At 68.7% G+C, this 57,671-nt stretch carries 48 protein-coding genes (1 of these 48 running past the window's edge); 28 read left to right on the top strand and 20 right to left on the bottom strand.

Annotation, left to right across the window (positions count from 1 at the left end; genetic code table 11):
• Positions 1 to 30: 30 nt before the first annotated feature.
• On the bottom strand, positions 31 to 2,388 hold the full coding sequence (locus B0E52_RS00360; RefSeq protein WP_077480620.1) for a catecholate siderophore receptor Fiu: 2,358 nt from the start codon (positions 2,386 to 2,388) through the stop codon (positions 31 to 33).
• Between the two features lie 288 nt (positions 2,389 to 2,676).
• On the opposite strand from B0E52_RS00360, the gene panE reads away from it, so the two are divergent.
• Positions 2,677 to 3,609 (top strand): 2-dehydropantoate 2-reductase, encoded by a 933-nt coding sequence (gene panE, locus B0E52_RS00365; protein ID WP_077480622.1) that lies wholly within the window; start codon positions 2,677 to 2,679, stop codon positions 3,607 to 3,609.
• Positions 3,610 to 3,798: 189 nt separating this feature from the next.
• On the opposite strand, the gene B0E52_RS00370 is transcribed toward panE, so the two are convergent.
• The 19 genes from B0E52_RS00370 to B0E52_RS00460 all read right to left on the bottom strand — a co-directional run bounded on the left by B0E52_RS00370 (position 3,799) and on the right by B0E52_RS00460 (position 20,193).
• A complete protein-coding gene (locus B0E52_RS00370; protein ID WP_077480718.1) occupies positions 3,799 to 4,239 on the bottom strand; it encodes an excinuclease in 441 nt (146 codons plus the stop codon).
• 41 nt (positions 4,240 to 4,280) lie between these two features.
• Positions 4,281 to 5,009: a 3-oxoacyl-ACP reductase FabG gene (gene fabG / locus B0E52_RS00375; protein ID WP_077480624.1), complete on the bottom strand. Its 729-nt coding sequence runs from the start codon at positions 5,007 to 5,009 to the stop codon at positions 4,281 to 4,283.
• Positions 5,002 to 5,484 carry a hotdog family protein gene (locus B0E52_RS00380; RefSeq protein WP_077480626.1) on the bottom strand — a complete coding sequence of 161 codons (483 nt, stop codon included), beginning with the start codon at positions 5,482 to 5,484 and terminating at the stop codon, positions 5,002 to 5,004. Before B0E52_RS00380 ends, fabG begins: the two co-directional genes overlap by 8 nt.
• Positions 5,481 to 6,662 carry a beta-ketoacyl-[acyl-carrier-protein] synthase family protein gene (locus B0E52_RS00385; RefSeq protein WP_077480628.1) on the bottom strand — a complete coding sequence of 394 codons (1,182 nt, stop codon included), beginning with the start codon at positions 6,660 to 6,662 and terminating at the stop codon, positions 5,481 to 5,483. The genes B0E52_RS00380 and B0E52_RS00385 overlap by 4 nt, the downstream gene beginning before the upstream one ends.
• Positions 6,659 to 7,372 carry a class I SAM-dependent methyltransferase gene (locus B0E52_RS00390; RefSeq protein WP_077480630.1) on the bottom strand — a complete coding sequence of 238 codons (714 nt, stop codon included), beginning with the start codon at positions 7,370 to 7,372 and terminating at the stop codon, positions 6,659 to 6,661. Before B0E52_RS00390 ends, B0E52_RS00385 begins: the two co-directional genes overlap by 4 nt.
• A 119-nt stretch (positions 7,373 to 7,491) precedes the next feature.
• Positions 7,492 to 7,929, bottom strand: a complete 438-nt coding sequence (locus tag B0E52_RS00395) for an acyl-CoA thioesterase (protein WP_077480632.1) — start codon at positions 7,927 to 7,929, stop codon at positions 7,492 to 7,494.
• On the bottom strand, positions 7,922 to 8,875 hold the full coding sequence (locus B0E52_RS00400; protein WP_077480634.1) for a glycosyl transferase: 954 nt from the start codon (positions 8,873 to 8,875) through the stop codon (positions 7,922 to 7,924). Before B0E52_RS00400 ends, B0E52_RS00395 begins: the two co-directional genes overlap by 8 nt.
• Positions 8,872 to 9,231 carry an acyl-CoA synthetase gene (locus B0E52_RS00405; protein WP_077480720.1) on the bottom strand — a complete coding sequence of 120 codons (360 nt, stop codon included), beginning with the start codon at positions 9,229 to 9,231 and terminating at the stop codon, positions 8,872 to 8,874. The genes B0E52_RS00400 and B0E52_RS00405 overlap by 4 nt, the downstream gene beginning before the upstream one ends.
• On the bottom strand, positions 9,228 to 9,773 hold the full coding sequence (locus tag B0E52_RS00410; protein WP_077480636.1) for a hypothetical protein: 546 nt from the start codon (positions 9,771 to 9,773) through the stop codon (positions 9,228 to 9,230). The genes B0E52_RS00405 and B0E52_RS00410 overlap by 4 nt, the downstream gene beginning before the upstream one ends.
• Complete coding sequence (locus tag B0E52_RS00415; protein ID WP_254426653.1) at positions 9,761 to 10,060, bottom strand: phosphopantetheine-binding protein; 300 nt, start codon at positions 10,058 to 10,060, stop codon at positions 9,761 to 9,763. The genes B0E52_RS00410 and B0E52_RS00415 overlap by 13 nt, the downstream gene beginning before the upstream one ends.
• Positions 10,057 to 10,848: a lysophospholipid acyltransferase family protein gene (locus B0E52_RS00420; RefSeq protein WP_077480638.1), complete on the bottom strand. Its 792-nt coding sequence runs from the start codon at positions 10,846 to 10,848 to the stop codon at positions 10,057 to 10,059. Before B0E52_RS00420 ends, B0E52_RS00415 begins: the two co-directional genes overlap by 4 nt.
• Entirely contained in the window at positions 10,824 to 11,573 is a 750-nt protein-coding gene (locus B0E52_RS00425; protein WP_077480640.1) for a beta-ketoacyl synthase chain length factor, read from the bottom strand. The genes B0E52_RS00420 and B0E52_RS00425 overlap by 25 nt, the downstream gene beginning before the upstream one ends.
• Positions 11,570 to 12,817, bottom strand: coding sequence for a beta-ketoacyl-[acyl-carrier-protein] synthase family protein (locus B0E52_RS00430; RefSeq protein WP_077480642.1), 1,248 nt, complete (start codon positions 12,815 to 12,817; stop codon positions 11,570 to 11,572). Before B0E52_RS00430 ends, B0E52_RS00425 begins: the two co-directional genes overlap by 4 nt.
• The gene (locus tag B0E52_RS00435; protein ID WP_077480644.1) at positions 12,817 to 14,040 is read right to left on the bottom strand and encodes a beta-ketoacyl-ACP synthase; all 1,224 of its coding nucleotides are present in this window, start codon (positions 14,038 to 14,040) and stop codon (positions 12,817 to 12,819) included. Before B0E52_RS00435 ends, B0E52_RS00430 begins: the two co-directional genes overlap by 1 nt.
• Before the next feature lie 730 nt (positions 14,041 to 14,770).
• Positions 14,771 to 17,131 carry an MMPL family transporter gene (locus tag B0E52_RS00440; protein ID WP_077480646.1) on the bottom strand — a complete coding sequence of 787 codons (2,361 nt, stop codon included), beginning with the start codon at positions 17,129 to 17,131 and terminating at the stop codon, positions 14,771 to 14,773.
• Complete coding sequence (locus B0E52_RS00445; protein WP_077480648.1) at positions 17,128 to 17,739, bottom strand: outer membrane lipoprotein carrier protein LolA; 612 nt, start codon at positions 17,737 to 17,739, stop codon at positions 17,128 to 17,130. The genes B0E52_RS00440 and B0E52_RS00445 overlap by 4 nt, the downstream gene beginning before the upstream one ends.
• Positions 17,727 to 18,500 carry a glycosyltransferase family 2 protein gene (locus B0E52_RS00450; protein WP_077480650.1) on the bottom strand — a complete coding sequence of 258 codons (774 nt, stop codon included), beginning with the start codon at positions 18,498 to 18,500 and terminating at the stop codon, positions 17,727 to 17,729. Before B0E52_RS00450 ends, B0E52_RS00445 begins: the two co-directional genes overlap by 13 nt.
• Positions 18,501 to 18,508: 8 nt before the next feature.
• Positions 18,509 to 18,778 carry an acyl carrier protein gene (locus B0E52_RS00455; protein WP_174575525.1) on the bottom strand — a complete coding sequence of 90 codons (270 nt, stop codon included), beginning with the start codon at positions 18,776 to 18,778 and terminating at the stop codon, positions 18,509 to 18,511.
• Positions 18,779 to 19,089: 311 nt separating this feature from the next.
• The gene (locus B0E52_RS00460) at positions 19,090 to 20,193 is read right to left on the bottom strand and encodes a Glu/Leu/Phe/Val dehydrogenase dimerization domain-containing protein (protein WP_077480652.1); all 1,104 of its coding nucleotides are present in this window, start codon (positions 20,191 to 20,193) and stop codon (positions 19,090 to 19,092) included.
• Positions 20,194 to 20,664: 471 nt separating this feature from the next.
• Here B0E52_RS00460 and tssB point away from each other — a divergent pair, with 471 nt between their 5' ends.
• The 27 genes from tssB to B0E52_RS00595 form a co-directional block, all read left to right on the top strand.
• The gene (tssB, locus tag B0E52_RS00465; protein WP_077480654.1) at positions 20,665 to 21,183 is read left to right on the top strand and encodes a type VI secretion system contractile sheath small subunit; all 519 of its coding nucleotides are present in this window, start codon (positions 20,665 to 20,667) and stop codon (positions 21,181 to 21,183) included.
• A 3-nt stretch (positions 21,184 to 21,186) separates the two neighbouring features.
• Positions 21,187 to 22,680 (top strand): type VI secretion system contractile sheath large subunit, encoded by a 1,494-nt coding sequence (gene tssC, locus B0E52_RS00470; protein ID WP_077480656.1) that lies wholly within the window; start codon positions 21,187 to 21,189, stop codon positions 22,678 to 22,680.
• A 208-nt stretch (positions 22,681 to 22,888) separates the two neighbouring features.
• Positions 22,889 to 23,392, top strand: a complete 504-nt coding sequence (locus B0E52_RS00475; RefSeq protein ID WP_077480658.1) for a type VI secretion system tube protein Hcp — start codon at positions 22,889 to 22,891, stop codon at positions 23,390 to 23,392.
• Positions 23,393 to 23,446: 54 nt separating this feature from the next.
• Positions 23,447 to 24,244, top strand: a complete 798-nt coding sequence (locus B0E52_RS00480) for a type VI secretion system accessory protein TagJ (RefSeq protein ID WP_217316645.1) — start codon at positions 23,447 to 23,449, stop codon at positions 24,242 to 24,244.
• Positions 24,245 to 24,248: 4 nt separating this feature from the next.
• Complete coding sequence (gene tssE / locus B0E52_RS00485; protein WP_077480662.1) at positions 24,249 to 24,752, top strand: type VI secretion system baseplate subunit TssE; 504 nt, start codon at positions 24,249 to 24,251, stop codon at positions 24,750 to 24,752.
• 69 nt (positions 24,753 to 24,821) lie between these two features.
• Positions 24,822 to 26,705: a type VI secretion system baseplate subunit TssF gene (gene tssF / locus B0E52_RS00490; RefSeq protein ID WP_077480664.1), complete on the top strand. Its 1,884-nt coding sequence runs from the start codon at positions 24,822 to 24,824 to the stop codon at positions 26,703 to 26,705.
• Positions 26,669 to 27,706 (top strand): type VI secretion system baseplate subunit TssG, encoded by a 1,038-nt coding sequence (tssG, locus tag B0E52_RS00495; protein ID WP_077480666.1) that lies wholly within the window; start codon positions 26,669 to 26,671, stop codon positions 27,704 to 27,706. The genes tssF and tssG overlap by 37 nt, the downstream gene beginning before the upstream one ends.
• Before the next feature lie 202 nt (positions 27,707 to 27,908).
• Positions 27,909 to 30,653 (top strand): type VI secretion system ATPase TssH, encoded by a 2,745-nt coding sequence (gene tssH, locus B0E52_RS00500; protein WP_077480668.1) that lies wholly within the window; start codon positions 27,909 to 27,911, stop codon positions 30,651 to 30,653.
• Positions 30,654 to 30,819: 166 nt separating this feature from the next.
• A complete protein-coding gene (locus B0E52_RS00505; protein ID WP_077480670.1) occupies positions 30,820 to 31,032 on the top strand; it encodes a hypothetical protein in 213 nt (70 codons plus the stop codon).
• 255 nt (positions 31,033 to 31,287) lie between these two features.
• Positions 31,288 to 32,409 carry a hypothetical protein gene (locus B0E52_RS00510; RefSeq protein WP_077480672.1) on the top strand — a complete coding sequence of 374 codons (1,122 nt, stop codon included), beginning with the start codon at positions 31,288 to 31,290 and terminating at the stop codon, positions 32,407 to 32,409.
• A 270-nt stretch (positions 32,410 to 32,679) separates the two neighbouring features.
• Positions 32,680 to 33,927, top strand: coding sequence for a hypothetical protein (locus B0E52_RS00515; protein WP_077480674.1), 1,248 nt, complete (start codon positions 32,680 to 32,682; stop codon positions 33,925 to 33,927).
• Between the two features lie 27 nt (positions 33,928 to 33,954).
• A complete protein-coding gene (locus B0E52_RS00520) occupies positions 33,955 to 34,242 on the top strand; it encodes a PAAR domain-containing protein (RefSeq protein ID WP_077480676.1) in 288 nt (95 codons plus the stop codon).
• Between the two features lie 95 nt (positions 34,243 to 34,337).
• Positions 34,338 to 35,663 (top strand): tetratricopeptide repeat protein, encoded by a 1,326-nt coding sequence (locus B0E52_RS00525; RefSeq protein ID WP_254426655.1) that lies wholly within the window; start codon positions 34,338 to 34,340, stop codon positions 35,661 to 35,663.
• A gap of 27 nt (positions 35,664 to 35,690) precedes the next feature.
• Positions 35,691 to 36,149, top strand: a complete 459-nt coding sequence (locus tag B0E52_RS00530) for a hypothetical protein (RefSeq protein ID WP_077480680.1) — start codon at positions 35,691 to 35,693, stop codon at positions 36,147 to 36,149.
• Positions 36,150 to 36,496: 347 nt separating this feature from the next.
• Positions 36,497 to 38,497, top strand: coding sequence for a type VI secretion system tip protein TssI/VgrG (gene tssI / locus B0E52_RS00535; protein ID WP_077480682.1), 2,001 nt, complete (start codon positions 36,497 to 36,499; stop codon positions 38,495 to 38,497).
• Positions 38,498 to 38,508: 11 nt separating this feature from the next.
• Positions 38,509 to 39,066, top strand: a complete 558-nt coding sequence (locus tag B0E52_RS00540) for a hypothetical protein (protein WP_077480684.1) — start codon at positions 38,509 to 38,511, stop codon at positions 39,064 to 39,066.
• Positions 39,067 to 39,068: 2 nt separating this feature from the next.
• Positions 39,069 to 40,364, top strand: a complete 1,296-nt coding sequence (gene tagH, locus B0E52_RS00545; RefSeq protein ID WP_077480686.1) for a type VI secretion system-associated FHA domain protein TagH — start codon at positions 39,069 to 39,071, stop codon at positions 40,362 to 40,364.
• Between the two features lie 39 nt (positions 40,365 to 40,403).
• A complete protein-coding gene (gene tssK / locus B0E52_RS00550) occupies positions 40,404 to 41,744 on the top strand; it encodes a type VI secretion system baseplate subunit TssK (RefSeq protein WP_077480688.1) in 1,341 nt (446 codons plus the stop codon).
• Between the two features lie 6 nt (positions 41,745 to 41,750).
• Positions 41,751 to 43,106 carry a type IVB secretion system protein IcmH/DotU gene (gene icmH, locus B0E52_RS00555; RefSeq protein ID WP_077480690.1) on the top strand — a complete coding sequence of 452 codons (1,356 nt, stop codon included), beginning with the start codon at positions 41,751 to 41,753 and terminating at the stop codon, positions 43,104 to 43,106.
• A 4-nt stretch (positions 43,107 to 43,110) separates the two neighbouring features.
• Positions 43,111 to 46,635, top strand: a complete 3,525-nt coding sequence (gene tssM / locus B0E52_RS00560) for a type VI secretion system membrane subunit TssM (protein WP_077480692.1) — start codon at positions 43,111 to 43,113, stop codon at positions 46,633 to 46,635.
• 4 nt (positions 46,636 to 46,639) lie between these two features.
• Positions 46,640 to 48,202: a type VI secretion system-associated protein TagF gene (gene tagF / locus B0E52_RS00565; RefSeq protein ID WP_077480694.1), complete on the top strand. Its 1,563-nt coding sequence runs from the start codon at positions 46,640 to 46,642 to the stop codon at positions 48,200 to 48,202.
• A complete protein-coding gene (locus tag B0E52_RS00570; RefSeq protein WP_077480696.1) occupies positions 48,199 to 48,918 on the top strand; it encodes a PP2C family serine/threonine-protein phosphatase in 720 nt (239 codons plus the stop codon). The genes tagF and B0E52_RS00570 overlap by 4 nt, the downstream gene beginning before the upstream one ends.
• Positions 48,919 to 48,934: 16 nt before the next feature.
• Positions 48,935 to 50,977: a serine/threonine-protein kinase gene (locus B0E52_RS00575; RefSeq protein WP_077480698.1), complete on the top strand. Its 2,043-nt coding sequence runs from the start codon at positions 48,935 to 48,937 to the stop codon at positions 50,975 to 50,977.
• Between the two features lie 13 nt (positions 50,978 to 50,990).
• Positions 50,991 to 51,680, top strand: coding sequence for a glycine zipper domain-containing protein (locus tag B0E52_RS00580; RefSeq protein ID WP_077480700.1), 690 nt, complete (start codon positions 50,991 to 50,993; stop codon positions 51,678 to 51,680).
• 94 nt (positions 51,681 to 51,774) lie between these two features.
• Positions 51,775 to 55,467 carry a bifunctional serine/threonine-protein kinase/formylglycine-generating enzyme family protein gene (locus tag B0E52_RS00585; RefSeq protein WP_077480702.1) on the top strand — a complete coding sequence of 1,231 codons (3,693 nt, stop codon included), beginning with the start codon at positions 51,775 to 51,777 and terminating at the stop codon, positions 55,465 to 55,467.
• Positions 55,464 to 55,796 carry a hypothetical protein gene (locus B0E52_RS00590; RefSeq protein ID WP_077480704.1) on the top strand — a complete coding sequence of 111 codons (333 nt, stop codon included), beginning with the start codon at positions 55,464 to 55,466 and terminating at the stop codon, positions 55,794 to 55,796. The genes B0E52_RS00585 and B0E52_RS00590 overlap by 4 nt, the downstream gene beginning before the upstream one ends.
• Positions 55,797 to 56,015: 219 nt before the next feature.
• On the top strand, positions 56,016 to 57,671 hold the 5' portion of the coding sequence (locus tag B0E52_RS00595; RefSeq protein ID WP_254426654.1) for a ShlB/FhaC/HecB family hemolysin secretion/activation protein. Its footprint extends 363 nt past the window's final position; 1,656 of the gene's 2,019 nt are visible here — the first part of the coding sequence; its start codon is at positions 56,016 to 56,018; its stop codon lies off the right edge, out of view.

Here is a 57,671-nt window from a genome sequence, read left to right on the forward strand (position 1 = left end):
ACCCTCCCCTGCAAGCAGAGGAGGGCAACATCAGAAGCGGAAGTTCGCCGTCAGCATGCCGGAACGCGTCGTGCCCGGGATGTAGCGGTAGCCGCTCTTGTTGATCGACGCGGCGTAGTGCTTGTCGAACAGGTTGTAGAGGTTGAGCTGCAGGTCGAAGTGCTTGTTGACCGGGTAGGTCGCCATGGCGTCGAACACCCACCAGGCCTCGACGTATCGCGGCGTGCCGATCGCGCCGTCGGCGCCGCGCTGCATTTCGCCGGAGTAGCGCGCGCCGCCACCGACGACGAGGCCGAACGGCAGGCGGTAGGTGGTCCAGCTGGTGAACGCGCGCTTCGGCGTGTAGGCCAGCACGTTGCTGCCGTCGGCGGCGGGCGCCGAGCCGTTGGTGGCGCCGCTGAGGGCGCCATGGCTGGTGCTGGTATGCATGCTGGTGAAGCCGGCATTGATCGCCCAGTTCTTCGTGATCTGGCCGACGGCGGTGAGTTCCACGCCCTGCACGCGCTTGTTGCCGATCGGGTACCACAGCAGCGTGGTGGGGTCCTGCTCCAGTTCGTTGCTGACGGTGGTGCGGTAGAGCGCGGCGGTGAGCAGCAGGCGTTCGTCGAACAGGTTCCACTTCGTGCCCAGCTCGGCGGTGCGGGCCTTTTGCGGGTTGAGCGCGGGATTGTCCACGCTGTTCGCGGCTGTGCTGAACGACAAGCTGTTGCCGCCCGGCGGCTGCGCGGCGGTGGCGAGGTTGGCGTAGAGGCTGCCGTTCGCCGTCGGCTTGTAGATCACGGCGAGCTGCCAGCTGGGCAGGTTGTCGGATTTGCGGGCGTCCACCCCGGGCACGATGGCCCCGGTGGGCAGGCTGCCGCAGGCCGGCGCGCTCCTGCCGCCGCAGGCCACGGTGCTGCTGAAGTCGGTGGTGTAGTGGTCGAGGCGCGCGCCGGCGTTGACCTGCCACTGTTCGTTGAACTTCAGCGTGTCGAACACGTAGGCGCCGACGGTGTTGGTCTTGCCGTTCGTCCAGCCGCCGTTGGGGCCGTAACGCAGTGCGTTGCCGACGTTGGAGTCCGGCGCGTAGAGGCTGGCCGCTGGCCAGGTGCTGCCGTTCAATGCGGCCAGCGTGGTCGTGCCCACCGTTTCCCGGCTGAGTTCGATGCCGGTGCTCAGCTTGTGCGTGATGGCACCGGTGGCGAAGTTGGCGGTGAGGTTGAGCTGGTTGGCGACGATGCGGTTGGTCTGGTCCTTGAAGTTCGGATTGCTGCGCGCAACCGTCCAGGTCGAAGGATCACCGGGGTTCGGCGTCAGCAGGTTGGCGGCGCTGCCCATGAACGAGGTGAGCAGGTAGTCCTCGTGGGTGCGGCCCCAGCGCAAGGTGTCGTGCAACGCCACGTCTTCCGAGAAGTCGTGCTGCAGGATCGCGGTGAACATGTCCTCGACGACGTGGTCGTGGTCCTGGTCGGTGCCGTAGAAGTTGCCGGGATCGACCTTGGGTGCGTTGCCGAGGAAGGGGCGCGCCGGATCGGGCGAGGCGTAGCCGGGCAGGCCGATGGTGGGGATGCCGCCGTCGGGCACGTTGTCCTGTTTCACGTGCAGGTAGTCGAGGTAGACGCGGGTGGGCGTGCCGAGGCCGAACGCCAGCGAGGGCGCCACGCCCCAGCGCTTGTTCTTCACTTCGTCGCGGCCCGGCACGCCGCTGTCCTGGTCGAGCACGTTGAGGCGGAAGGCGGCGTGGCTGGCGATCTGCCGGTTCCAGTCGGCGGTGGCGCGCTTCTGGTCGGCACTACCCAAGGACAGCGAGCCGGACACCGCGCTGCCGAGCTGCGGCTGTTTGGTCACCATGTTGATCGCGCCGGAGGGGGCGGTGCGGCCGTACTCCGTGCTGTCCGGGCCCTTGGTCACCTCGATCTGCTCGATGTTGAACACGTCGCGCGAGATCGTGCCGAGGTCGCGCACGCCGTCCACGAAGATGCTGCCGGAAGTGTCGAAGCCGCGCATGAAGATCGCGTCGCCGGTGCTGGTGGAGCCGTTCTCGCCCGCGAAGAACGTGCCCACGCCGGCGCTGTTGCGCAGCGCCTCGGTGAGCGTGGTGGCGCCCTGCTCGTGGAGCAGTTCCTTGCTGATGATCACGATGGTCTGCGGCGTGTCCACCAGCGGCTGGGTGAACTTGGGCGATGACACCTGATCGACCTTGTACGGCACGAACGTGCCTTCCACGGTGACGCCTGGCAGGCGCCTGGCCGTGGCGACCTGGGCATCGGTGGCGGGCGCCGCAGCATCGGTGGTTGCCGCCATGGCCGGCAGCGCCAGCGCGAGGCTGGTCGCCAGCGTGGCGGCGGTGAGCGCGGGGACGGATGCGCGGCGCACCACCGGGTGCTTGCGGCTCTTGACGAAGTCCATCAGGAAAACTCCACGGCATTTCGGGAAGGGGATGGCTGGGGGCTTGGGCGCGACAACTGGCCGGATGCCCGAGGCAGGCGTCGGCGTCGTCGCAGCGGTCGGCGAACCTTGCGCATGGGAGGGCGCTGCGGGCCCTCGTCGAACCGGCGGCAAGATAAAGCAAACGAGAATGATTCGCAATATGTGAATGACGGCGCGACGATGCGGGCGCCGACCATGGTCGGCTCGGCAGCCGCGGTTCACGGCGTTACCCTGCAGGGAGTCGCGTCACGAGGAGAACCTGAGGCCATGCGCATGTTGGTTGTGGGAGCCGGCGCCACCGGCGGCTATTTCGGCGGACGCCTGCTGCAGGCGGGACGTGACGTGACTTTCCTGGTGCGCGAACAACGCGCGCAACGGCTGGCGCAGCACGGCCTGCACATCCGCAGCGCGCTGGGCGATGCCGACCTCGCCGCGCCGCCCACCGTCACCACGGCGACGCTGCGCGAACCGTTCGATCTCGTGCTGCTGAGCTGCAAGGCCTGGGATCTGCCGCAGGCGATCGAGGACATCGCACCGGCCATGGGCGAACACAGCGCGGTGCTGCCGATCCTCAACGGCATGTGCCAACTCGACCAGCTCGATGCGCGCTTCGGCGCCGATCGGGTGCTGGGCGGGCAGTGCGTGATCGCCGCCACGCTGGATGCCGACGGCACCGTGCGCCACCTCAACCGTTCGCACAGCCTGGGCTTCGGCGAGCGCGACGGCAGCGATTCCGAACGCGTGCAGCGCATCGCGCGGACGCTGGCCGGCGCGAACTTCGAGTCGCGCGCGAGCCGGCACGTCGTGCAGGACATGTGGGACAAGTGGGTGTTCCTCGCCAGCCTCGCCGGCATCACCTGCCTGATGCGCGCGCCGGTGGGCGACATCGTGGCCGCGCCCGGCGGTCGCGACACAGCGCTGGCCCTGCTCGACGACTGCCGCCGCGTCGCCGCGGCCTGCGGCCACGAGCCGCGGGAGACGGTGATCGAACGCGCCCGCGGGTTGCTGACCGAGGCCGGCTCCACATTCAGCGCCTCGATGATGCGCGACCTGGAACAAGGCCACCGCGTCGAGGCCGACCACGTGATCGGCGACCTGCTGGTGCGCGGAGTGGCGCAGGGCGTGGATGCGCCCGTGTTGCGTCTGGCCTATGCGCACCTGAAGGCCTACGAGGCGCGCCGGGCGCGATCGGCCGCTTGAGCGGCCGATGCGATCCTCGGATGGATCGCACGCGAATCAAACACTTCGTGTTTGATTCGCGGAGCCGAGTCCGGGCGGTATCGGACTGGGCGAGCCTGAAAAGGGCGTGACAACCCTTTTCAGGCAAAGGAATGTTGCTGTTGCCTGGTTGTCGTTGACGCGGATACCCGCATCACTCTCGATGCATCCTCACTGCACCTTCGCGAGCTTCGCCTTCAGCTCCACGCCCGACATCAGGAAGCCCACGTGGCATTCGTAGTTCTGGCTGTCGCGGTATTCGCTGCCGTTGTAGTTGCTGACGATGTCGGTGACGGCGTTGGCGCCGGCCTTCTTCGCGTCGTCCTGCAGGGCGATCAGCACGGATTGCAGCGCCCAGTCGCAGGTGACCTGGTCCTTCTTGCCGAAGGCGTTGGTCTTGCGGGCAACGTCCACGTTGTCGTTCACCACGGTGAGCTGGCCAGTGGGCGTGGTGCCGGCGAGGTAGAACTTCACGCTGCCGTCCAGCTTGCCGCTGGCGGTGGCGGCCTGCACCGCGTTGGCGAACGCGAGGTGGACGAACTTGTCGGCGGCGTGGCTGGCCATCGGCAGGGCTGCTAGCAGGGTGGCGATGGCGAGGGTTTTGGCGTGCATGCGGTACTGCTCCTTGTGGCGTGGACGGATGAAACGATGCGTCAGCACAGGCCGCCGTTGACGGCGAGCACCTGGCGGGTGATGTAGCCGGCGTCGGCGCTCATCAGGAAGGCCACCGCGGCGGCGACCTCCATCGGCGTGCCGGCGCGTTGCGCGGGGATGGCCTTCAGGATCTCCTCCACCGGCACGTCGGCATCGAGCATGTCGGTGTCGATCAGCCCCGGCGCCACGCAGTTCACGGTGATCTTCCTTTTCGCCAGTTCCACCGCCAGCGCCTTGGCCGCGCCGATCACGCCGGCCTTCGACGCGCTGTAGTTGACCTGGCCGCGGTTGCCGATCAGGCCCGACACCGAGGTGATGCAGACGATGCGGCCCGGCGCGCGGCGGCGGATCATCGGCATCACCAGCGGATGCAGCACGTTGTAGAAGCCGTCCAGGTTGGTGCGCAGCACGCGGTCCCAGTCCTCGTCGCTGAGCGCGGGGAACGCGCCGTCGCGGGTGAGCCCGGCGTTGCACACCACGCCATAGGGCGCGCCGTGTCGTTCCACGTCCGCTTCCAGCGCGGCGCGGCAGGCTTCGCGGTCGGCGATGTCGAACTGCAGAACACGCGCCGCGCGGCCCATGGCCTCGATCTCCGCGCACACCGCTTCGGCCTCGTCGCGCTTTGTGCGGCAGTGCAGGACGAGGTCGTGGCCGGCCTGCGCCAGCCGCAGCGCGATCGCGCGACCGATGCCGCGGCTGGAGCCGGTGACCAGGATGGTGTCAGCCATGGCGAGGTTCCGTTGCGGATGAGGGGGACTTGTCGCTTTGAAACAGGGCGCTGGCGTCGGGCGGACTGAACACGGTGAGCCGTGCCTCGGCCAGTACGCCGGGCGCCTCGATGCGGCAGGCGAATACGCCCATGCCGCTGTCGTCGTGGAAGTCGCGTCGCGCCTCGACGCGCAACTCGCTGCCGGGCGCGAAGGCGGCCACGTTGCAGGCGTAGTGGCGGGTGCCGAGCAGGAAGCCCAGCCGCACCGGGATCCCCACTTCCCTGGCCTGGCAGCCGGCCCAGGCGGCGATCGCCTGCGCCATCAGTTCCACGCCCATCCACGCAGGGAGCGTGCCGTCCGCTTCGTGGAACAGGCCGGTGGCCGGAACGCGCCGGCTGCATACGGCATGCTCGGGGCCGTGTTCCAGCACCGCGTCGAGCAGGATCATCTCGCCCGCGTGCGGCAGCAGTTCGGCGATCGGCCACGGCGTCATGCGGCATCTCCCAGGATCAGGCAGGCATTGTTGCCGCCGAACGCGAAGGAACTGCTCATCAGCCGGCGCGGGCCGCCGTCGGGCAGGCGCGCGCCGGCTTCGACGAAGCACAGCGCGGGCAGCGCGGGGTCGGCCAGGCCGTCCCAGTGTTGCGGCGGCAGCCGGCCGTCGCGCAGGCTCAGCCAGCAGAACGCGGCTTCCAGTGCGCCGGCGGCGGCGAGCGTGTGGCCGGTGAGCGGCTTGGTGGAGGAACACGGCACGCCGTGCGGGAACACCGCGGCCACTGCCTGCGCCTCCATCGCGTCGTTGTGCGTGGTGGCCGTGCCGTGCAGGTTGAGGTAGTCGATCTGCGCGGGTTCCAGCCCGGCCTGCGCCAGCGCGGCGCGCATGGCCTGCTGCGCGCCCAGGCCTGCCGGATCGGGCGAGGACATGTGGTACGCATCCGAGCTGGAGCCCGCGCCGAGCAAGCGCACGGGACCGTGCTCGCGCGTCATCAGGAACAGTGCCGCGGCCTCGCCGATATTGATGCCGCGCCGCTCGCGCGAGAACGGGTTGCAGCGCGCGGTATCCATCGCACCCAGCGCGTGGAAGCCGTTCAGCGGCAGCCGCGCCAGCGTGTCCACGCCGCCGCACAGCACGGCGTCGCACAGCCCGGCGGCCAGCAGCCGCTGCGCGCTCGTCATCGCGCGCGCGCCGGCGGTGCAGGCGGTGGAGATCGTGTAGCAGGGGCCGGCGAGGTCCAGCCATTCGGCGAGGAACTCGGCGGGGCCGGCCAGTTCCTGGTGCGCGTAGCGGTAATCCTCGGGCCAGGTGTCGTCGCGGCGTTGTGCGGCGAGGCCGCGGGTGGCTTCCTCGATGCCGCCGGTGCTGGTGCCCAGCACCACGCCCATGCGCGCGCTGCCATGGGTCGCGATCGCCGCGCGGATGTCCGCTTCGATCTCCCGTGCCGCCGCGAGCAGCAGGCGATTGCAGCGGTTGTCGCGCGTGGCGGCCAGCGGTTCGGGAATGGCGGGCAGCGGCATGCGCACCGCGCCCAGTGGCGGGGCCTGTTCTGGAATCCAGCCGGGTTCCGCGCGCAAGCCGTGCGCGTCGCCGGCGAACAGCGCCTCGGCCACCGCGGCCTTGCCCGCGCCCAGCGCGCAGACCACGCCCAGCGCGTTGAGGTAGGCGGCGCTCATGCGGGCTTGCGTGCGGCCACGTTCACCAGGGTCTCCTCGCGCTGGCCGGGCGGCGGCGGTGCGCGCAGGCCCCAGCGTTCAAGCAGGCCGAAGTCCTGCGCGCGGCTCCACCAGAGATACGGCAGCGAGACGTTGGCGTCGCCGAACTCGAAGCCTTGCGCGCGCAGCATCGCGAGATAGCCGTCGGCGCTCTTCTGCACGTGCATGGGGTGGCGGAAGAACCAGCGGATCACCCAGCTGTCGATGTAGGCCTTGGTGGATTCGGCGAACAGCAGCCGGCCGCCGGGCTTCAGCACGCGCCAGAACTCGGCCAGCGCGTGCTCCTGCTCGACCAGGTGGTGAAAGGTCTGGTGGCAGAACAGCACGTCGACGCTGGCGTCAGCCAGGTCGATGTGCGCGCAATCGCCAGCGATCAGTTCCACCGCAACGCCTTCGCGCCGCGCCTCGGCGCGCGACAGCGCGAGGCTGTGCGGATCGGCGTCCAGCCCGATCAGCCGATCCGGCGCGAAGGCATCGCGCAGCAGGCGGAACGACTTGCCCTGGCCGCAGCCGGCATCGAGCAGCACGCCGCCCTGCGGCAGTGGCTCGCCGACTAGGCGCTTCAGGTCGTTGATCGCCACCCTCAGCACGTGATGCTGCCAGGTGTGGGTGGCGAGGAAGCGGAAACCGAGGCGGGTTTCTTGGACGTAGGTGGGGCTGGCGTAGGGCATCGGTGAGTCTTGTTGAAAAGTGCGGCCACGGATGGCCGCTTCTTGATCTTCGCAGTCATGGACGACTGCCGAAAATACAGCGGTGCGGCCACGGATGGCCGCCTGTTTGATTTTCGCAATCATGGACGATTGCAAGAAATACAGCGTTCTATGGCCTCGATCATCGCAGCCGGCGAAACCAGCTGCATCGCGCCGTCGGTGAGTTGCACCGCCACCTGCACGGTGCTGGCGCGGGTGAGGCGTTCGCCGCTGGCGGCGTCGCTGATCAGGTAGTGGATCTTCAGGCGGTTCTGCCACTCCACCAGGTCGGCGCGCACCACCAGGTGCTGGCCGAAGCGCGCCGCGCGGGCATAGCGCAGTTGCAGGTCGATCACCGGCCATGCGTAGCCGGCCGCCTTCATCTGCGTGTAGTTGTGGCCGATGCGGTCGAGCAGGGCGCAGCGGGCGATTTCCAGGTACTTCACGTAGTGGCCGTGCCACACCACGTCCATCGAGTCGACGTCGAAGAACGGCACGGTGACTTCGACGTCCGTGTGCAACACGCCGGCGCTACGCATCGGAGGCGTCCCAGTACGGATAGAAATTGAACCACTGCTGCGGCGCCAGCAGGCACCACTGCGCGAGGCGATCGGCATAGCGCTGCGCCCAGCCGGCGATGGTGGCGTCGCGCTGGCCGCGCTCCCAGGCCGGCGCGTCGAGGAAGCGCTCCAGCCGGATCTCGTAGCGGCCGGCGATCTTCAGGCAGCACATCAGGTTCACCGGGCAGCCGAGCAGGCCGGCCAGCAGCCATGGCCCCTGCGCGAACGGTGCAGGACGACCAAGGAAATCCACCGTGGCGCGGCGGCCGTCGTGCAGCGGCACGCGGTCGCCGGCCATCGCCAGCCATTCGCCGCGCTCGAGGCGCTGCGAGAGGTCGAGCATCAGCGCGGCGTCCAGCTCGCTCACCTGGATCAGCCGCATGCGCTGTTCGCCGGCTTCGCCGAGCAAGCGGTTGAGGTGCGCGACGTGGTGCGTGTGCACCAGTACGTTCAGCGGCACCTGCTCGCCCAGTTCGGCCAGCGCGCGGCAGACGTCGAGATTGCCGAGGTGGGTGCCGACCAGCAGCTGGCCGCGACCGCCGCGGTGGCTCGCCAGCAGTTGCGCGCGCAAGCCGTCGGGATCGAGCAGTCGCACCTGCTCCAGCCGCAGCGCGCCGCGCCACACGTCGAGGCGGTCCAGCAGGCAGTCGGCGAAGGCCATGAACTGCGCGAACACGCGGCGCGGGGTGGGGCGAAGTCCGGCGCGGCCGCTCGATGTGGCGAGGTGTTCGTAGAACTCGCGGATGCTGCGCCGCGCGCGGCGTCCGGTGAGGAAGAAATACAGCACGATCACGTGCAGCAGCGGCGACAGCAGGCGCCGCCCGCAGCGGCGCGCCGCGAAGGCGGTGAAGCGCATCAGCAGCAGGCTGCCTCGCTCGCGCTGCGCGGACCAGTGCTGGCGCGTGGCCAGTTGCGCCTCGCTCATGCGCGTGGCTCCAGCACGAGGCGGCCCGAGGAATAGCTGGTGTCGCCGTCGCGATAGGCGAAGTGCAGCTTGCCGCGCGCGCGGTCATGGCGCAGCGTCAGCGTCACGCGGTCGCCGGGCTGCAACAGGCGCTGGAACTTCAGCGCCTCCATCTCGCGGCATTGCGGCGAGCTGCCCAGGCGTGCGGCGGCCAGCCGCAGCGCCCACGCCACCTGCGCCGCACCGGGCAGCACCGGCGCCTGCGGGAAGTGACCGGGGAAGTAGGCGAGATCCGCGGGCAGCTGCAGCAGCAGCGTGCAGCTGTCGCCGTCGCGCTGTTCGCGCAGGATCACCGGGTCGGTGCGTTGCCAGCTCATGCGCTCGCCCGCAGCCGCCGGCGCAGCAGCCATTCGCCCACGAACAGCGGGCCCATGATGAAGTACACGAGCAGGCCGTTGTACAGCGTCCACCATTTCAGCGGCGCCCACAGCGTGAGCGCGGCCGACATCGCGGCATTGAACACGAAGAAGCCCACCCACACCCAGGTGACCTTGCGCGTGTACGGAATCGCCGCGGCCGGCAAGTCCGGTTCGCGCGCGCGGGCGATGCGCTCCACCACGGGCGGGCCGAACGCCAGGCTCAGCCCGAACGTGAACAGCAGGAACAGGCTGATCAAGGTGGGGTACCAGCGCAGCAGCGAGGACTCGCCGCTGACCGCCAGCAGTGCGCAATAGGCCAGCGCCACGCCCAGCATCCAGCGCCCGCCCGGCTCGCGCCACAGGAACGGTGCGCGCAGCAGCCACACCGCGGCCAGCGCCAGCGCGAACACCGGCGGCGCCACCGTCTCCATGCCGAAATAGACCAGGAACGGATACAGCACGCCGACCAGCGGCAGCAGGATGTTGATCAGTTTGCGCATGCGGCCTGCTGGCTGGCGACGAAGGCGGCGAGGCTGGCCACGCTGGCGAAGTGGCGGCGCGCGTCCTTGTCGTCCGAGGCGATGCTGATGCCGTAGCGTTTCTGCAGCGCCAGCGCCAGCTCCAAGGCGTCGACGGAATCCAGCCCCAGCCCATCGCCGAACAACGGCTGCCGCGGCGGGATGTCGGCGGCGGTGAGGTCTTCCAGGTTCAGCGTGTCGATGACGAGCTGGGCGAGTTCCTGCTCTAGCGCGGTATGGGCCAGCGCGGTATGGGTCGATGCGTTCACGAGGCGGCGAGCTCCCGGTGGAAGAGTTGATGCAAGTGGTCGTTGAGTTGGCGCGAGGCGATCGGCAGGGGCGCGCCGGCGTTGAACGCGGCCGGGTCGATGTCCGCGCCCACGCGCAGCTGCACCCGGAAGCGGCGGTCGGGGATGCGGTACCACGGCTGCCCCTTGGTCAGCGTGGGCGGGTCGACGGTGATGAACACCGGCGTCACCGTGCGCGCGCCGCGCAGCGCGATGGCTGCCGCGCCGCGATGGAACTGCGGCGGCCGGCCCGGCACGGTGCGGGTGCCTTCGGGAAACACGATCAGGCACTGTCCCTCCCGCAGCACGTCGGCGGCCCGTTCGAGCATGTCCATGCTGCCGTCGTTGCCGATGTATTGCGCGGTGCGCACCGGGCCGCGCGTGCACGGGTTGCGGAACAGGCTCTGTTTCACCACGCAGTTCGCGTCGCGGATCTGCGAAGCCAGCAATACCACGTCGATCAGCGAGGGATGGTTCGCCACCACCAGCTGGCCGGGGCGGCCCAGCCGCTCGGCGCCGTCGATCGCGAAGTCCAGCACGCGGGTGCGGTACATGAACTGCACGTGCAGCCAGAATGCCTTGCTGATCGCGGCGCGCGCGCGCCGGCGCCGGGCCAGTGCGTCGCCGGGCAGGCAGGCCAGCAGCGGCAGCACCAGCACGCGCAGCAGCAGGCCGCCCAGGCCGAACAGCGCGAAGCTGGCGCCGGTGGCCACCAGGCGCCATGCCCAGGCGTCGCGGCGTTGGTTCAGCGGATACGTTGCCAGTTCCATCGGCGTGTCTTCCAGGTGTGTTCCAGTGAGGGTTCGTGACTCAGCAGGGTACGCAGGAACGCGAGGGCATGCGGCAATGCGCCGTGCTTGCCTTCATCCGTCGATCGGTTCAGCCGCAACTGCCAGTCGCAGCTGACTGGCGTATCCGCCGAGGCGGACACGCGCCCCAGTCGCAGCGCCACAGCATAGGAGAACGGCACGTCCGCGATCCACTGCGCGTAAGCGGGCGGTGGCAGCTCCTCGGCCACCACCACCAGCGCGGACGGTGCGCCGGCGGCCAGTTGCAACGCGCCTTCCAGCACGGCGTGCTCGAAGGTGTCGGCCTCGCCCGCGATCGCCGCCGATTCGCCGCGCTGGCCGCGCAGGATCGACCACTGGCCCGCGATCGCGTTGTGCACCGACAAGCCGAAGCGGGTGGGCGACAGCGGCTGTCGGTCGGCGACGTCGGCAAGCAGGGCCAGCGTCTGCGGCGTTTCGCCGTGGCGCGAGCCGAACACGAAGGGCAGTTGCTCGGCGTCGCCGCACAGCGACCACGCCGTTTCCAGCGTCATTCGCGCCAGCCGGCTGAGGCGGCGGCGCTGCAATGCGGGCAGGAAGGCGCAGGATGGTTGCGCCTGCGCATCGTCCGGCACCTTGCGCGGCGATTGCGCCCAGGCCAGCCAGTCTTCGGTGCTGTCCAGCCCGGGTGCCCACGCACGCCAGCCTTCGAGGCGGAACGCGATCACGCGATGGCCCCGTCGAAGCGGCGGAACAGCAGGGCGGCGCAACTGCCGCCGAAGCCGTAGCTGCTGCTGAGCACGGCATCGGTGCGTTGCTCGTGGTTTGTCGTCAGCAGCGGCGCGCCGGCGAAATCGGGATCGATGTCGTCCAGCGGCACGCCGGCGGCAAGGAAGCCGTGTTCCAGCATCAGCAGGCAGGCGATCGCGTCCAGTGCCCCGGCCGCGCCGGGCGCATGGCCGAGCAGCCCCTTGATCGAGGACAGCGGCGGCACCGGCGCATGGCGTTCGGCGAATACGCTGCGGATGGCCTGCCATTCGGCGAGGTCGCCCTGCGTGCCGCAGGCGTGCGCGTTGACGTAATCCGGCAGCGTGCCGGCGCGATCCAGTGTCTGGCGCAGCGCGCGGGCGATGCCGCCGGCGCCCGGGCCGACCATGCTGGCCGCATCGGTGGCGCAGCCGTAGCCGGCGAGTTCCGCCAGCACGGTGGCGCCGCGTGCTAGCGCGTGTTCCAGCGATTCCAGCACCAGCACGCCGGCGCCGGCAGCCAGCGCGAAGCCGTCGCGCTCGCGATGGAACGGGCGCGACGCCTGCGCCGGATCGGCCTGCGGCGACAGCGCGCCCATCGCGTCGAACCACATCGCGGTGCTGGGATGCAGTTCCTCGGCGCCGCCGGCGAGCACGACGTTCTGGCGGCCGAGCTGGATCAGTTCCAGCGCATGGCCGATCGCGTGCGCGCCGCTGGTGCAGGCCGAGCTGATCGTATAGCTGCTGCCGCCGATGCCGAAGGCTTGGGCGAGGCTGGCCGACAGCGCGCTGCTCATGCCGCGCGGCACGGTGAAGGGCGAGACCTTGGCGATGCCTCGGCTGCGATGGTTGTCCAGCGCCTCCTCGTGCTCGCTGAGCGCGGCGCCGCCGCCGAGCACCAAGCCGCAGTCGGGTTCGGCGAGACGCGCTGCCGACAGGCCGGCCTGCACCAGCGCCTCGTTGGCCGCATGCCAGGCATACAGCGCCGGGGCGGGCAGGAAGCGGCGCAGCTTGCGTGGCGGCTGCGGTGGCAGCGTGGCTTCGGCAATCGGGCCGCCCACCTTGCCGCGCATGCCCAGCGCGGCGAAGGCGTCCATCGTGCGCAGGCCGTGGCGGCGCGTGCGCAGTGCATCGAGCAGCGCGGACGTGCCCATGCCCACGCAGCTCACCGCGCCCATGCCGGTGACCACCACGCGCGGCAGGCCGCGTGCATCGACCAGGCGCATCAATCGGCCGCCTTGAAGATCAGCGAGGTGTTGATGCCGCCGAACGCGAAGTTGTTGTTCATCACCACGTCGGTGGCGATGGCGCGACCCGTGCCGGTGAGGTAATCCAGTTCGGCGCAGTCGGCGGAGCGCTCGTCGAGATTGAGCGTGGGCGCGAACCATCCTTCGCGCATCATCGCGATCGCCCACCACGATTCCAGCGCGCCGCAGGCACCCAGGGTATGGCCGACGTAGCTCTTCATCGCGCTGATCGGCGTGCGCGTGCCCAGCACTTCGGCGGTGGCGTGGCTTTCGGCGACGTCGCCGCGGTCGGTGGCGGTGCCGTGCGCGCTTGCGTAGCCGATGGCGCCGGCCGGCAGTCGCGCGTCGTCCAGCGCCTGTCGCATCGCCACTGCCATCGTCTCGGCGGTGGGCTGGGTGATGTGGGCGCCGTCGGAGTTGCAGCCGAAGCCGACCACCTCGGCGTGGATCTTGGCGCCGCGCGCCCTGGCGTGTTCGTACTCTTCGAGGACCAGCGTGGCGGCGCCCTCGCCGACGACGAGGCCGTCGCGCTTCGCGTCGAACGGGCGCGGCGTGAGCTGCGGTTCGTCGTTGCGGGTGCTGGTGGCGAACAGCGTGTCGAATACCGCGGCGCCGGGCCCGGAAAGCTCCTCCGCGCCACCGCACAGCATCAGTTTCTGCCGGCCGTAGCGGATCGCCTCGTAGCCGTAGCCGATCGCCTGGCTGCCCGAGGTGCAGGCGCTGGAGGTGGGGATCACGCGGCCCTGCAGGCCGAAGAACACGCCCACGTTCACCGCCGTGGTATGCGCCATCATCTGGATGTAGCTGGTGGCGGTGACGCCCTGCATCGAGCCGGTGTCCAGCATGCGCCCCATCACCCGCACCGGTTCCACGCTGCCGCCGGAGGAACCGTAGGCCACGCCCATGCGGCCGTCGCGGATGCTTGCGTCGTCGAGCAGGCCGGCGTCGCGCAACGCGTGCTCGCTGGCGGCCACGGCGAGCTGCGAGACGCGGCCCATCGAGCGGGTCTTCTGGCGTGGCCACGGCGGCGGCGCGAAGTCGTCCACCGGGCAGCCGAGGCGGCCGTTCAGCGCGTCGAAGTAATCCCACTCGTGCATGCGGCGCACGGCGTTGCGGTGTTGGCGCAGGCGCGCGGAAATCGTGGGCCAGTCGTGGCCCAGCGGCGTGATGCCGCCCATGCCGGTGATGACGACGCGTTTCATCGCGGGGATGCTCCTGGGCTGGTGACGGTTGCGTCGCTCGTATTGCAAAAGCGTTTCGTCCCCCTGACGGGGGCCGAGTTACTTTTCTCTTGCGTGGCCAAGAGAAAAGTAACCAAAAGAGAAGGCCACCCCGTTTGGCGCTTTCCGCCCTTCCCTGGGCGGAAAGTCCGTGAGGCGGGGCCGGGCTTTTCGACAGTACGTCCGTGTACTGTCGAAAAGGAATCGGCGTCCTGCCGATTCCCCTGCGGGCCTGTCGTCCCCACCTCACCGCCGCGCAGGGGCCCCGAAGAGCGGGGCGCGCATCCTGCGCGCACTCGGATCGCCGCCGCGCGGCGAAAGAACAAGAGCGTGCAGTTCGAGAGTTGCTCTTGCCTTTGCTCTTGCTTGAGCTTTTGCCGTGTTTTTCCTGAAAAGTGCGCGCAGGAGCGCGCTGCTCTATCCGGGGCCCCTATGGCGCGGCGGGTGGGTGGAGGAAAGTCCGCAGGATGGCCCGCAGGGATGCGGGGCAGTTTTCCGCCGGTACAAGAATGTGCCGTCGGAAAACCCCGTAGCCCACACGCGCACCCGCAGGGCAGAGCCTGTCCCGGACTCGATCCGGGAATGCCCGGAGGGCGCGTCCGCGGGGTGGCCTCTCTTTGGGTTACTTTTCTCTGGCCACGCAGAGAAAAGTAACTCGCGCTCCGGCAGGGGCACGAAGCCCCGACCGCAGGCCGGCCATCTCGCCAAGAGCTCATGGCAATACCTCATCGCCAGCCCGGCTCGCCGGCACCAGCAACGCGGTAAACGCGATCCCCAGCAACAACGTCAACCCGAAATCCCTGAGCGCCGGCAGCGAAGAAAGCGACAGCAACCCGAACGACAGCAGCGCGGTCAGCGCGGAAAGCAGCACGCTCGCGTACATCGCCCCCGGCCGATCCGCGGTATGCGGCTCCCCCTCGTGCAGGAACACCGCGTAGTTCGCGCCCACGCCCAGCACCAGCATCAGCGCCATCCAGTGGAACAGGCTGAGCGGCTGGTTCAAGTAACCCAAGGCGGCCAGCGTGAGCGCGATACCCAGCACCGGCGGCGCCAGCACGCGAGGCGCGCGGCGCCAGCCGTAGCGCCAGCCGAACACCGGCACGATCAGCAGCATGGCGGCGAGCAACCATACGCTGGCGTAGCCGCGATAGCGACCGAACAGCGCCGACACGCTGGCGGGCTTGTCCACCAATTGCACGCCGGGCAGGCCGGCGGCGGCGTGCGCGAGCAAGGCATCGTCGTCGCTGCCTTGCGGCAGCACCAGCGAGGCGCAACCCTGCGCGTGGCAGCCCATCCACAGCTGGCGGAATGGCGTGGAAAGTGGGGTCTTCAGCCAGTTGTCCAGTTGCAGCGGCGTACCGGGCCAACCGGCGAGGTACGCGTCGATGGCGTCGGTGCGGAAGCCGGCATCCGTCAGCACTTTGCGCAGGCGCGCGGGATCGTCGAACAGCCGCGCGAGCAGGGCGTGATCCCGCGCCTGTTGCGCCTGTGAAGGCACCATGCCGGCCAGGCCCAGCCAGCCATCGAGCCTGCCGTCGTCGACCAGCGTCTGCAGCCGCGTCTCCAGCGCCTCCTCGCGTTCGAGGGTTTGCCCGGCGTCCTTGCCCTGCACCAGATAGAACTGGCTGCCGTTGCCCAGGCCGGTGAGTTCGCGGATCCGCGCTTCCTGCTGCAGCAGCGCGGCTGGCTGCGCGATCAGGCGATGCACGTCGTCGTCGTGGCGCAGTCGCAGCCAGCCGGGCAACGCGATCAGCAGCAACAGCAACGCGACCAGCACGCCACGCCAGCCGCGCGCGGGCTTGGCAAGCGCGCGCTGCAGCGCATGCGCGCCACACACCAGCGCACCGCTCATCGGCTTGGCCGGGCGCTGCAGCAGGGCAGGCAGCAGCCAGAACACGCTGAGGCAGGCCGCGCTCATGCCGCCGATCGCGAACACCGCCATCTGGCGCAAGGCCGGGAATGGCACCAGCCCCAGCAGCGCATAACCCAGCAGGGAGGTGGCCAGTGCCAGCAGCAGGGCGGCGCGCACCTGACGCAAGCCCGCGCCGGCTTGCCAGCGTGCGCCGGCATTGGCGCGGGCGCTGAGGTACTGGATCGAGTAGTCCACCGCCTCACCCAGCAGCGCAGCGCCGAACACCAGGGTGAGCAGGTAGATCTGGCCGAACACCAGCAGCGAGATGGTAGTGGCTGCGACCACGCCCACCACGGTGGAGAGAAAGGCCAGCAGCAGCGGGCCCGGCGAACGGAACACGGCTAGCAGCAGCAGGGCGATGCCGATCGTGGAGATCCAGCCCACCATGTGCACGTCGTGCTCGGCGCCGGCGCGCGCGGCGGCGGCGTAGAACACCGCGCCGGTGCGCAGCAGCCGGGTGCCGGGGTAGTCGCGCTCGATCTGCTGTTCCGCCGCGTGCAGGGCACCCAGCGTGCGGCGTTGCACGTCGTCGTCGTAGGACGAGCCGTCTAGCGTCGCGGTGACCAGCACGCAGGTGGCGTCGTCGCGATGCGCGACCAGTAGGTCATCCTCCGGCAGCAGCGGCGAGCGGCTCCACGGCTGCTGCGCCAGCCAATGCTGCAGCCAGCCGAACGGATCGGCGGCGAGCGGCACGCCCACGCCGGTGAGGAAGGGCTCGTTGAGGCGCTGCGCCAGCGCTTGCGCGGCGTCGTAGTCCGGCTGCGCCAGCGCGGTGCGGTCGGCGTCGGTGAGCAGCCAGTCGCGGTGCGCCAGGTAGGGGGCGAGCAGTTGCTGCAGATCGAACGGCGGCAGCTCGGCGGTGACCGAGCCGAACACCTTCTGCGCAGCCAGCGCCTTGCCCAGCGCACGCGCGGCGTCCTTGGCGCGTGCGTCGTCGGCGTTTTCCACCACCAGCACCATGCGGTCGCCGTTGGCGTGGGCCAGCCGTTCCACCGCGGCCTCGGCCAGCGGGTTCTGTTCAGTGGCGGGCAGCATCGCCAGCAGGTCGGTCTGGATCGGCAGCGGGCCGCGGCCGAACAGCAGCCAGGCACCCAGCGCGGCGACCAGCACGCTGGCGACGGCGAACAGGCCGGCGCGCAGCTTGAGCGTGCGCGGCGTCATGGCAGGCCGAGCGCGCGCTTTTCCAGCGCGACCAGCGGACCGGCATCGCGGGTATGCGCGAAGCGGATCTCGGTGCGGGCGCCGTCCTGCATGGCGATGGTGATGCCTTGCAGGTAGTCGTTCCCCTGCAGCTCGATGCCGCCCAGCACACGCGCCACGCGCTCCTGCTTCGGCACGAAACGCAGCGTCCACTGCGCGGGCGTGCCGCTGGCTTCGACGGTGAACTGGCGCAGCGCCTCGTCCACTTTGCCGCCCAGCATGCCTTGCAGCATCTGCGAAACCTGGCTGACACCGCGCTCGCCGCGCATGGGATGGGCGTTGCCGTCGGGATCGATGCGCGCGCTGCGGCTACCGGTGAGCGCGATGGTTTCCTGGTAGGGCGAAACGGTCTGCCACAGCATGCCGTGGCCCAGCACGAACAGCAGCCGGCCCTGACTCACTTGCGGCTTGGCCAGCGCGGGATTGCTGCGGGTCTGGGTGAAGTCGGCGCGCACCGCGGCGTGCCGGCCCAGCTCGGCCAGCACGTTCTGCAGAAGGGTGTTGTCGGTCTGCGCATGGGCGAACGGCGCGAGGCAGCCGAGCAACAACAGAAACATCAGGCGACGCATGCGCGTTCTCCACGAAGGCGGCGCCACAACAATCGCGGCGCCCGGGGCAGCATGCCAAGCAACAGCCGCGTGTGCATCGCCGAGATGCGCAGGTTGTCGCGGAACATGTGGAAGTGGGACAGCCCGTTTTCCGGATAGATCACCCGGGTCGGCAGGTTCACCACCGGCACGCCGCGCCAGACCAGTCGCACCGCGGCCTCGGTGTCGAAATCCATGCGCGGGGGGAACGGCTTGCGCGCGATCTCGGCACAGGTGGCCGCGAGCGGGTACAGGCGGTAGCCGCACATCGAGTCGCGGACCGCCAGCGACAGGGTTTCCAGCCAGACGCAGGCATGGGTGAGGTAGCGCCCGTACAGCCGTGCCCGCGGTACGCTGGCGTCGTAGATCGGGGCGCCGCAGACCAGCGCTCCAGGTTGCACGCGCGCCTCGGCAAGGAAGCGCGGCACATCGGCGGCGTCGTGCTGGCCGTCCGCGTCGATCTGCAGCGCGTGGCTGTAGCCAGCCGCGCGGGCGGCGAGCAGGCCCGCACTGAGGGCGCGGCCCTTGCCCTGGTTGTGCGGCAGGCGCAGCAGGCGCACGCCATCAGCCTCCTGCGCGAGCGCGTCGAGCACGGCGCGCGTGGCAGTGTCGCTGCCGTCGTCGACGATCAGCACGGGCAGTCCATGCGCACGCAACGCCCGCACGGTGACCGCGATGGTGCTGCCGTGGTTGTAGATCGGGATCAGCGCGCAGGGGGCGAAGCGGCCGTGGGCGTCCGGCATGGCCCGGCTCAGCGTTCGAGCAGGCTGCGCACCGTGCCCACCACGTCGCCCACGGTGCGCACGTTCTTGAAATCCTCCGGCTTGATGCGCATGCCGGTCATCTCCTGCACCTGGATCGCCAAGTCCACCGCGTCGATGCTGTCCAGGCCGAGGTCGGTGAACAGATGGGCGGACGGCGTGACCCGCGCCGGCTCGATCTCGAATGTGTCGCGCAGCACCTCGCGCAGACGTTCGAGGATGTCCGTTTCGCTGATACCGGTTGCCAGGATGGTGCTCATATCGCGTTCTGCTCTTGTTGTTCCATGCGTGTCGTGACGCCTTCCGGGGCGGCTGTTCCGTGCGGGACGAACGGCCGCCGCTGGCGGCACCTTGCCCGGACCGGCATCGGCGATGCCGGTCTTCCCGACGAGATGGATCCCCTGTGTCGCGGATGCTGACCGGGCCGGCGCACCGCCACGCCGGGCATTGTAACAGAGCCCCGCCACCGGCCGGGCATGACGGACGACGGGGCAGGGGCAACGAAAAGGCCGCCTCGCGGCGGCCTTTCGTGCAATCCGGGCGCGGTGGAAGCCGCCTGGGGCAAGGCGGCTTACTGGCCGCGCATGCGACCCTGGAAGCGGGTGCCGCCGTTGCCCATGTGCGGCAGCTTGATCTTGCCGATCGAGGTGATGCGTTCCTCGGCGAGGCGGTCGGCGGCCTTGTAGGTGGGCACGCCCTGGGTCTTGCTGATCTCGAAGATGCGGCCCAGGTTGTAGTAGATCGTCCGCATCATGCGCATCGCGCGCTCGCGGTTGTAGCCGTCGATCTCCAGCGACACGTTCATCACGCCACCGGCGTTCACCGCGTAGTCCGGCGCGTACAGCACGCCGCGCTTCTGCAGCTCGTCGCCGATCGCGTCGGTGGCCAGCTGGTTGTTCGCCGCGCCGCAGATGATCTTCGCCTTGATGCGGTCGATCGTCTGCTCGTTGACGGTGCCGCCCAGCGCGCAGGGGCTGTACACGTCGGCGTCGACGTCGTAGATCTCGTCCAGGCCCACGGCCTCGCAGCCCAGCTCGTCCACGCAGCGCTGCACGGCATCCTTGTTGATGTCGGTGACGAACACCTTGGCGCCCTGCTCGCGCAGCAGCTTGATGAATTCGCTGCCCACGTGGCCGCAGCCCTGCACGGCGAAGCTGTACTTGCCCACGTCTTCGTTGCCGTGCTTGAAGTGCAGCGCGGCCATCAGACCCTGCAAGGTGCCGAATGCGGTGAACGGCGAGGGGTCGCCCGAACCGCCGTGCACCTGGTGCACGCCGGTCACGTACTCGGTCTCGCGGAACACGTATTCCATGTCGTTGACGTCGATGCCCACGTCCTCGGCCGTGATGTAGCGGCCGTTGAGCGAGTTGACGAAGCGGCCGAACGCGCGGAAAAGCGCCTCGGACTTGTCCTTGGACGGATCGCCGATGATCACCGCCTTGCCGCCACCCAGGTTCAGGCCAGCCACGGCGTTCTTGAAGGTCATGCCGCGCGACAGGCGCAGCACGTCGTTCACGGCTTCCTGCTCGGTCTTGTACGGCCACATGCGCAGGCCGCCGAGCGCGGGGCCCAGCACCGTGTTGTGGATCGCGATGATGGCCTTCAGGCCGGCGTCCTTGTTGTGGCAGAAGACGACTTCTTCGTGACCCGTGTTGGCGATGGTTTCGAAAATCATTGGTACGGCGACTCCATGGAGAGGTGCCCGCAGGCATCCAGGACGACGGCATCGCAGCGATGGCCGCCGGGGAACAGCAACTGCACGAATGCGTCGCCCCGGACGGGCCGGTGCGACGAACCAAGTCGGACATTCTAGTACGGCGGCCCGCGCCGGCCGTGCGGCGGCGCAGCAAGGACGTGGTCTGCGCGCGACCCGAAACGTGAATGCTTGCTGAATGTTTCCGGTGGGCATGCCTGTCTTTCACGCGCCGTTGCGCATTGGGTAGTGAGAGGAAAACTCGGCGGCGATCGTTCCGCCGCGCCGGCCATGCCTGCGCGTGCCGGTGCGGCATGCGCCCCGGGATCAGGCTCGGCGGGGAACCGGGCGCACGAGGCCATCGTGCGCCTGCGTCCTCCCTGCGGCAGTTCGCGTGCACGGCAAGCCGGCACCTTGCAAATCAGGCAGTACCTACGTCCCGGGAGACATCGCATGGCCAAGCAGAGCAGTCAGAAGTTCATCGCGCGGAACCGCGCGCCGCGGGTGCAGATCGAGTACGACGTCGAGGTCTACGGCGCCCAGAAGAAGGTGCAGGTGCCGTTCGTGATGGGCGTGATGTCGGATCTTTCCGGCAGCAACAACGCCGAGCTGCCGCCGATCGAGGAGCGCAAGGCGATGGAGATCGACGTCGACAACTTCGACAGCCGCCTGCAGTCGATGAAGCCGCGCGTCTCCTTCGCGGTGCCGAACACGCTTACCGGTGAGGGCAACCTCAGCGTGGACATCACCTTCGAGAGCATGGACGACTTCTCGCCAGCCGCGGTGGCCCGCAAGGTGGGCGCGGTGGCCAAGCTGCTGGAGGCGCGCACCCAGCTCGCCAACCTCGGCACCTACATGGACGGCAAGGCCGGCGCGGAGAAGCTGATCGCGCAGGCCATCAACGATCCGGCGCTGCTGCAGTCGCTGGTGTCCGCAGCCAAGCCCGGCGATGCCGGCAAGGACGGGGAGTAAGCCATGGCAACCGAGAAACTGGCCGAACAGGGTGGTGCCACCCAGACCCTGGTGCCCGACGATTTCGCCGCGCTGCTCAGCAAGGAGTTCAAGCCGAAGAGCGATCGCGCGAAGGAAGAGGTGGAATCCGCCGTCCGCACGCTCGCCGAGCAGGTGCTGAACAAGGCCGACATCGTCTCCGACGACGTCACCCAGACCATCAACGCCTACGTGGCCGAGCTGGACCGCAAGATCAGCGAGCAGCTCAACCTGGTGATGCACCACGCCGACTTCCAGAAGCTGGAAAGTGCCTGGCGCGGCCTGCATTTCCTGGTCAACAACACCGAGACCGACACGCAGCTGAAGATCCGCGTGATGAACATCTCCAAGAAGGAGCTGGGCAAGACGCTGAAGCGCTACAAGGGCACGGCGTGGGACCAGAGCCCGATCTTCAAGAAGATGTACGAGGAAGAGTACGGCCAGCTGGGCGGCGAGCCCTACGGCTGCCTGGTCGGCGACTACTACTTCGACCACAGCCCGCCCGACGTGGAGCTGCTCGCCGGCATCGGCCAGGTGGCTGCGGCCGCGCACGCGCCGTTCATCGCCTCGGCCAACCACACCCTGATGGGCATGGACAGCTGGAGCGAGCTGGCCAACCCGCGCGACCTCGCCAAGATCTTCTCCACGCCCGAGTACGCCTCGTGGCGCTCGCTGCGCGAGTCCGACGATGCGAAATACCTTGGCCTGGCCATGCCGCGCACGCTGGCACGCCTGCCGTACGGCGCCAGCACCGACCCGGTGGAGGAGTTCGATTTCGAGGAGGACACCTCCGGCGCCGATTCGTCCAAGTACACGTGGCAGAACGCCGCCTACGCGATGGCGGTGAACATCAACCGCTCGTTCAAGGAATACGGCTGGTGTTCGCGTATCCGCGGCATCGAGTCCGGTGGTGCGGTGGAAGGCCTGCCGGTGCACACCTTCCCGACCGACGACGGTGGCGTGGACATGAAGTGCCCCACCGAGATCGCGATCACCGATCGCCGCTCGGCCGAGCTGGACAAGATGGGCATGATGCCGCTGGTGCATCGCAAGAACTCCGACATGGCGGCGTTCATCAGCGCGCAGTCGCTGGCCAAGCCGGAGGAGTACGACGATCCGGACGCCACGGCAAACGCGGCGCTGAGCTGCCGCCTGCCGTACCTGTTCGCAGCCAGCCGTTTTGCGCATTACCTGAAGTGCATCGTGCGCGACAAGATCGGTTCGTTCAGCAGTCGCGAGCAGATGCAGAGCTGGCTGACCAACTGGGTCATGCAGTACGTCGACGGTGATCCGACCAACTCCAGCGAGGAGACCAAGGCGCGCAAGCCGCTGTCGGCGGCCGAAGTGGTGGTGGAGGAAGTGGAGGGAGCGCCGGGGTATTACACCTCGAAGTTCTATCTCAAACCGCACTACCAGTTGGAGGGGCTCACCGTGTCGCTGCGGCTCGTGTCGCGGTTGCCGTCGGCGGCCAAGGCCTGACGACGCACTGCCGGTTCCGGGCTCGGCCGGTGCATGCGGTCGCGCCCGCTCGGCGAAATGAGGTGGGGAAGCCGTCGCGCATCGACGGGAACGCAAGGCATCGTCTGCGCGGCATCAGGGGAACGGTGGCGACAGGCACACGACATCCGGCAGGGGCAAGCCCGGCCGGGCGGGTCAATTCATCAACAGGTGATCGAGGAGAAGGTTCATGGCATTCGACATGCACATCAAGTTCGGCAAGGGCAAGGTCGAGATCAAGGGGGCATCCAACCACAAGGTGCACAAGGGCGACGTGCCGATCCTGGCGTGGTCGTGGGGCGTGAGCAACACCGGTGACCTGCATACCGGCGCGGGTGCGGCCAGCGGCGGCAAGGCACACGTGCAGGACATCTCCCTCACCAAGTACGTGGACGGCTGTTCCAACGCGCTGCTCAACGCCTGCTGTACCGGCGGCCGCCTCGAGAACGCCTGGCTGTACGTCACCAACGCCACCGGCGAGCAGACCGACTTCCTCACCATCGAACTCTCCGAGGGCGTGCTGGTGACCTCGGTATCCACCGGAGGCAGCGGCGGCGAAGACAAGCTCACCGAGAACATCACCCTGCACTTCGGCAAGTTCAAGTACTCGTTCCAGCCGCAGGACGACAAGGGCGCGAAGGACGGCGGTACCAAGGACTTCACCTACGACATCCAGAAGGTGGCCAGCGCCTGAGCCTGATCGGCACCTTGCAGTTCCTCGTTCCATCCATCTTCCAACTAGCCGGGTGTGTGCATGACCCCAGAGAACATGCTGAAAGAAGGCCGGCTGGACGAGGCGCTGCAAGGCCTGACTGCGCAGGTGCGCGGCAACCCCGCGGACGCCAAGGCGCGGGTGTTCCTGTTCCAGCTGCTGGCCGTGCTGGGGCAGTGGGATCGGGCGCAAAACCAGCTCAAGGTGAGCGGCGAGCTCGACCCGCTCAACACGCTGATGGTGGAAGCCTACAGCCGTGCGCTGGCCGGCGAACTGGAGCGGCAGCAGGTGATGGCCGGCACGCGCTCGCCGATGGTGATCGGCGAGCCCGCGCAGTGGCTGGCGCTGCTGCTGCAGTCGCTGAAATTGCAGGCCGAGGATCGGCATGCGCAGGCGCAACCGCTGCGCGAACAAGCCTTCGAACAGGCCGAGGCGGTGGGCGGCGAAATCGACGGCACGCCGTTCGAGTGGATCGCCGATGCCGATCCGCGCTTTGGCCCGTGCCTGGAGATGATCGTCAATGGCGGCTACGCCTGGGTGCCGTTCACGCGTCTGAAGGCGCTGGTATTCGAGGCGCCTGCCGACCTGCGCGACAAGGTGTGGGCGCCGGTGCAGGTAACCTGGAGCAACGGCGGCCAGGCGGTGGGTTTCGTGCCGTGCCGCTACCCCGGTTCCGAGCGGGCAGCGGACGGTGAACTGGTGCTGGCGCGGCGCACCGACTGGAGTGATCTCGGCGGCGAATGTTTCGCCGGTTGCGGCCAGCGCATGCTGGCTACCGATGCCGGCGAATACCCGCTGCTGGACATCCGCAGCATCACGTTCAACGCGGCCTGAAAGCATGGCCGAGCTGACCACCCAGGAACGTCTGCAGCCCTCGCTGCTCGACCGCCTCACCGATGACGAGCCCGGCAAGGCCGACGAGAGCCGCGAGAAGCGGGTGATCTCGGCCACGCGCCTGCGCGACTGCGTGACGCGCGACATGTCCTGGCTGCTGAACTGCGTGAACCTGGGCGCCGAAGCCGAGCTGGCGGATTACCCGGAGGTGGCGAGCTCGGTGCTCAACTTCGGCATCCCCGACCTCACCGGCGCCGCGCTGTCCGGCATCAAGGCCGACGCGCTGCAGCGCAAGGTGCGCGACGCCATCCTCGCGTTCGAGCCGCGGCTGACGCCCGGCACCTTGCAGGTCACCGTGCAGGCGGACAGCCGGCACATGGACCACCAGTCGCTGGTGTTCAACATCGCCTCCGAGATGTGGGCGCAGCCGATTCCCTTGAACCTCTACCTCAAGACCGAGGTGGATCTGGAGACCGGGCGGTTCAACGTGTCGGAGAGCTTCGGCTAAGAGCCTGCCCATGATCCCCAAGCATCCCGCTAACCCGAACACCGATGGATTCATGGGCAGGCTCTGACCATGGATCCGCGCCTGCTCCGCTACTACAACCGCGAGCTGCAGCACGTCCGCGAGATGGGCGGCGAGTTCGCGCGCGAGTACCCCAAGATCGCAGGACGCCTCGGTCTGGAAGGCTTCGAGTGCGCCGATCCCTACGTGGAGCGGCTGCTGGAGGGTTTTGCCTTCCTCGCCGCGCGCATCCAGTTGAAATTGGACGCGCAGCACCCGGTATTCACCCAGCACCTGCTGGAGATGATCTACCCGCATTACCTCGCGCCGGTGCCTTCGATGGCGGTGGTGCAGCTGAACCCGGACACCAAGGAAAGCGCGCTGGCCACCGGTCCGGTGGTGGCACGGCAGACCGCGTTGCGTGGGCTCACCGGTCACGACGAGCGTACCGCCTGCGAATACCGCACGGCGCACGACGTCGCGCTGTGGCCGCTGGAACTGGCCGAGGCGAAGTACTTCGAGACGCCGGCCGCGCTCGCCGCCGCCGGCGTGCCGCTGCCGGCGAACAAGACCGTACGCGCCGGCCTGCGGTTGAAGTTCACCGTCACCGCCGGAGCGCAGGCGAACATGCTGGCTCTGGACGAGCTGCCGCTGTTCATCGCCGGCACCGACGAACTGCCCAAGCGCCTGTACGAGCAGCTGCTCGGCAACGCAGTGGGTTACCTGGTGCGCACGCCGGGGGCGGGCGGGCTGGTCAGCGAGTTCTTCGACGGCAGCTGCATCCGCGACAAGGGCTTTGCCGACGACGAGGCGCTGCTGCCGTACACCGACCGCTCGTTCAGCGGCTACCGCCTGCTGCAGGAATACTTCGCCTGCCCGGAGCGTTTCCTGTTCGCGGTGTTCACCGGGTTGAAGCCGGTGCTGGCGCGCTCGTCGGCCTGCGAATTCGAGATCGTGACGCTGTTCGACCGCAGCGTCAGCCGCCTGCACAACGCGGTGGACGCGGGCAACTTCCGGCTGTTCTGCACGCCGGCGATCAACCTGTTCCCGCGCCGCGCCGACCGCATCCACCTGCAGCCGGGGCGCACCGAGTACCACATCCTCGCCGACCGCACCCGGCCGATGGATTTCGAGATCCACAGCGTCGCCGACGTGGAAGGCTTCGGCGACCGTCAGGAGCCGGAGCAGCGCTTCCAGCCGTTCTATGGCAGCGACGAGCGCACCTGGCACAGCGGCGCCGCCGCGTTCCATACCATCCGCCGCGAACCGCGCCTGCTGTCCGCGCGCCAGCGCCTGCACGGCGCGCGCTCCAGCTACGTGGGCAGCGAGGTGTTCATCGCGCTGGTCGACGCCAACGACGCACCGTATGCCACGCAGTTGCGCCAGATCGGCATGCGGCTGCTATGCACCAACCGCGACCTGCCGCTGCAGATGCCGGTGGGCAAGTCGCGTACCGATTTCACCCTGGACACCGGCGCACCGGTGGCCTCGATCCGCTGCGTGGCCGGTCCCACCAAGCCGCGCGCGCCGGCCGCCAACGGCGAAACCGCGTGGCGGCTGATCAGCCACCTGCAGCTGAACTACGTCTCGCTGCTGGGCGACGGCGGCGAGGAGGGTGCGTCGGCGCTGCGCGAGATGCTCACGCTGTACTGCGACGAATTCGATGCCGCCGCGCGCCGCCAGATCGAAGGCATCAAGGCGGTGGGTTCGCAATCGGTGGTACGGCGCATTCCGGTGCCGGGGCCGATCAGCTTCGGCCGCGGGCTGGAGATCACGCTGACCTGCGACGACGGCGCCTTCGAAGGCACCGGCGCCTTCCTGCTCGGCGCGGTGATGCAGCACTTCTTCGCGCGGCACGTCTCGGTGAATTCCTTCACCGAGACCGTGCTGCGCACCCTGGAACGCAACGAGGTGGCCCGATGGCCGGCACGGCTCGGCAAGCGCCAGATCCTGTAGCGCCGGCTCGTGTCGAGCTCGAGCTCGCGCTGCGGGAGCAGCCGCAGGGCTTCGAGTTCTTCGAGGCGCTGCGCCGGCTCGAGTGCGCGTATCCGCAGCGGCCGCGGCTGGGCGAATCGGCCAAGCCGGCGGAGGATGCCGTGCGCCTGTGCCACACGCCCTCGCTGGCGTTCGCGCCAAGGGGTGTCGAACGCTACGAGCCCGCCGCCGAAGGCCGGCCGGCCCGGCTGCACGGCCTGTTCTTCGGCCTGTTCGGGCCGAACGCGCCGCTGCCGCTGCACCTCACCGAATACGCGATGGATCGCCAGCGCAACGCCAAGGATTCCACCCTGGTCGCGTTCGCCGACATCTTCCACCACCGCATGTTGAGCCTGTTCTACCGCGCCTGGGCCAGCGCGCAGCCCACCGTGCAGCTCGATCGTCCCGACGAGGATCGCTTCCGTCTGTACATGGGCGCACTGGTGGGCTTGTCCACGCGGGGGCTGGAGGCTCGCGACGCGCTGCCCGACCAGTACAAGCGCTTCTTCGCCGGCCGGCTGGTGGCGCAGGCGCGCAATGCCGAGGGGCTGCGTGGCCTGCTGGAGCATTTCTTCCGCATTCCCGTACGCGTGTTGGAGTTCGTGGCCGGCTGGATGCGCCTGCCGCACGAGGCGTACCTGCGGCTGGGCGCCACGCCCGACGTGGCCGGTCTGGGCAGCACCGCGGTACTGGGCGAATACGTGTGGGGCTCGCAGCAGCGCTTCCGTCTGCGGCTCGGGCCGTTGACGCGCGCCGAGTTCAACAATTTCCTGCCCGGCGGTGAAGCACTGCGCCAGCTGGTGGCTGCGGTGAAGACCTACGTGGGCGAGGAGAAAGCCTGGGACGTGCAGCTGGTGCTCAAGCGCGCTGAGGTGCCGACCACGAAGCTGGGCCAGTCCGGGCGCATGGGGCTTTCCACCTGGATGGGCGTGCCGCGCCGGGATGCCGATGCGGATCACGTGATCCTGCAGCCGGTGGGCTAGGGCGGTGGGCTTCGACTCTCCGCACCGAGCCGGCATTTTTCTCCTCCCCCTGCATGCAGGGGGAGGGCAGGAGGGGGTGAGCTTTGGGCTGTTGGCCAAAAAGCACCCCACCCCAACCCTCCCCTGCAAGCAGGGGAGGGTGCCTGCTTTCGTCGCGGCCGCGATCGCGCAGCCGCCATCACCACTTCAGGGGTAGAGATCCATGGCAGAAATCAGTCGCAGCGCACTGTTCGGCAAGCTCAACAAGCTGGCGTACCGGGGCATCGAGAGCGCCACCGTGTTCTGCAAGCTGCGCGGCAACCCGTACGTGGAGCTGGTGCACTGGATCCACCAGATCCTGCAGTTGCAGGACTCGGACCTGCACCGCATCGTCAAGCAGTTCAACCTCAACCCCTCGAACCTCGCGCGCGACGTCACCGACGCGCTGGACCGGCTGCCGCGCGGCTCCACCAGCATCTCCGACCTCTCCAGCGACGTGGAGGAAGCCGTCGAGCGCGGCTGGGTGTTCGCCACCCTGATGTTCGGCGAGGCACAGGTGCGCACCGGCTATCTCATGGTGGGCGTGCTGCGCCTGCGCCATCTGCGCAACACGCTGCTGGGCGTCTCGAAGGAGTTCGAGAAGATCAAGCCCGAGGCACTGGTGGAGAAGTTCGCCGAGGTGGTGGCCGGCTCGCCCGAGGACGGCCAGAGCGCCAGCGACGGCTTCCACATGGGTGGCGCCGCACCGGGCGAGGCCAGCGGCGCGATGTCACCCGCGCAGATGGGCAAGCAGGAGGCGCTGGCACAGTTCACCATCGATCTCACTGAGCAGGCCCGCAACGGCAAGATGGATCCCATCGTCGGTCGCGACGACGAGATCCGCCAGCTGGTCGACATCCTCATGCGTCGCCGCCAGAACAACCCGATGCTGGTCGGCGAAGCCGGCGTGGGCAAGACCGCGGTGATCGAGGGTTTCGCCATGCGCATCGCCATCGGCGACGTGCCGCCGCCGCTGAAGGACGTGCAGTTGCGCGTGCTCGACGTCGGCCTGCTGCAGGCCGGCGCCAGCATGAAGGGCGAATTCGAAAACCGCCTGAAGCAGGTGATCGAGGAAGTGCAGTCGTCCACCAGGCCAATCATCCTGTTCATCGACGAGGCGCACACCCTGGTCGGCGCTGGCGGTGCCGCCGGCACCGGCGATGCCGCCAACCTGCTCAAGCCCGCGCTGGCGCGCGGCAACCTGCGCACGATCGGTGCCACCACCTGGGCCGAATACAAGAAGCACATCGAAAAAGACCCGGCGTTGACCCGCCGCTTCCAGACCGTGCAGATCGACGAACCCAGCGAGGAGAAGGCGATCCTGATGATGCGCGGTGTCGCCAGCGTGATGGAGAAGCACCACAAGGTGCAGATCCTCGACGAGGCGCTGGAGGCTGCGGTGAAGCTGTCGCACCGCTACATCCCCGCCCGCCAGCTGCCGGACAAGTCGGTCAGCCTGCTCGACACCGCCTGCGCCCGCGTGGCGATCAGCCAGCACGCCGTGCCGGCCGAGGTGGACGACACGCGCAAGCGCATCCAGGCGCTGGAAACCGAGCTGGGCATCATCGCCCGCGAGAAAAATGTCGGCGTGGATGTCAACTCGCGCGAAGAGGCCGCCAGCGAGAAGCTGGCGACGCAGAAGGCGCGGCTGGAAACGCTGGAAGCGAACTGGGTCACCGAGAAAGCCCTGGTCGAGAAGATCCTCGACATCCGCTCGAAGCTTCGCGGCTCGACCGCGCCGGTCGAAGGCACCGGCAGCGCGCTGGAGGAGTCGGCCAACCAGGAGGCCGAGGCCAAGGCCGCGCCGGTGGCGGGTGAAGCGCCGCTGGATGGCGCCGAACGCGCGGCGGCGCTCGAGCAATTGAAGGGTCTGCAGGCGCAGCTTGCCGAACTGCAGGGCGAGCACCCGCTGATCCTTGCGTCGGTCGATCAGCAGGCGGTGGGTTCGGTGGTGTCGGACTGGACCGGCATCCCGGTCGGCCGCATGGTCAAGAGCGAAGTCGAGACCGTGATGAACCTGGCCAAGCTGATGGGCCAGCGCGTGATCGGCCAGGACCACGCGATGGAGATGATCGCCAAGCGCATCCAGACCTCGCGCGCCGGCCTGGTCGATCCGAACAAGCCGATCGGCGTCTTCATGCTCGCCGGTACCTCCGGCGTGGGCAAGACCGAAACCGCACTGGCGCTGGCCGAAGCTTTGTACGGCGGTGAACAGAACATCATCACCATCAACATGAGCGAGTTCCAGGAAGCGCACACCGTTTCCACGCTCAAGGGCGCGCCTCCCGGCTACGTCGGCTACGGCGAGGGCGGCGTGCTCACCGAAGCCGTGCGGCGCAAGCCGTACTCGGTGGTGCTGCTGGATGAGGTCGAGAAGGCCCATCCGGACGTGCACGAAATCTTCTTCCAGGTCTTCGACAAGGGCGTGATGGAAGACGGTGAAGGCCGCTCCATCGACTTCAAGAACACCTTGATCCTGCTCACCACCAACGCCGGCACCGAGCTCATCGCCAGCATGTGCAAGGACCCGGAACTGATGCCCGAGCCCGACGGCATGGCCAAGGCCTTGCGCGAGCCGCTGCTGAAGATCTTCCCGCCCGCTTTGCTTGGACGCCTGGTCACCATCCCGTACTACCCGCTCAGCCCGGAAATGCTGGGCAAGATCGTCAAGCTGCAGATCAACCGCATCAAGAAGCGCGTCGAGGCGCGCTACAAGATTCCGTTCGAGTACGGCGAGGACGTGGTGAAGCTGGTGGTCGCGCGTTGCACCGAGACCGAGTCGGGCGGGCGCATGATCGATGCGATTCTGACCAACTCGATGCTGCCGGATATCTCGCGGGCCTTCCTCACCAAGATGATTGCGGGTGAGCAGATTGCGAAGGTGCAGGTAGGGGTGACGGACGGGGAGTTTTCGTATGGGTTTGGGTGAGGTATCGGCAGAAAGTGAACCTGACCCCGGTTTTCGACCGTTTTCCCACTTTTGAAAGATGGGCGGTTGGTTATTGAGTGGGTGGCGAGTTGTCGGGGCGGTCGCGATTGCGCACCTTATGCCGTTTCCAAACCGCCGTCGCATGTCAATCGATGAGGAATGAAACATGCCTGGACACAGCAGTTGTTATCTGGTTATCAATGCGGGCGCCAATACATATTGGCGCTACATCAAGAAATATTCCGATGCTCAGGAAAAGGCGTTCATCGTGGATGCCAAGCTGGCGGAGGTGGGTGGCAGTGTGGCGTTGGTCAATACCGTCCGCGTGGGCACAATCCAGCGGAAGAACACCGAGCCGACCAACGGCGTCGAGATCTGAAGATCGCGCTGCTTGCAAGGCAACCAAAACGGGGTCAGGTTCACTTATATATTTAATGTTCATTGGCTGAATGGAAGTAACTAAACCTGACCCTGTTGGCAGTCACCCCGGACATCGAGGCCGGTGCCTGCGGATTTTCTTCAAAGCTGGGTCAAAAAGCGGGCTCGGATTCACTTCCTTGTCTATGGTGGATAACCCAACCTGGCCCCGGGTTAGGGTTATTCGCGCCTCAATAACTTCAACGGAGTGCGTGTCTTGACTGCCTTCCTCAAGAATTACACCAGCAAGCAGCTCAACCAAATCGTCTTCCCGGGCTCGCATGACGCCGGCATCTACGGTCAGGGCAAGAGCAACGTCATCACCCAGAGCCTGAACATCGGCGAGCAGGCCAATGCCGGTGTGCGCTTCTTCGACATGCGCATTGCCACCGTCAAGCGCAGCGACGGATCTCTCGATCAGAAGTCCTACCACCTTGGCAAGGGTGTCATCGACAACAAGCACAAGGGTGCCAAGCCCGGTGAAGTCCAGTCGCACCAGAACGTGTCCCACCTGGGCGGCTGGGGCCAGGACACGCTGTCGGACATGCTTACGCAGGCCAAGACCTATGTGCTGGCGAACCCGTCGGAGTTCCTGATCCTGAAGTTCTCCAAGTGCTACAACCTGAAGGACGTGGTCGACACCTGCGTGCGCGTGCTGGGTGACACGCAGTTCAACTACAACAAGTCAGGTGGCGCGGCGATCAACCTCAACACGCGCACGGTCGGAAGCTTGGCGGGCAAGGTCATCACGCTGTTCGATCCCAAGGAACTGGAGAAGCTCGGCTTCGTGATTCGCGGCCAGATCTACAGCGGCTGCCTGTCCTTCGGCGAGCTCTTCAACAAGGAGACCAAGACGTCGCGCCAGTACCAGAAGGAGTTCCACGGCCTGCAGTACTTCGGCAAGTTCAGCAACACCGACGACATCAAGAAGAACACCAAGAAGCAGGCGGCGACGATGGGTGGGGGCACCTCGTGCGACCGTGACGCCATGGGCATGATGTACTGGACCACCACCGGCATGCTGGGCGACATCAAGGCCCGCAACGACAAGATGTGGACGGGCGTGAATGTGCAGGCCCTGCGTGACGTGTGGGAGGCCGGCTACAAAAAGGCCATGATCAACCAGCTCGGTGCGCTGAGCTTCAAGGACCTTTACACCAAGAACAGTCGCTACTACGTGGCCAACAAGAACAGTTGGACGAGCTTCACGCCCAACATCGTCATGATCGACTTCGCCGACTACCAGAAGTGCGTGACGATCTACAACCTGAATCGCGTCAGGAGCGAGATGCTCGAGACCTTGATGCAGCAATCGGGTCATGCCATCGAAAATCTCTGACCACGGCAGTACGCGAGCCGCTGACCTAAACTAGGGTCAGGTCACTTATTTCGGATGTTTATTGGCTGGATGGCTCCTCAAAAAGAGGGTGTGGTGACCGGATTTCCAGCGTGATTGCGCAAAAACAGGAGTCAAAACAACAAAAAAACAGGAGTCAGAGTGCACTTTTCAAAGCGTTTTGAAATGAAATATCGAGACCGCGTGTCTTGATTGTCTCGATTATCGATAGAAAAGTTGTCTGGTAAAAATTCAGGTGAGCTTGAGCTGATCATGTCCACGATACCGAACCACACGACCTGGATGACGCAGACCGAGTTGCGCATGAAGCCGCGCAGTTCCGAGCTGAAGAAGCTCGACGAGGCGATCAAGGCGCACGACTTGGCGAAGACGCCTGACAAGGTCAAGGCGGTGCGTCAGGCACTGGCGGTGTGGAAGCGTGCCAAGGGCGACGGCTGGAAGATGAGCGAGCGCAACAAGGCGCCGAACTTTCCGTTCACCAACCTCAGCAAGGCGGTTTACGTCGATCTCAAGCTCCCTACGGATGAAGTGGCCGCGCTGAAGTTCTGGGACGACTCGCGGCGCAAGAAGCTGCAGACCCTGTTCGAGGGAAAGCAGGTGAAGTTGCGCATCGTGGACAGTTACGCGCAATTGCATCTGGCCCATAAGGATCTCACCGAAGCAGTGAAGGGCGCCAAGGCGACTGGCTCCGGTGCGGTCAAGACGGCGCTGCAGCCGGAGGTGACCCAAGCCGTCAACGACATGTTCGGCACGCAGATTGCGACGCTGAAGGATTTCGCAGCCCAAGCCGTAGCCGAGACCGGAACTGCCGCGGTGATCCAGGCGATCGATCACGTCGCCAGCATGTTGCCGATCATCAGCCTGGTGGCCGATGGCGGCAAGATGCTGTCGCAATGGGGCATGGCCATCTACAAGGGCTACAAGCAGTACGAAACTTCCACGCATGGCTTTGCGATCGCCAGTGGCGATCCGGCGGCGGCGTTTGCCGCGGTGCAGAGTCTGCTGGCAAGAGAGACCGCCAATCAGGTGGCCAAGGCCTCGATCACATCCGTGGCATTTGCCGCCAATACTGCGCTGCATGCGGCGAAGGGGGCAGGCGCGGTGCTGGCGCCGGCGGTGGGCGCAGCCAAGGCGGCGGCGAACGCGGCGCGAGTCATTGCGAAGTTCGCCATCGAGTTCCGCGAAACCGTCATGGTCAACAAGGTGCTGAAGAATCCGGAATTGCTGGATCTTCGAGCGTTCAAGACCTGCCCGCTGCTGGGCGCCTACATGCTGGTGTGTTCGGATACCTCGGATCTGGTGGCCATGCTGTTCGACGAGTTCGGCCAGGCCGGCTGGATGGAGGACATCGAGTCGCTGATCAAGAAGCACATTCACCCGGTGCAGGATCGCGCGGCGGATCTGGTGCAAAGCTCGCCATTCGTCATCAGCGGCGTGCCGATCCATCGGCCGCTGCGCACTACATTGAGCGTGGGCAGCATGCTCAGCAATTTCCTTTGAGCGGTATCGGATCGAAGAGGATTCACCATGCAACCCGCCGCCCGCCTTACCGACATGCACGTCTGCCCGATGACCACCGGCCCGGTCCCGCATGTCGGCGGCCCAATCTCCGCGCCCGGCGCGCCCACGGTGCTGATCGGCGGCTTGCCGGCGGCACGCTTGGGCGACATGGCGGTGTGCGTAGGTCCGCCGGACAGCATCGTCATGGGTTCGCCCACGGTGCTGATCGGCGGCCAGCCTGCTGCGCGGCTCGGTGATTCCTGCGCGCACGGCGGCACCATCGTGCTGGGCTGCTTCACCGTGCTGATCGCGTGAGCCGGCGCATGAACCGCGACTCGGCGCAGGTTGTCGTCCGTCCGTCGGCCGCGCGCACGGCGGCGCCGGACTGGCGCGCCCTGCTGCAGCAGGCGATGCAGGCACACCAGGCCGACGATCTCGACACCGCCGAGCGGCTGTACCGCGAGGTGCTGGACCTGCGCGTGGCGCAACCCGATGCGCTGCATTACCTGGGCGTGCTGTGCCATCAGTGCGGACGCAGCGACGAGGGCGTGGAGCTGATCCGCACCGCGCTGCAGGTCACGCCGAAGCACCCGGACGCGCACAACAACCTCGGCAACATCCACAAGGAATGCGGCCGCCTGCGCGAGGCGGAGGCCTGCTACCGCAAGGCGCTGGAATGCGGCCCGCAGCATCACAACGCCTTGAGCAACCTCGCCGTGGTGCTGGAGGCGCAGGAGCGCCCGCAGGAAGCCTTCGAGGCCTACGAGCAGCTGCTGCGGCAGGCGCCGCGCTATGCGCAGGGGCACTACCTGCTGGGGCTGTTCCTGCGCAACCACGCGCAGAACCTCGAGCACATCGAGCAGTCGGTGGCGCGCTTCCGCGAGGCTTACGCGCTGGAACCCCGTTTCGTGCAGGTACTGGAGGCGCTGAGTGTGTCGCTGTACGTGCTGGGGCGCACCGACGAAGCGGTGCAGGTGTATCGCGACTGGGTGGCGCGGGAGCCGGACAACCCGATCCCGCGCCACATGCTGGCGGCCTGCGGCGGCGCCGACGCGCCGGTGCGCGCGGGCGACGCCTATGTGCGCGACATCTTCGACCGTTTCGCCGACAGCTTCGACGAACAACTGCTGCACAACCTCGACTACCGCGCGCCGCAGGTGTTGGCGGAGGTGCTGGGCACGGCGTTGCCGGCGCCTGCCGCCGCGCTCGATGTGCTGGATGCCGGCTGCGGCACTGGCCTGTGCGCACCGCTGCTGCGTCCGCATGCGCGCCGCCTGGTGGGCGTGGATCTTTCCGGCGGCATGGTGGAGAGGGCGCGCCAGCGTGGTGGCTACGACGCGCTGGACGTGGCGGAACTCACCGCCTACCTGCAGGAGCGGCCCGGCGTCTGGGATGTGGTGCTGTCGGCCGACACGCTGGTGTATTTCGGCGAGTTGGGCACGGTGCTGGCAGCAGCCCATGCAGCGTTGCGGCCGGGTGGCTGGCTGGCCTTCTCGCTGGAGGCGGAAGAGGGCGAGGGAGATCGCGCGACGCTCACCGCCAGCGGTCGCTACCGCCACTCGCGCGCCCACGTGCTGCGCGCACTGGAACGGGCGGGCTTCCACGATATCCGCATCTCGGAGGACAGCCTGCGCAAGGAGTTCGGCCAGCCCGTGCGCAGCTGGGTGGTGCTGGCTCGCCGCAGCGATGACGCGGGGGAGGCCACCGGAGCAGTGCGCGACTTGAACAGGCTCTAACGCGAAGCCCGTGCCGGAGGGGCGCTGATGCAAGTTCCCTATGGCCTGCTGATCCTTGCATTGGCGCTGGCCCCGGCTGCTGCCGGCGGCTGCCATTTGGCGCCCATGGGCATCGCCGGCGGTGTCGGCAAGCTGGGCGACGTGTCGGTGGCGTTCGGCGCGGCCGACCATGCGCTGCATCCGACCGCGTGGCAGGGGCCGTTGCGGATCACGACGGGCAGTGCGCCTGCCTGCACGGTCAGCGACGAGGTGGCCATCGTGGAAGCCCCGGTGGCGCTTGGCGGCGGCATCCTGTACGTGCCGACGTATTCGGGCGGCAACAACCGCCTGTACGCGGTGGCCACGAAGAGCTGCCGCGTGTTGTGGCGAAGCCACCCTTTCACCGGACCGACCCGCCCAGGGAACGGCCGCCTCACGATCGGGGGCCGACGCGTGCCGCTGGACCGGCAGTGCCATCCGGCGGGCATGGCGGGGGACGGTCGATAGAGGCAGGTGCGGCGCGGTGCGTGGTGCCGGTCGCGGCGGCAGGTTTCGTAGCCGACGCTCGTGCTGCCGGAAAAGCCCCGTCGGTCAGGCGGTTGGGTCGCCGTCGGGGCGATTTTCACGGCGCGTGACCCGAAATGCCGCTCGATTGCGCATTACAGGGGGAGGAGTTCCCATGCCGCCCGTCGCTCGCCTTGCCAGTTCGCATGTCCGCCCCGTGTTCCGGGGGCGCTTCCGTTGTCCTGCATCCCTGCGCTACGGGCCGTCCGGGCGCGGCGCGCGGGAGGCACGGTCTTGCGGGGACACCACTGGCATGACCGGCTCCGGCCATTTCCCAGGAGCGTAGTCGCATGAGCGATCCCATCAAGATCACTTCCAGCAAGTGCGACAACCTGCTGTTCGTCGGCATGAGCGCGGACGAGGAACTGGGCGAGCTGTTCCGGTTCGAGCTGCAGTTCGAGAGCAAGGACGCGGGCATCGACCTGACCTCGCTGCTGGGTTCGTCGATGACCGTGACGCTGACCCTGGAAGATGGTTTCAAGCGCCATTTCAACGGCATGGTCTGCGAGGCCTCGCAGACCGGCGTCGCCACCGTCGACACCCTGGTCTACGCACAGTACGCCGTCACCCTGGTGCCCAAGCCGTGGCTGCTGGAACAGATCGTCGACTGCCGCATCTTCACCGAGATGACCGCCCCGGACATCATCCAGAAGCTGCTGGAGGAATCCGGCTACACCGACGTGAAGAACAGCCTCACCGGCAACTACGCGCAGCGCGACTACTGCGTGCAGTACCGCGAGGACTGCCTGAGCTTCATCCATCGCCTGATGGAACAGGAAGGCATCTACTACTACTTCACCCACGACAGCAGCAAGCACACCATGGTGCTCGCCGACGGCGTGGGTGCGCATGCCGCCATCGACGAATTCAAGAAGGTGCCGTTCGCGGCCGGCGCGGGCGGCGCACTGGGCAAGGCGGCGACGGTCGCCACGTTCGGGGCGGTGCGCGGCGTGGACGGCGCCACTTTCAAGCTGACCGACTACAACCCGCTCACGCCCAAGGCCTCGCTGCTCTCCTCGCACACCAGCGACGGCAACCAGCCGACGACAACCCACACCGCCTTCGATTTCCCCGGCGCGCACGGGGACGCGAGCGTGGGCCAGCACTACGCCAGCGTGCGCGCCGAGGCGCTGACCGCCGCGCGCTCCGGCTACCACGGCACCACCGACGCCTGCGGCGCGGAGGCCGGCAACCTGTTCACCCTGAGCGACTACTCGCGCAAGGAGCTCAACCAGGAATACCTGCTGACCGCTACCCAGAGCTACCTGCGCGGCGCCGGCCATGCCTCGGGCAGCGGCGGCCATCTCGAGTTCCAGTGCCAGTTCCGCGCCATCCCGAGCAGCATTCCGTTCCGCAAGGCCATCAGGACGGAGAAGCCGAAGGTCGCCGGCCTGCAGACCGCGATCGTCACCGGCAGCGACACCGACGAGGACATCGCCGTCGACCAGTACGGCCGGGTGCAGGTGAACTTCCACTGGAACATGCCGGACAAGCCGAACGCGAAGTGCTCCTGCCCGGTGCGCGTGGCCTCGCCGTGGGCCGGCAAGGGCTGGGGCGCGGTGAGCATCCCGCGCGTGGGCCAGGAAGTGGTGGTGAGCTTCCTCGAAGGCGACCCGGACCGGCCGCTGATCATCGGCAGCGTCTACAACGCCGCGAACACCGTGCCCTACGGCCTGCCCGACAACAAGACCCAGAGTGGCATCAAGAGCCGCAGCCTGCTTGGCGGCACCGACGACTTCAACGAGCTGCGCTTCGAGGACAAGCAGGGCAGCGAGGACTTCATCATCCACGCGCAGAAGGACATGCACGAGGAGGTCGAGAACGACCACGTGGTGACGATCGACCACGACGAGACGGTGGAGGTGAAGAACAACCAGACGCTCACCGTCGACAACGACCAGACCGAGACGATCAAGCACGACCGCAAGGTCACCGTGCAGAACGACGACAAGCTCGACGTCACCGCCAACGGCACCACCACGATCGGCCAGAAATTCAAGCTCGACGCCGGCACCGAGATCGACCTGGTCTGCGGCGCCTCCAGCATCACGCTGAAGGCATCGGGCGACATCGAGATCAAGGGCGTCAACATCAAGATCACCGGCGATGCCACGGTGAAGATGGCCGGGCAGGCCACGGTCGACATCGGCGCCGGCGCCAGCGTCAAGGTGCACTCGGACGCGATGATGAACGTGGAGGGCGGCGCGATGACCACGGTGAAGGGGGCGATGCTGACGCTCACCGGCGACGGCATGGCGAAGCTCGGCGGCGGCATCACGATGATCGGCTGAGGAGGCAGGCCATGTCCGCGATCTTGCAAGCATCGATGCAGATGGGCCTGTCGCCCGAGGCCAGCGCGCGGCTGCGCCCGGAGATGACGGCGCAGGCGGCGGTGCAATCGCTGCTGGACGCCGGCGCGGCACAGGACGCGCTGAAGCTGCTGGCGCGGCTGCTGCCCAAGCGCTACGCAGTGGCGTGGCTGTGCCAGTGCGCGCGCGACCAGCCGCTGGAACTGGAAGACAAGGCCGGCGCCTCGCTGGCGGAGAAGTGGGTGCGCGAACCCACCGAGAGCAACCGTCGCGCCGCCTACGAGTTCGCGAATTCCGGCGGCTACAAGTCGCTGGGCGCGTGGCTGGCCGCGGCGGCCGGCTGGTCGGGCGGCAGCCTGGCGCCGAGCGCGCAGGAAACGCCGGTGCCGCCGCCGGAGCAGCTCACCGCCTGCGCCACGGTGGCGGCGATCAACCTGATGGCGGCGCTGGTGGCCGAACGCTTCGCGGCACGCCGCGCCGAGTTCGTCGCCCGCGCCCTGAACCTGCTCGGCACCGGCGAAGCGGCCGGCGCGGGCGGCAAGGGAGCCTGAGCGTGTCGATGCAGACGCTGACATTGGCGGTACTCGGCCGGCAGGCCGCGCAATTCGGCAGCCGCAGCCGGAAAGTCTTTCCGGAGATCGGCGGCAGCATCGGCCGTTCCGAGGATTGCGAATGGGTGCTCGGCGCGCCCGGTGTGTCGCGCATCCACGCGATAGTGCGCTGCCTCAACGGCATCTATTTCATCGAGGACCGCAGCACCAACGGAATGCTGCTCAACGGTGCGCCGCTGCCCAGGGGCGAGCCCTCCGCGCTGAAGGACGGCGACCGCCTGCAGATCGACACCTTCGAGATCTCGGTGCAGGTGCAGGCGCCGGGCCAGGCCGCCGAGGCGCCGGCCGCACCTGCGCCGGCGATGGCACCGGCGCCGCTGCCGGGCGATCCACTGGATTTCGGCTTGTCCGACCTGCTGGCGCCGGCGCCGGCCGCTGCCGCCGCGAGCGCCAGCCTGATACCCGACGCCGCCGTGGCCGGCGGCGACCTCGATCCGCTGAGCTTCCTCGATGCGCCCTACGCGACGCCGGTGGCGGAGCCCGCGCCGCCGCAGCCGGCGCCGATCCCCAGCTGGAACCACACGGCCGGCAGCGCCGACCACTTCCGCCCGCCGGTGACCGACGTGCAACGCCAGGCGCAGGTGTTGCCGGAGAACTGGGACCTGACCATGGGCGATTTCGCGCCCAAGGCGGAGCCGGCCGCGCCGGTCATGCCACCCGCCGCGCCACCGGCGGCGACTGCGTTTGCCGCACCGGCGGCGACGGCCCTGCCCGCGGAGCTGGAGCAGATCCTGCACATCGTGGCCGACGGCGTGATGGACGTGCTGCGTGCCCGCGCCGAGATCAAGAACACCTTCCGCCTGCCGGTGACCATCATCCAGCGCTCGGAGAACAACCCGCTGAAGTTCGCGCCCACCGCGGACGAGGCGGTGCAGCGCATCCTGGCGCCCACCGGGCCGGCCTTCCTGTCCGGCAGCGCCGCGTTCCAGGACGCCTTCGAGGACATCCGCTGCCACCAGATGGCGATGCTGGCCGGCGTGCGCGCGGCGTTCGAGTCGCTGCTGGTGCACTTCAATCCGGACCGTTTCGAGCACGAGGCCGACGGCGGCGCCAAGCGCGCGGCGTTCGGCGGCAAGGGCCGCTACTGGGACCGCTACCGCGAGCACTTCGAGGAGCTGATGGGCAATCCCGACGAATGCTTCCGCCGCCTGTTCGGCGACGAGTTCGCGCGCGCCTACGAGGAACAGCTGGCACGATTGAAGTCGGTACGACGGGCGGAACAGGCGCGCCGCCCCTGACCCGGGGCAAATCGGAACAACCATGAGCGAGCGAGCGGCATGACGCAGAACAACAAGGTGATCTGGAGCGAAGGGCTGTTCCTCAGGCCCCAGCACATGCAGCAGCAGGAGCGTTACCTGGAGCGCTTCGTCGAGCTGCGCGCCGGCAACCTGCGCCCCCACGCCTGGGGCTTCCACGAGCTGGAGCTGGAGGCCGACCTGCTGGCGATCGGCAAGCTCGGCATCAAGCGCGCGCGCGGCATCTTCCCCGACGGCACGCCGTTCGCGATGCCCGGCGACGACCCGCTGCCGCCGCCGCTGGACGTGGATGCGAACTGGCGCGACCAGACCGTGTTCCTCACCCTGCCGCTGCGTTCGCCCACCCAGCCCGACAGCGGGCGGCCGGAAGCGCCGGCGGAAAAGCTCTTTCGCTTCCGCGTGCGCGAGGCCGAGGTGCGCGACGCCTCCGGCAGCACCGACGGCGCGACGCCGCTGGAAGTGGGCGGCATGAGCAGCCGCCTGCTGCCGCAGTCGCAGCCAATGGAAGGGCTCACCCGGATGCCGCTGGCGCGCATCGTCGAATGCCGCAGCGACCGCCGGGTGACGCTGGACGATGCGTTCATGCCCACCGGCCTGTCCTGCCAGGGGGTGCCGCGGCTGGTGACCTTCCTTACCGAGCTGCTCGGTCTCCTGCACCAGCGCGGCGAGGCGCTGGCCAGCCGCGTCGCGCTCACCGACCGCGGCGGCGCGGCGGAGATCGCCGACTTCCTGCTGCTGCAGGTGGTGAACCGCTGCCAGCCGCTGGTGGCGCACCTGGCCGAGGCGCCGCTGCTGCATCCGGAGGAGCTGTACCGCGTGCTGGTGGGGATGGCCGGCGAACTGGCCACGTTCACCGCGCCGGGCAAGCGGCCGCCCGCGTTGCCGCCGTATCGCCACGAGGCACTGCGCGAGAGCTTCGAGCCGCTGATCGCCGCGCTGCGCGCCAGCCTCAGCGCGGTGCTGGAGCAGACCGCCATCCCGATCCCGCTGCAGGAACGCAAGTTTGGCGTGTGGGTCGCGGTGGTGCCCGACCTCACCTTGCTCGACAACGCCGCCTTCGTGCTGGCGGCGAAGGCCGACGTGAAGTCCGAGGAACTGCGCCGGCAGTTGCCTGCGCAGTCGAAGATCGGTCCGGTGGAGAAGATCCGCGACCTGGTGAACCTGCAGCTGCCGGGCATCCCTGTGACGCCGATGCCGGTGGCGCCGCGGCAGATCCCGTACAACGCCGGCTACCTGTATTTCGAGTTCGACCGCCACGCGGCGATGTGGCGCGAGCTGAAGACCTCCGGCGGCATCGCGTTCCATTTCGGCAGCGGCTTCGCCGGGCTGGACCTGCAGCTCTGGGCGATTCGAGGAGGTTGATCAGCCATGAATACGCCCAAGGGTCCGTTCGACGACGATCCCATGCGCGATGCCACCGTGGTGCGCCCGCGCGGCGCGGCGCCTGCGCCGGTGCCTGCACCCGCGCCGGTTGCGCCGCCACCGGTCGCGGCGCCGACGCCCGCGCCGCGCGGCGTGGCCGCCACGCCGGCCGAGATCAGCGCCTTCCTCGGCGGCGGCATGAACCCGCTGGTGCAGGCGGCCAGCCCGCTGCTGCTGCTGGCGGTGCAGCTGCGCCACAGCGCCACGCCGCCGGACGCGACCCATCTGCGCGAGCAGGCGGTGGCCCAGGTGCGCCAGTTCGAGAGCCACGCGCAGCAGGCGAACATCGCCCAGCAGACCGCGCTGGCCGCGCGCTACGTGCTGTGCACCATGCTCGACGAAGCGGTGCTCAATGCGCCATGGGGCGAGCAGAGCGGCTGGGCGCAGCAAACCTTGCTGGTGACCTTCCACGGCGAGTCCTACGGCGGCGCGAAGTTCTTCCAGATCCTGGAGCGCCTGTGCGCGGATTTCTCGCGCCACCTCGACCTGATCGAGCTGATGTACATCTGTCTCGCGCTGGGCTTCGGCGGGCGCTACCTGATCGATGCCGGCGGCCGCGCCAAGCTGGCCGACATCCAGGAAGACCTGTACCGGCGCATCCGCGCGCAGCGCGCGCCGGCCGCGCAGGAGCTGGCTCCGCACTGGCGCGGCATCCAGGACAAGCGCAATCCGCTGATCCGCTACGTGCCGCTGTGGGTGATCGTGGCTGCGGCGGCCTGCGTGCTGCTGGGCGCCTACCTGTATTTCCACACGCGATTGAACACGGGCTCCGCGCCGGTCAGCGCCGAGCTCGCGCAGATCGGGCTGGAAGGCGCCACGCCGCCGGCCGCCCAGCAGCTGGACAAGACCAATCCGCCGCCGGCGCATCCCACGCTGAAGCAGCTCCTGGCGCCGGAGGAGCAGGCCGGCCAGCTCGCCATCGTCGAGCAAGGCAACGGTCGCGAACTGGTGCGGCTTTCGGCCACCGGCATGTTCACTTCCGGCGGGGTGGACGTGAGCGATGCCGAGTTGCCGCTGCTGCACAAGATCACCGCGGCGCTGAACCAGGTGCCGGGGCGGGTGATCGTGGTGGGGCATACCGACGACCAGCCGATCCGTTCGCTGAAGTTCAAGGACAACTTCGCGCTGTCCGCGGCGCGCGCGCGCGCGGTGCAGCAGGTGCTCGCCGACGGCCTCGACAATCCGGGCCGGCTGGAGGCCAGCGGCGCCGGCGACTCGCAGCCGATTGCGCTGCCGCCGAACCTGCCGGCGAACCGTGCGCGCAACCGGCGCGTGGAGCTCATGTATATCCCCGAGGGTTGAACCAGTGGCCAAGATTCTGAGTTTGCTGAAAACCGGCTGGTTCATCACGCTGATCGGCATCGTGCTGCTGGCGGTGCTGATCTGGCTGGGCGGTCCGTACCTCGGCATCGGCTCGTCGCAGCCCTTGGCCGGCGTGGCCGCACGCCTGCTGCTGATCGTGCTGATCGTGGTGGTGTGGCTGGCGATCCTGCAGGTCCGCGCCTGGCGCGCGCGCAGCAAGGCGCAGCAGATGTCCGGCGAGCTGGCCGGGCAGGGCGCCACGTCCAGCGAGCGCGACGACCGCGGCGCCGCCGAGCGCAGCCAGCTGCAGGCGCGTTTCCAGGAGGCGGTGGACACCCTGCGCAAGACCCGCCGCGGCGGCAACCTGTATGCGCTGCCGTGGTACGTGGTGATCGGGCCGCCGGGCTCGGGCAAGAGCACCTTGCTGCAGAACTCCGGGCTCAACTTCCCGCTGTCCGAACGCTTCGGCAAGGAGGCGCTGCGCGGCGTCGGCGGCACCCGCAACTGCGACTGGTGGTTCACCGACGAGGCGGTATTCCTCGATACCGCCGGCCGCTACACCATGCAGGATTCCGACCGCGCCGCCGATGCCTCGGCATGGGGCGAGTTCCTGCAGCTGCTGCGCAAGTACCGCAAGCGCCGGCCGATCAACGGCGTGGTGATCGCGATGAGCATGTCCGACCTGCTCACGCTGGACGAGAATGGCCTCGCCGAGCACACCCAAGCGATCCGGCGCCGGCTGGACGAGCTGGCCACGCACCTGCGCATCGGCGTACCGGTCTACCTCAGCTTCACCAAGTGCGATCTGGTCGCCGGCTTCGGCGAGTTCTTCGACGATCTCAACCCGGAGCTGCGCAGCCAGGTGTGGGGCTTCTCGTTCCCGCTGGACGCGACGATGGACGGCAGCGCGCCCAAGCGCTTCGGTGAGGAGTTCGACCTGCTGCTGCGCCAGCTCGACACGCGCATCCTCGACCGCCTGCATGCCGAGCGCGACCGCAACCGGCGCGCGGCGATCCTCTCGTTCCCGCAGCAGCTGGCTGCGTTGCGCGAGATCGCGCGGCGTTTCGTGGAAGGCGTGTTCACCGGCCATGCCTATGCCGCGCCGCCGCTGCTGCGCGGCGTCTACCTCACCTCGGGCACCCAGGAAGGCACGCCGATCGACCGCATGATGGGCGCGGTGGCGCGCACCTTCGGCGTGGATGCGGCGCAACTGCACGTGCCCGGTGCGCAGCGGCGCACCTTCTTCGTCGAGCGGTTGCTGAAGGAAGTGCTGTTCGGCGAGTCGGGTTTCGCCGGCACCAATCCCGCGCTGGAGCGGCAGAAGGTGTTGCTGCAGATCGCCTCCTATGTGGGCGTGCTGCTGCTGACCGTGCTGCTGCTGGTCGGCTTCGGCACCAGCTACGGGCGCAACCGCGATTACCTCGCCCAGGTGCAGACCGCGCTGCAGGCTTATCCGGCGAAGAGCGATGTCGCCGGCGCCACGACCCAGAAGGAATATTTCGCCCGCGTGCTCGCACGGCTGGAAGGCCTGTCCGCCGTGCAAGACGCAGCGAACAAGTACCAGGGACACGTGCCGATGGGCATGCGTTTCGGCCTGTACCAGGGCAGCGCGGTGGGCGAGGAGGTGCACGACGCCTACCTGCGCGAACTCAACGGCCTGCTGCTGCCGGGCGTGGCCGCGCAGTTCCGCAGCGGACTCACCGGCAATGCCGGCGATCCGCAGGCGCTGTACTACTACCTCAAGGGTTACCTGATGCTGGGCGAGCCGCAGCACCAGAACGCCGACGAGCTGGCCGCGCTCACCGACATCGAGTGGCGCAAGGTGTTCCCGGGCGACACGGTGCTGCAGCAGGCGCTGGCGAAGCACTTCCATGCGCTGGTGGCCGAGCCGGGGCGGCTGCGTGCGCTGAGCCTGGACCAGACCCTGGTCGAGCAGGCGCGCAACACCTTGCGCACCGCCGACCTGCCTACCCTGATCTACGGCAGCCTCAAGCTCGGCGCGGGCAGCACGGACTATCCGCCGCTGCAGCTGGACAAGGCGCTGGGCCTGCTCGGCAACGTGTTCCGCCGCAAGAGCGGCGCGGCGCTGTCCGAGCCGATCCCGGCGCTGTACACCCAGCCGATGTTCCAGTACGAGGCGAGCAAGGGCGTCGCGCAGGCGGTGGACCAGTTCGCCAAGGACGACTGGGTGTTCGGCGCCACGAAGATCGACGCCCTGCAGAAGGCCCGGCTCACCCAGCAGGTGCTGGCGCTGTACGAGCAGGACTACATCAAGGCCTGGGACGGCCTGCTCGCCGACCTGGAACTGCAGCCGGTGACCAGCATCCAGGACGCGAGCGCGATCGCCGCCAAGCTGTCTGGCCCCAGCTCGCCGCTGAAGGCGCTGCTGAACACGGTGCGCGAGAACACCAGCGACATGCTGAAGGCGCCGCCGCAGAGCGGCGAGGACAAGGCGCTCGCCGGTGCACAGCAGGCGGCGGAGAAGAAGGCGGCGCAGAAGCTCACCCAGAACGCGCTGGCCCGTGCGCTCGCTTCGTCCGGCGGCGGTGCCGCCGCCGCTCCCGCGGAACTGCCGGGTGCGGCGATCAGCGCACATTTCGCCACGCTGGACCAGTTGAGCGCCGGTGCGCCGGGCGCCGCGCCGATCGACCAGACGCTGCAGGCGCTCGATCAGTTGAGCAAGACGCTGCTGACCATGACCGATTTCAGCAACGCCGCCGGCCAGCCCAACCCGCAGTTGTTGCTGGCGCAGCAGCAGGCCGCGCAACTGCCGGCCCCGGTATCCGGCTGGGTCGCCTCGCTCACCGGCAAGAGCGCCTCGCTGGTGGCCAGCGGCACCAAGGGCGCGCTGGGCGACCAGTTCCAGCAGGCGGTGGGCAAGGACTGCGCCAGCTTCGTGCGCGGCCGCTATCCGTTCGCGCCGGACAGCCGCACGGACATCCCGCTGCAGAACTTCGGCGAGCTGTTCGGCAACGGCGGCAGCTTCGACAGCTTCAACAAGCAGACCCTGTCCAAGCTGGTTGATGCCAGCGGCCGCAACTGGCAGTGGAAGACCGGCCCCGGTGCGGTGGCCGGGCCGCCGGGCATCCTGGCGCAGGCGCAGATGGCCGACGACATCCGCCAGATGTATTTCCGCAACGGCAACCTGCCCGAAGTGGATTTCACGGTGCAGGCGCCGTTGCTGGACTCCGGCATCGGCAAGCTGGAGTTCGACGTCGACGGCCAGAAGTTCACTTACCAGCCCGGCGGCGCCACCAGCATGGCGATGAAATGGCCGGGGCCGCAGCCAGGCCATGTCACGATCTCCGCCTGGGACAGCTCGGGTACCTTGCTCAGCACCTTCGACTACCAGGGCGACTGGGCGTTCTTCCGCGCGTTGCAGGCGGCGCACCTGCAGAAGCAGTCGGACCTGAGCTTCCTCGCCAGCTTCAACTTCGGCGGCAAGACGGCGAAGCTGACGATCCAGGCCAGCAACCTGAAGAACCCGTTCCTCAACACCGAAGTGCAACGTTTCCGGTGCGGGGGGTGACCGCATGCCGAATCCGACAGGGGCAGGATTCTTCGGCAAGCTACCCGGTACCGGGGATTTCGTGCAGCGGCGGCTGCCGGCGTCCTTCGTAAACGTCTGGGATCGCCACTTCGAGCAGGCGGTAAGCGCCAGCCGCGCGCGGCTTGGCGACGACTGGCCGCAGGCCTGGCGTGATGCCGCGGTGTGGCGCTTCGTGCTGGCGCCGGGCATCTGCGGCGAGCTGGCCTGGGCCGGCGTGACCGGGGCGGCGACGGACCGGGTGGGGCGCTGCTTCCCGATGGTGATCGCCGCGCCGCTCGCGGATGAAGCCGCCATCGAGGCGGCCTTGCGCAACGACGCCTGGTTCGCCGCCGCCGAACGCGCGCACCGCAAGGCGCAGGCGAGCGGCGAGGGCGTGGAGCCGTTCGATGCGCGCATCGTCGCGCTGCCGGACCTGCTTGCGGCGGCGGTTACCGCGGATGCCGTCGTGCCACAGCTGGACTGGGGCAGTGCAAGCCTCTGGCGTCTGCCGCTGCCGACGCTCGTCGACACGGCCTGGCTGTCCGCGCTGTGGGCCGCGTTGTCGGCGTTGCCGGGGCATGCGCTGTGGTGGACCACGGGCGCGCCGCGGATGCCGCCCGGCGTGATGGTCAGCCGCGGCCTGCCCGAGCCGGGCGCGCATGCCGGCATGCTCGACGCGGCGCATGCCGACGTGCCCGTGCAGACGCCGGGTGCCGCCACCGCGGCGCGCACGCCGCCAGCGCCCGCGGTGACGGCGACCGTCTCGATGCCACCGGCCGCGATGCCGGCACCGACGCCGGTGCGCCTGCCCGACGACTTGTCCGAACTGTTCGCAGACCTGGCGCCGCATCTGGACGCGGTCGAACCCGGCGCGGCGGAGACCACGCAGCGCGCCGCCGACGTGGGTGGCGCGCGCGTGCTGCATCGCTACGACTGCGCACTGACCATGGTGGTGGCCGACGACGGTGCACCCGATCCGCGCCGGCAGGCGGCCGCCTCGGTCAGTGAACTGATCGGCCGCTTCGTGCCCAGCGATTTCGTCGCCGGCATGCAGGCGTTGCGCACGCGTCTGCTGGTGCTGCACACGCGCCTGCGCCAGCTGGCCGAGGACCACGCCGAGCCGGTGCACGAGGACGGCGCGGTGATCGCGGTGCGCGTCACCGGGCGCTGGGCCGACCTGTTGCGCATCGGCACCGCGAGCGCCTGGCACTGGCGTGCGGGCCAGCTGCATCCGCTGTTCGCCGCCGGCGGCGGCGAGTTGCCGGCCGATGGCGCGGGGCTGGGCGGCGAGCTGGACGACCTGCTGTTCAGCCGCACCTCACCGGTGGCGCCGGGGCTGGGCGCGCCCGCGCAGCCGATCTGCGACGAGATCGTCCGCGAGATCGACACCGGCGACCGCCTGCTGCTGTTGGCCACCCGCAAGCTGGCGGAACTGCCGGCGTCGCTGCTGGCCGAGGCGCTGGCCTTGCCGTCGCCGCATGCCGCGTGCGCGCACATCGCCGCCGCGGCCGGGCTGGGAATCCACGCGGCCGGTTGGCCGCTGGCCGTGATCGAGGTGCAGCCATGACCCTACATTACCAGTCTGCCGGCCGCACCGAGACCGGCAAGGTGCGCCGGCACAACGAGGATTCGATCCTGCTGCGCGACGATGTCGGCCTGTGGGTGGTCGCCGACGGCCTCGGCGGCCACGCCGCGGGTGACTACGCCAGCCAGATGATCGTCGAGCGGCTGGGCGCGCTGCCGCGCACCGGCGGCGTGTTCGATTTCATCGAGGCGATCGAGGATTGCCTGCAGCAGATCAACGCCGACCTGATCGCCACCGCGCTGGAGCGCGGCAGCGACATCATCGGCTCCACCGTGGTGCTGCTGGTGCACGACAAGGACTTCATGCTGTGCGGCTGGGTGGGCGACAGCCGCGCCTACTGCAACGAGGACGGCCAGCTGCGCCAGATCACCCGCGACCACGTGCACGGCACCAAGGACGACGTCACCCAGTTCGGCGGCGGCACGGCGACGGCGCAGGCGGGCGCCGGCGTGCTCAGCCGCGCGGTGGGTGCCGAGGAGCGCCTGTTCATGGACTGGGTGGTGGCGAGCAACCGCCCCGGCACGCAGTTCCTGCTCTGTTCCGACGGCATCAACAAGGAACTGGGCGACGAGGAACTCGACCGCGAATGCACCCGGCTGCCCGACCCGCAGATGCTGCTGGCGCGCCTGTTCGACCTGTCGTTGCAGCGCGCCGCGCGCGACAACATTTCCGCCGTGATCGTGCGGCTGCAGGATTGATGGACGGGTCGCGCCGATGACGGCTCTGCTCCGACTGCTCGACGACTTCCAGGCCCGGCGGCTCACGCTGCCGGGGCTGTTCGACGCGCTCGGTGCACGCGGGGCGGTGACGGCGGACGAGCATCGCGTCGAGCTGGAAGAGATCGACGCGATGGCGGCCGATGGCCGACTGGACCCGGCGGTCGCCAAGGGACTGTCCGCCAGGCTGCGCACGCTGCAGGCGCCGGTCGACGGCGGGGTCACCCGCGTGCAGGTCGAGGCGCACGCCGCCGGCCCGCCGCACGACGCCGAAGTCACCCGGGTAGAGCCGGCATCGCGGCCCGCTGGACCGCCTGCCGAACCATCTACCGGGGACGTCACGCGGGTGGCGCCCGTGGCGACGGCGCCGCCGGATGCGTCGGTCGGCGCGACCACCGGCACGCACCCGACCGCCTCCATCAGCAGCTTCAGCCGTACCGACCTGGAGCGGATGGTGGCGGCGGATGCCGAGGTCGCCGCCGTGGGCATGCTGCTGAAGGGTCGCTTCCTGCTCGAACGCGAGATCGGCCGCGGCGGCATGGGTGTGGTCTACCTCGCCCGCGACGAGCGCAAGGTGGAGGCGCGCGACCGCGATCCCTACGTGGCGGTGAAGGTGTTGAACGACGAGTTCCGCCGCCATCCCGATTCGCTGATCGCGCTGCAGCGCGAGTCGCGCCGCGCGCAGCTCCTGGCCCACGACAACATCCTGCGCGTCTACGACTTCGACAAGGATCGCACCATCGTCTTCATGACGATGGAGTACATCGACGGCACCGACCTGCGCACGCTGATCCGCGAGCGTGCCTACCATGGCCTGCCGCTGGCGGAGGCGCGGCCGCTGATCGCCGGCATGGCCCATGCGCTGCAGCGCGCGCACGCGGCCGGCATCGTGCACTCCGACTTCAAGCCCGGCAACGTGATGGTGACGCGTGAGGGCGTGCCCAAGGTGTTCGACTTCGGCATCGCGCGGGCGGCCAAGCGGCTGGGCGAAGCCAGCGGCGAGGAGACGGTGTTCGACGCCGGCACGCTGGGTGCGCTGACGCCGGCCTACGCCAGCCTGGAGATGACCCGGGGCCAAGAGCCGTCGCCCTCCGACGACATCTACGCGTTGGGCTGTGTGGTGTTTGAGCTGCTCACCGGCAAGCATCCGTTCGACAAGGTGAGCGCCGAGATCGCGTTGAAGGAAGGACGCAAGCCGCCGGCGGTGCCGGGGCTGACCCGGCGCCAGTACAAGGTGCTGTGCGACAGCGTCGCGTTCCATGCCGGGCAGCGGCCGAAAAGCGTCGAGGCGCTGGTCGAGGGCCTGCGCGACATTCGCCTGCGCGAACGCGCCGGCCGGCCGCTGGCCTATGCGCTGGCCGGCATCCTGCTGCTGCTGGCCGGCGGCTGGTTCGCGCTGGGCCAGTGGCGCGCCCGGCAGATGGCCGAGGTCGTCGCCGGCTTCCAGCCCGGCGATGCCCATCGCTACGCCAACGAGACCCAGGCATTCGCCGCGCTGGCCGGCTTGGGCGAGGATGGGCGACGGCAGCTGGTGCTGGCGCATGGCGACGTGGTGCAGTCGTACCTGCTCGAGCGCGTGGATACGTACTGGAACCCGGCCAAGGGGCGGCACGATTACGCCGCGGCCAGCCGGGTCTTCGCCTTGCCCGCGCAGCTGCACCTGTTCCTGCCGCAACTGGAGCTCAGGCGCCTCGCGGTGGACAAGGAAAAGCACGACCTGGACCAGCCGAAGCCGGTCGCGAAGCCGGCCAGTCCATCGTCCCCGCCGGTGGTCGCAGCCGCAGTTTCGCCGCCGGCGGCAGCGCCAGCCACGGCCGCGGCACGTCCCGCCGCCGACGCCGACGCGGCGCGGATGCGCAAGGTGGTGGCGGAGCTGCTGCGGGAAGGCGAGCAGAACTACGCGCAACAGAAGTATTCCGCGGCGATCGCCAACGCGAAGGCCGCGCTGCAGATCGCTCCCGGGGATACTGGGGCCAGGCAACTGCTGCAACGCGCCCAGCAGGCGCAGCAGCGGGCGATGAGCAACATCACGATCAACTGAAGGAGGTGCGGTCATGCATGCACACGAATTTCGCGGCACGCGACTCCCGGCGATGGCGATCGCGGTGACCCTGCTCGGCGGCTGTGCCGACATGGGCGGCCTCGGCACGCCGGGCGCGGCCACTGCGAACGCCGGCACCGGAAGCACGGCGGCGCAGGAATGCAATCCGGTGGTGACCGGCGCCATCGGCGCGCTCGCCGGCTCGCTGTTCGGCAAGGGCAAGGGGCACCTGGCGGGCGCGGCGATCGGCGCCGGCGTCGGCGCGTTCGCCTGCATGGCCTACAACTACCACAGCCGGCGGGTTCGCGACGCACAGGCGGTGGAGGCGCAGTACCGGCAGCAGCGTGGTGCCTTGCCCGCGGCCAACACGATCGATTCCTACCAGAGTGCGCTGGTTCCGGGCGGCACGGTGCAGGGCGGCGGCAAGGTGGAGATGCAGTCGCGCGTGACGCTGCTGCGTGGTGCGCACGACGTGCCTCCCCAGCTGAAGGAACAGCTGACCCTGTACTCGCCCGACGGCAAGCAGCTGGCCACCGCCACCAAGGACGTCGACGCGATCAACGGTACCGGCGAGTACGAGAGCAGCTTCGATTTCAACCTGCCCAAGGGCATCCAGGAAGGCCGCTACAAGATGAGCTCGACGCTGTACATGGACGGCCAGAAGGTACGCACCAACGACGTGCCCATGCTGGTGGTCGGCTGATGCGCGAGGCACGCACATGGTTCGGCGCACATTCCGCAGCGACGTTCCCGACACGATTTCCCCATCCCTGGACTGACATGCAAGACCGCTGCCCATGAGTTCCATCGCCGAACTGATTGCCGACTACCAGGCCAAGCGGCTATCGCTGCCCGGGCTGTTCGAGGCGCTGGCCGCGCGCGGCGCGCTGCCGGACGATGCCCTGCGCGAGGAGCAGGCGCTGCTCGACGCGATGGCGGCCGACGGCCGGATCGAGCCGACGCTGGCGCGTGCGCTCGCCGCGAAGCTGCGCAGCCTGCAGCCGCCGTCCTCCACGCCACCGGCCGCGCCGCCCGTGGCGCCGGACGACGAGGTGACCCGGGTGCAGGTGGCGAGCCATGCGGCCGCGCCGCCGCCGGATGCCGAGATGACGATGGTGCAACCGGCCTCGCGTCCGCCGGCGCCGACGGGCGAGGCGGACGCCACCGTGGTCGCGCCCGCCTCGCGTCCGCCCGCGGCCGATGCGCCGCAGGCCACCGCAGTCACCGGCACCCAGGGCACCGCCTCCAGCAGCAGCTTCAATCGCGCCAGCTGGGAAAAGATGGCCGAGGCCGAAGGTGGCGACTACGCCACCGTGGGCATGCTGCTGAAGGGCCGCTTCCTGCTCGAACGCGAGATCGGTCGCGGCGGCATGGGCGTGGTCTACCTCGCGCGCGACGAGCGCAAGGTGGAGGCACGCGACCGCGATCCCTACGTGGCGGTGAAGGTGCTGAACGACGAGTTCCGCCGCCATCCCGATTCGCTGATCGCGCTGCAGCGCGAGTCGCGCCGCGCGCAGCTGCTGGCGCACGACAACATCGTGCGCGTCTACGACTTCGACAAGGACCGCACCATCGTCTTCATGACGATGGAGTACATCGACGGCACCGACCTGCGCACGCTGATCCGCGAGCGCGCCTACCACGGCATGCCGCTGGCCGAGGCGCGGCCGCTGATCGAGGGTATGGGCTGGGCGCTGAAGCGCGCGCACGCGGCCGGCATCGTGCACTCCGACTTCAAGCCCGGCAACGTGATGGTGACGCGCGAGGGCGTGGCCAAGGTGTTCGACTTCGGCATCGCCCGCGCCGGCAAGCACCTCAGCGAGGCCACCGGCGAGGAAACGGTGTTCGACGCCGGCACGCTGGGCGCGCTGACACCGGCCTACGCCAGCCTGGAGATGATCCAGGGCAAGGAGCCATCACCCTCCGACGACATCTACGCGCTGGGCTGCGTCACCTTCGAGCTGCTCACCGGCAAGCATCCGTTCGACAAGGTCAGCGCCGAGGTCGCGTTGAAGGAAGGGCGCAAGCCGCCGCCGGTGCCGGGCCTGACCCGGCGCCAGTACAAGACGCTGTGCGACGCGGTGGCCTTCCATGCCGAGCAGCGCCTGCAGAACGCGGGTGCGCTGATCGACGGCTTGCGCGAGATCGGCCTGCGCGAGCGGCTGGTGCCGTGGCTGGGCTACGGCGCGGTCGTCGCCGTGGTGATCGCCGGCGGCACCTGGGGCACGCTCAGCTACCTGCACCAGCACCACCTGTCGCAGGTGATCGCGCGCTTCGCGGCCGGCAACCCGCACCACTACGCGAACGAGAACGAGGCGATGCAGGCGCTGGGTGGCCTGAGCGAGGACGACCGCAAGCGGCTGGTGCTGGACCAGGGCGAGACGATCCAGAACTTCCTGCTCGCACGCATCGACGCCTACTGGAACCCGGCGCAGGGACGCTATGACTTTCCGGGTGCCCAGCACGTGTTCCAGCTGCGCGACCAGCTGAAGCTGTATTCGCCCAAGCTGGATACCCGGCGCACCGCGGTGACCCAGCAGAAGAACGACTTGCTCAACACGCTGGACACCGAGCTTTCGCAGCGCATCGCCAACGGCGCGATCTTCGAGAGCCAGCCCGACAACGCGGTGGCCACGCTGGACCGCATCCGCGCGATCGACCCGCACAGCGCGCTGCTGCACAACGCCGAGCTGGAGTTGAAGTACGACATCGCGATCGGCCAGTCGCTGAGCGCCGACCACGTGGACGAGGCGCGCCAGCGGCTCGCGCTCGCCACGCGGCTGTTCCCGGACTCGTCGCGGCTGAAGCAGCGCGGGGCGCAATTGGCCGCGCTCGCCGCCGCCGCCGCGCCGCCCACGGCGGCGCCTGCGCCGGGTGCGCCGGTGCAGGGCATCCCGCAGGCACGCAGCGCGCTGGCTGCGTTGGTGGCCGCGCCAGCGGCCAATGCGCAGTGGCAGCAGTCGGTGTCCACCGCGATGGCGGTGCTGCAGCACGACCAGTCGCCGGAGACGCGCAAGCTGGTCGACGCGCTGGGCGCCGCGATCGCCGGCAGCGCGGCCCAGCAGACCGATCCGATGCACCTGCCGCAGGACTTGGCGCTGGTGAACTTCGGCCTGCAATACGCGCCGCAGTCGGCGCCGCTGCTGGCCCAGCGCGACAAGCTGACTGCGCTGCAGAGTCAGGCGCAGGCACAACTTGATCAAGAGGCGGCTACGGCCGAGGTGGCCACGCGCATCGAGTCGGTGCGGCGTGCGGCCGCGGCCGACGACAGCGCCAAGGCGCTGGAATCGCTGACCCGCATCCGCAGCCTGCAACCCGATAATCCCTTCCTCGCCAAGGAGGGTCCGCAACTGGTGGCCTCGGCCTATCTGGGCCAGGCCGACGATGCGTTCCAGCGCGGCAAGTACCAGGCCGCATCCAGCCTGCTGGCGCAGGGCTTGAAGGCGCTGGGCAACCGCAGCGACCTGCGCAATGCGCAGGCGCGCTACGAACTGGCCGCCGCGTTGCTGAAGGCGAACGGCCAGCCGCTGGCCGATGCCGACTACCAGCGCCTGCGCGGCCAACTGGCTGCCGCACGCAAGGCCGATGCGCAGGGTCTGGATGAGCTGGAGTCCGAGCTGAAGCAGCACGGCCACCTGGCGCAGGGCAGCCTGGCCGCCTTGCTGGACAGCCTCAAGCCGAGCGCCACGGCGGCAGCAGCGGCACCGACGCCCGCCGCGCCCGTGCCCGCTGCGCCCACCGCACCGGCCGCCGCCGCACCCGGCCATGCGCCGGCCGAGACGGTGGCGACCAAGGCCGCCACCGGCGCCGCCGCCAAGCCCGCGGCCGCGGCAGCCGGCAACGCGGCGCCGGCCGCCGCCGTGGCCGGCAACGATCCCTGCGCGCGTCCGGACCTGGCCGGCAAGGGCCGCGCCTGCGTCGACACCCTGGGTGCCGGCGGCCGCGGGCCGGCGCTGGTGGTGATTCCCGGCATTGGCGGCGGCAAACCGTATGCGATGTCGCGCACCGAGGTCACGGTGAGCGAATTCAACCGCTACTGCCGCGCCAGCCATGCCTGCGCCGGCGTGTCCGACAGCGACGGCCAGCTGCCGGTGAGCAACATCAGCCTGGCCCAGGCCAGGGCCTACGCGCAGTGGCTGAGCAGCGCCAGCGGCTACACCTACCGCCTGCCCAGCGACGCCGAGTGGATGCATGCGGCGCATGCCGGTGGCGGCTGGAAGCAGTCGCCGGACAGCAACTGCATTCCGCCTTCTTCCAGCGACGACAGCAGTGGCGGACCGATCTCCGCGCTGGGCCGCGAGCCCAACCCCTGGGGACTGGTGAACATGACCGGCAACGTCTGGGAATGGGTGACCAGCGGTGGCGGGGTGATCGTGCGGGGCGGCAGCTACAACAGCTACTGGTCTGATTGCACGGTGGACAGCCATCGGAGCGACAATGGTGGCGCGCAGAAAGATGTCGGGTTCCGGGTGCTGCGGGAGCTGAAATGAGCGAGCGGGAACGACGGGTCAATCAGGGGCTGCGTGTCCTCGACGAGGCCCATTACAGCGGGCGGATCAACCGCGAGGAATACCGCAAGCGGCGTCGCCAGCTGCTCGGCTCGCTGTGCGACAGCCACGGCATCACCGCCCGCAATACCTTGCGTACCCGGATCACCCAGCAGGGCGGGCGCGCGGCCCACGCGCCCGCCGCGCCGGATGCACCCTTGCCGGCCCCGTTCGCCGCCCGGCATGCGGTGGCCTGGAAGCCGCTGCTGGCGTTCGCGCTCGGCCTGGTGCTGTGCGTGCTGCTCGTGTACTGGCTGCTGCGCGCGAACTGAGGCGCGTTCCGCAACTCGCGCATCCGGTCCGCGCGGCGTGACCGGAAAAACCGCCGTTTTGCGCATTTGAATACCAAGGACGGTCTGGTTTCGACGATCGTGGATCCGGACCGGAGGCGGTCCGGCGCCCGCCATCGAGCCCTCATGGCCGAACCACGGGATGGCACGGGCGCCGCCGGCGCCCGTGCATGTGCGTCATCGATCATCAAGGGGAATGCCGTGCGCAGGGTCTGTCTGGCAGCAGCGTTGGCGCTGGTCCTGGGAACCGGGGAGGCATGGGCGCAGGCGGCCGGGGGAAGTCCGCCGCAGATCCTCGTCAGCGGCGTGCCGGCTGCGGCGGGAGCGACCGCGCAGTCCGCCGTGCAGGGCATCATCGACCGCGAATACCAGCAGACGCTGGCGGCGGACGGCCATCCGGCCGCGCTGACCGCGGTGCAGCTGCAGGCCCTGGCCGACCGGATCACCCTGGCCCTGCACAAGGCCGGCTATCCGGACGCGCACGCCTACCTGCCCGACCAGGTGGTGGCCTACACCGTGCATGGAGCGGCGGCGGCCGGCGCGACCGTGGCGCAGGCGCCGCCGGTCGCCGCGCCGCCGGCCGCGGCGCCGGTGCCCGCGGCGCCCTCCGACCGGGTGGTGCCGCCGCTCAAGGACCGCGACGTTGGCAGCGCGCAGACGCAGCAGATCGCGGTGAGCGGTTTCCACGTGGATGGCGTGGGCGAGCACAAGGATGCCGGCATCACGCCGGCCAGCATGCAGGCGCTGGCGGATGCGCAGTTCGGCAAGCTCGGCGGCGGCGCCGGACAGCCGGCGAAGCTCGGCTTCGACCAGTTGCAAGGCGTGGCCGACGCGATCACCCAGCGCTACCGCAAGGCCGGCTTCATCGTGGCCACCGCCTTCCTGCCGGCGCAGACGGTGGGCGACGACCGCATCGTGCGCATCCAGGTGCTGGAAGGAAAGATCGGCCGGATCATCGTCAAGGGCACCAAGCGCTACCACCCCGGCGTGATCGCGGCGCCCGCGGAGAAGCTGCGCGGCAACGCGCTGCAGAAGAGCGACGTGGACACAGCGCTGTTGTACGACCGCGACCTGCCGGGCGTGTCGGTGACATCCACCTTCCAGCCAGGCGAACAGACCGGCGCCACCGACCTCATCATGGTGGCGCGCGAGGCGCCGCGGCCGTACACCATCACGCTGGGCGCGAACAACTACGGCACCGCGCTCACCGGCCGCTACCGCGCCGAGGCGGGCATCACCTGGAACAGCCCGCTGGGCATCGGCGACAGCCTTGCCGCCAACGTCAACTACGCGCTGGACCCCAGCCAGAACGTCTACGGCTCGCTGGTCTACCGCGCGCCGACGGTGGTGGTGCCGGGCCTCAGCGCGGTGGCGGGTGCCACCCGCAGCGAGCTGCAGATCAACTCCGGCCAGTTCGCCAAGCTCAACGTGAAGGGGCCGAGCTCCTCGTATTTCACCGGCGCCGACTGGAAGTTCGTCAACACCGACGACCTGAAGCTGCTCGGCTCGCTGCACTACATCCGCGAGGAGTCGAAGCTGAAGCTGGGCGGCTTCGACTTCCCGTTGTCCGACGAACGCTTCGACGTGGCCGAGCTGGGCTTCGGCATGGAACACACCGACAAGCGCTTCCACGGCGTGGACATCCTGCAGGTGGCCGTGCGCAAGTCGATCAGCGACGACTCGAAGCAGCCGGACCTGGTCAGTCCCGATCATGCCAGCAGCTTCCTGTCCGAGCGGATCTCGTACACCCGCCTGCAGTTCCTCGCCCCCACGCAGCGGCTGTATTTCAAGTTCAACGGGCAGTACAGCAACGACGTGCTGGCGCCGCTGGAGCAGTTCGCGATCGGTGGCCCCGAC

Source organism: Rhodanobacter sp. C06, from assembly GCF_002001105.1.
Lineage (GTDB): Bacteria > Pseudomonadota > Gammaproteobacteria > Xanthomonadales > Rhodanobacteraceae > Rhodanobacter_A.

Bases quoted from the DNA above. Each gene is read 5' to 3' on its own strand.
- B0E52_RS00360 (WP_077480620.1), bottom strand. From the start codon at position 2,388: ATGGACTTCGTCAAGAGCCGCAAGCACCCGGTGGTGCGCCGCGCATCC.
- panE (WP_077480622.1), top strand. From the start codon at position 2,677: ATGCGCATGTTGGTTGTGGGAGCCGGCGCCACCGGCGGCTATTTCGGC.
- B0E52_RS00370 (WP_077480718.1), bottom strand. From the start codon at position 4,239: ATGCACGCCAAAACCCTCGCCATCGCCACCCTGCTAGCAGCCCTGCCG.
- fabG (WP_077480624.1), bottom strand. From the start codon at position 5,009: ATGGCTGACACCATCCTGGTCACCGGCTCCAGCCGCGGCATCGGTCGC.
- B0E52_RS00380 (WP_077480626.1), bottom strand. From the start codon at position 5,484: ATGACGCCGTGGCCGATCGCCGAACTGCTGCCGCACGCGGGCGAGATG.
- B0E52_RS00385 (WP_077480628.1), bottom strand. From the start codon at position 6,662: ATGAGCGCCGCCTACCTCAACGCGCTGGGCGTGGTCTGCGCGCTGGGC.
- B0E52_RS00390 (WP_077480630.1), bottom strand. From the start codon at position 7,372: ATGCCCTACGCCAGCCCCACCTACGTCCAAGAAACCCGCCTCGGTTTC.
- B0E52_RS00395 (WP_077480632.1), bottom strand. From the start codon at position 7,929: ATGCGTAGCGCCGGCGTGTTGCACACGGACGTCGAAGTCACCGTGCCG.
- B0E52_RS00400 (WP_077480634.1), bottom strand. From the start codon at position 8,875: ATGAGCGAGGCGCAACTGGCCACGCGCCAGCACTGGTCCGCGCAGCGC.
- B0E52_RS00405 (WP_077480720.1), bottom strand. From the start codon at position 9,231: ATGAGCTGGCAACGCACCGACCCGGTGATCCTGCGCGAACAGCGCGAC.
- B0E52_RS00410 (WP_077480636.1), bottom strand. From the start codon at position 9,773: ATGCGCAAACTGATCAACATCCTGCTGCCGCTGGTCGGCGTGCTGTAT.
- B0E52_RS00420 (WP_077480638.1), bottom strand. From the start codon at position 10,848: ATGGAACTGGCAACGTATCCGCTGAACCAACGCCGCGACGCCTGGGCA.
- B0E52_RS00430 (WP_077480642.1), bottom strand. From the start codon at position 12,817: ATGCGCCTGGTCGATGCACGCGGCCTGCCGCGCGTGGTGGTCACCGGC.
- B0E52_RS00435 (WP_077480644.1), bottom strand. From the start codon at position 14,040: ATGAAACGCGTCGTCATCACCGGCATGGGCGGCATCACGCCGCTGGGC.
- B0E52_RS00440 (WP_077480646.1), bottom strand. From the start codon at position 17,131: ATGACGCCGCGCACGCTCAAGCTGCGCGCCGGCCTGTTCGCCGTCGCC.
- B0E52_RS00445 (WP_077480648.1), bottom strand. From the start codon at position 17,739: ATGCGTCGCCTGATGTTTCTGTTGTTGCTCGGCTGCCTCGCGCCGTTC.
- B0E52_RS00450 (WP_077480650.1), bottom strand. From the start codon at position 18,500: ATGCCGGACGCCCACGGCCGCTTCGCCCCCTGCGCGCTGATCCCGATC.
- B0E52_RS00455 (WP_174575525.1), bottom strand. From the start codon at position 18,778: ATGAGCACCATCCTGGCAACCGGTATCAGCGAAACGGACATCCTCGAA.
- B0E52_RS00460 (WP_077480652.1), bottom strand. From the start codon at position 20,193: ATGATTTTCGAAACCATCGCCAACACGGGTCACGAAGAAGTCGTCTTC.
- tssB (WP_077480654.1), top strand. From the start codon at position 20,665: ATGGCCAAGCAGAGCAGTCAGAAGTTCATCGCGCGGAACCGCGCGCCG.
- tssC (WP_077480656.1), top strand. From the start codon at position 21,187: ATGGCAACCGAGAAACTGGCCGAACAGGGTGGTGCCACCCAGACCCTG.
- B0E52_RS00475 (WP_077480658.1), top strand. From the start codon at position 22,889: ATGGCATTCGACATGCACATCAAGTTCGGCAAGGGCAAGGTCGAGATC.
- tssE (WP_077480662.1), top strand. From the start codon at position 24,249: ATGGCCGAGCTGACCACCCAGGAACGTCTGCAGCCCTCGCTGCTCGAC.
- tssF (WP_077480664.1), top strand. From the start codon at position 24,822: ATGGATCCGCGCCTGCTCCGCTACTACAACCGCGAGCTGCAGCACGTC.
- tssG (WP_077480666.1), top strand. From the start codon at position 26,669: ATGGCCGGCACGGCTCGGCAAGCGCCAGATCCTGTAGCGCCGGCTCGT.
- tssH (WP_077480668.1), top strand. From the start codon at position 27,909: ATGGCAGAAATCAGTCGCAGCGCACTGTTCGGCAAGCTCAACAAGCTG.
- B0E52_RS00505 (WP_077480670.1), top strand. From the start codon at position 30,820: ATGCCTGGACACAGCAGTTGTTATCTGGTTATCAATGCGGGCGCCAAT.
- B0E52_RS00515 (WP_077480674.1), top strand. From the start codon at position 32,680: ATGTCCACGATACCGAACCACACGACCTGGATGACGCAGACCGAGTTG.
- B0E52_RS00520 (WP_077480676.1), top strand. From the start codon at position 33,955: ATGCAACCCGCCGCCCGCCTTACCGACATGCACGTCTGCCCGATGACC.
- B0E52_RS00525 (WP_254426655.1), top strand. From the start codon at position 34,338: ATGCAGGCACACCAGGCCGACGATCTCGACACCGCCGAGCGGCTGTAC.
- B0E52_RS00530 (WP_077480680.1), top strand. From the start codon at position 35,691: ATGCAAGTTCCCTATGGCCTGCTGATCCTTGCATTGGCGCTGGCCCCG.
- tssI (WP_077480682.1), top strand. From the start codon at position 36,497: ATGAGCGATCCCATCAAGATCACTTCCAGCAAGTGCGACAACCTGCTG.
- B0E52_RS00540 (WP_077480684.1), top strand. From the start codon at position 38,509: ATGTCCGCGATCTTGCAAGCATCGATGCAGATGGGCCTGTCGCCCGAG.
- tssK (WP_077480688.1), top strand. From the start codon at position 40,404: ATGACGCAGAACAACAAGGTGATCTGGAGCGAAGGGCTGTTCCTCAGG.
- icmH (WP_077480690.1), top strand. From the start codon at position 41,751: ATGAATACGCCCAAGGGTCCGTTCGACGACGATCCCATGCGCGATGCC.
- tagF (WP_077480694.1), top strand. From the start codon at position 46,640: ATGCCGAATCCGACAGGGGCAGGATTCTTCGGCAAGCTACCCGGTACC.
- B0E52_RS00570 (WP_077480696.1), top strand. From the start codon at position 48,199: ATGACCCTACATTACCAGTCTGCCGGCCGCACCGAGACCGGCAAGGTG.
- B0E52_RS00575 (WP_077480698.1), top strand. From the start codon at position 48,935: ATGACGGCTCTGCTCCGACTGCTCGACGACTTCCAGGCCCGGCGGCTC.
- B0E52_RS00580 (WP_077480700.1), top strand. From the start codon at position 50,991: ATGCATGCACACGAATTTCGCGGCACGCGACTCCCGGCGATGGCGATC.
- B0E52_RS00585 (WP_077480702.1), top strand. From the start codon at position 51,775: ATGAGTTCCATCGCCGAACTGATTGCCGACTACCAGGCCAAGCGGCTA.
- B0E52_RS00590 (WP_077480704.1), top strand. From the start codon at position 55,464: ATGAGCGAGCGGGAACGACGGGTCAATCAGGGGCTGCGTGTCCTCGAC.